Annotated in this window: 43 protein-coding genes, 2 tRNA genes and 3 rRNA genes; 31 read left to right on the forward strand and 17 right to left on the reverse strand. The window is 33.9% G+C overall.

What is annotated here, in order from left to right; all coding sequences use genetic code 11:
* Positions 1-53: 53 nt before the first annotated feature.
* Positions 54-1,142: a M42 family metallopeptidase gene (locus tag B8T70_RS18145; protein ID WP_039114911.1), complete on the reverse strand. Its 1,089-nt coding sequence runs from the start codon at positions 1,140-1,142 to the stop codon at positions 54-56.
* A gap of 83 nt (positions 1,143-1,225) precedes the next feature.
* On the opposite strand from B8T70_RS18145, the gene B8T70_RS18150 reads away from it, so the two are divergent.
* The 7 genes from B8T70_RS18150 to rrf all read left to right on the forward strand — a co-directional run bounded on the left by B8T70_RS18150 (position 1,226) and on the right by rrf (position 15,291).
* On the forward strand, positions 1,226-1,909 hold the full coding sequence (locus B8T70_RS18150) for a DUF4294 domain-containing protein (protein WP_039114909.1): 684 nt from the start codon (positions 1,226-1,228) through the stop codon (positions 1,907-1,909).
* Between the two features lie 324 nt (positions 1,910-2,233).
* Positions 2,234-9,142 carry a S8 family serine peptidase gene (locus tag B8T70_RS18155; RefSeq protein ID WP_086895757.1) on the forward strand — a complete coding sequence of 2,303 codons (6,909 nt, stop codon included), beginning with the start codon at positions 2,234-2,236 and terminating at the stop codon, positions 9,140-9,142.
* An 865-nt stretch (positions 9,143-10,007) separates the two neighbouring features.
* Positions 10,008-11,521: ribosomal RNA gene (locus tag B8T70_RS18160) — 16S ribosomal RNA — on the forward strand.
* A 120-nt stretch (positions 11,522-11,641) separates the two neighbouring features.
* Positions 11,642-11,715: transfer RNA gene (locus B8T70_RS18165), tRNA-Ile, on the forward strand.
* A gap of 148 nt (positions 11,716-11,863) precedes the next feature.
* Positions 11,864-11,937: transfer RNA gene (locus B8T70_RS18170), tRNA-Ala, on the forward strand.
* 173 nt (positions 11,938-12,110) lie between these two features.
* A 23S ribosomal RNA gene (locus tag B8T70_RS18175) occupies positions 12,111-14,995 on the forward strand.
* A 186-nt stretch (positions 14,996-15,181) separates the two neighbouring features.
* A 5S ribosomal RNA gene (gene rrf / locus B8T70_RS18180) occupies positions 15,182-15,291 on the forward strand.
* Together the 16S, 23S and 5S rRNA genes with 2 tRNA genes alongside form the textbook arrangement of a ribosomal RNA operon.
* Before the next feature lie 430 nt (positions 15,292-15,721).
* On the opposite strand, the gene B8T70_RS18185 is transcribed toward rrf, so the two are convergent.
* The 6 genes from B8T70_RS18185 to B8T70_RS18210 form a co-directional block, all read right to left on the reverse strand.
* The gene (locus tag B8T70_RS18185; protein WP_086895758.1) at positions 15,722-16,147 is read right to left on the reverse strand and encodes a hypothetical protein; all 426 of its coding nucleotides are present in this window, start codon (positions 16,145-16,147) and stop codon (positions 15,722-15,724) included.
* A gap of 64 nt (positions 16,148-16,211) precedes the next feature.
* Entirely contained in the window at positions 16,212-17,114 is a 903-nt protein-coding gene (locus tag B8T70_RS18190; RefSeq protein WP_086895759.1) for a PhzF family phenazine biosynthesis protein, read from the reverse strand.
* Positions 17,115-17,194: 80 nt separating this feature from the next.
* Complete coding sequence (locus B8T70_RS18195) at positions 17,195-17,680, reverse strand: hypothetical protein (protein ID WP_086895760.1); 486 nt, start codon at positions 17,678-17,680, stop codon at positions 17,195-17,197.
* Between the two features lie 93 nt (positions 17,681-17,773).
* Positions 17,774-18,202, reverse strand: coding sequence for a hypothetical protein (locus B8T70_RS18200; protein WP_086895761.1), 429 nt, complete (start codon positions 18,200-18,202; stop codon positions 17,774-17,776).
* A gap of 89 nt (positions 18,203-18,291) precedes the next feature.
* Complete coding sequence (locus B8T70_RS18205) at positions 18,292-19,053, reverse strand: MBL fold metallo-hydrolase (RefSeq protein ID WP_086895762.1); 762 nt, start codon at positions 19,051-19,053, stop codon at positions 18,292-18,294.
* A 6-nt stretch (positions 19,054-19,059) separates the two neighbouring features.
* On the reverse strand, positions 19,060-19,392 hold the full coding sequence (locus tag B8T70_RS18210) for a hypothetical protein (RefSeq protein ID WP_039118121.1): 333 nt from the start codon (positions 19,390-19,392) through the stop codon (positions 19,060-19,062).
* A 263-nt stretch (positions 19,393-19,655) separates the two neighbouring features.
* Between B8T70_RS18210 and B8T70_RS23940 the strand changes: the two genes are divergently transcribed.
* The 9 genes from B8T70_RS23940 to proC all read left to right on the forward strand — a co-directional run bounded on the left by B8T70_RS23940 (position 19,656) and on the right by proC (position 28,223).
* Complete coding sequence (locus B8T70_RS23940; protein ID WP_165572136.1) at positions 19,656-19,826, forward strand: hypothetical protein; 171 nt, start codon at positions 19,656-19,658, stop codon at positions 19,824-19,826.
* A 70-nt stretch (positions 19,827-19,896) separates the two neighbouring features.
* The gene (locus B8T70_RS18215) at positions 19,897-20,436 is read left to right on the forward strand and encodes a DUF4375 domain-containing protein (RefSeq protein WP_086895763.1); all 540 of its coding nucleotides are present in this window, start codon (positions 19,897-19,899) and stop codon (positions 20,434-20,436) included.
* A 415-nt stretch (positions 20,437-20,851) separates the two neighbouring features.
* Complete coding sequence (gene serS, locus B8T70_RS18220; RefSeq protein WP_086895764.1) at positions 20,852-22,123, forward strand: serine--tRNA ligase; 1,272 nt, start codon at positions 20,852-20,854, stop codon at positions 22,121-22,123.
* Between the two features lie 100 nt (positions 22,124-22,223).
* Positions 22,224-24,002, forward strand: a complete 1,779-nt coding sequence (locus tag B8T70_RS18225) for a tetratricopeptide repeat protein (protein WP_086895765.1) — start codon at positions 22,224-22,226, stop codon at positions 24,000-24,002.
* A 60-nt stretch (positions 24,003-24,062) separates the two neighbouring features.
* Entirely contained in the window at positions 24,063-24,374 is a 312-nt protein-coding gene (locus B8T70_RS18230) for a DUF4286 family protein (protein ID WP_039116568.1), read from the forward strand.
* Positions 24,375-24,607: 233 nt separating this feature from the next.
* The gene (locus B8T70_RS18240; RefSeq protein ID WP_039118127.1) at positions 24,608-25,084 is read left to right on the forward strand and encodes a nucleotidyl transferase AbiEii/AbiGii toxin family protein; all 477 of its coding nucleotides are present in this window, start codon (positions 24,608-24,610) and stop codon (positions 25,082-25,084) included.
* A 71-nt stretch (positions 25,085-25,155) separates the two neighbouring features.
* Positions 25,156-25,935: a 16S rRNA (adenine(1518)-N(6)/adenine(1519)-N(6))-dimethyltransferase RsmA gene (gene rsmA, locus B8T70_RS18245; RefSeq protein ID WP_086895766.1), complete on the forward strand. Its 780-nt coding sequence runs from the start codon at positions 25,156-25,158 to the stop codon at positions 25,933-25,935.
* Positions 25,925-27,331, forward strand: a complete 1,407-nt coding sequence (mgtE, locus tag B8T70_RS18250; protein WP_039118128.1) for a magnesium transporter — start codon at positions 25,925-25,927, stop codon at positions 27,329-27,331. The genes rsmA and mgtE overlap by 11 nt, the downstream gene beginning before the upstream one ends.
* 115 nt (positions 27,332-27,446) lie before the next feature.
* Entirely contained in the window at positions 27,447-28,223 is a 777-nt protein-coding gene (gene proC, locus B8T70_RS18255; protein WP_039118129.1) for a pyrroline-5-carboxylate reductase, read from the forward strand.
* Between the two features lie 64 nt (positions 28,224-28,287).
* Here proC and nhaA read toward each other — a convergent pair whose 3' ends face one another.
* The gene (nhaA, locus tag B8T70_RS18260; RefSeq protein ID WP_039118130.1) at positions 28,288-29,436 is read right to left on the reverse strand and encodes a Na+/H+ antiporter NhaA; all 1,149 of its coding nucleotides are present in this window, start codon (positions 29,434-29,436) and stop codon (positions 28,288-28,290) included.
* A 9-nt stretch (positions 29,437-29,445) separates the two neighbouring features.
* Positions 29,446-30,138, reverse strand: a complete 693-nt coding sequence (locus B8T70_RS18265; protein ID WP_039118131.1) for an aspartate/glutamate racemase family protein — start codon at positions 30,136-30,138, stop codon at positions 29,446-29,448.
* A 107-nt stretch (positions 30,139-30,245) separates the two neighbouring features.
* Between B8T70_RS18265 and B8T70_RS18270 the strand changes: the two genes are divergently transcribed.
* The 14 genes from B8T70_RS18270 to B8T70_RS18335 all read left to right on the forward strand — a co-directional run bounded on the left by B8T70_RS18270 (position 30,246) and on the right by B8T70_RS18335 (position 43,512).
* Complete coding sequence (locus B8T70_RS18270) at positions 30,246-31,190, forward strand: 2-hydroxyacid dehydrogenase (protein ID WP_039118132.1); 945 nt, start codon at positions 30,246-30,248, stop codon at positions 31,188-31,190.
* Between the two features lie 82 nt (positions 31,191-31,272).
* Positions 31,273-31,551, forward strand: coding sequence for a TM2 domain-containing protein (locus tag B8T70_RS18275; protein WP_039116557.1), 279 nt, complete (start codon positions 31,273-31,275; stop codon positions 31,549-31,551).
* A gap of 107 nt (positions 31,552-31,658) precedes the next feature.
* The gene (locus B8T70_RS18280) at positions 31,659-32,183 is read left to right on the forward strand and encodes a hypothetical protein (protein ID WP_086895767.1); all 525 of its coding nucleotides are present in this window, start codon (positions 31,659-31,661) and stop codon (positions 32,181-32,183) included.
* A 1-nt stretch (position 32,184) separates the two neighbouring features.
* Entirely contained in the window at positions 32,185-33,066 is an 882-nt protein-coding gene (gene dapA / locus B8T70_RS18285; protein ID WP_039113075.1) for a 4-hydroxy-tetrahydrodipicolinate synthase, read from the forward strand.
* Positions 33,067-33,202: 136 nt separating this feature from the next.
* Complete coding sequence (locus tag B8T70_RS18290) at positions 33,203-33,997, forward strand: outer membrane protein assembly factor BamD (protein WP_039113093.1); 795 nt, start codon at positions 33,203-33,205, stop codon at positions 33,995-33,997.
* 9 nt (positions 33,998-34,006) lie between these two features.
* On the forward strand, positions 34,007-34,324 hold the full coding sequence (locus B8T70_RS18295; RefSeq protein ID WP_012025451.1) for a DNA-directed RNA polymerase subunit omega: 318 nt from the start codon (positions 34,007-34,009) through the stop codon (positions 34,322-34,324).
* Between the two features lie 9 nt (positions 34,325-34,333).
* Positions 34,334-35,545 carry a bifunctional phosphopantothenoylcysteine decarboxylase/phosphopantothenate--cysteine ligase CoaBC gene (gene coaBC / locus B8T70_RS18300; protein WP_039120197.1) on the forward strand — a complete coding sequence of 404 codons (1,212 nt, stop codon included), beginning with the start codon at positions 34,334-34,336 and terminating at the stop codon, positions 35,543-35,545.
* On the forward strand, positions 35,538-36,422 hold the full coding sequence (locus B8T70_RS18305) for a DUF4835 family protein (RefSeq protein WP_039113073.1): 885 nt from the start codon (positions 35,538-35,540) through the stop codon (positions 36,420-36,422). Before coaBC ends, B8T70_RS18305 begins: the two co-directional genes overlap by 8 nt.
* A 51-nt stretch (positions 36,423-36,473) precedes the next feature.
* Complete coding sequence (gene recN / locus B8T70_RS18310; protein ID WP_039113072.1) at positions 36,474-38,126, forward strand: DNA repair protein RecN; 1,653 nt, start codon at positions 36,474-36,476, stop codon at positions 38,124-38,126.
* A gap of 107 nt (positions 38,127-38,233) precedes the next feature.
* Positions 38,234-39,424, forward strand: coding sequence for an enoyl-ACP reductase FabV (gene fabV / locus B8T70_RS18315; RefSeq protein WP_086895768.1), 1,191 nt, complete (start codon positions 38,234-38,236; stop codon positions 39,422-39,424).
* 128 nt (positions 39,425-39,552) lie between these two features.
* Positions 39,553-40,554, forward strand: a complete 1,002-nt coding sequence (locus tag B8T70_RS18320) for a glycosyltransferase family 2 protein (RefSeq protein ID WP_039120199.1) — start codon at positions 39,553-39,555, stop codon at positions 40,552-40,554.
* Position 40,555: 1 nt separating this feature from the next.
* Positions 40,556-41,152 carry a dephospho-CoA kinase gene (coaE, locus tag B8T70_RS18325; protein ID WP_086895769.1) on the forward strand — a complete coding sequence of 199 codons (597 nt, stop codon included), beginning with the start codon at positions 40,556-40,558 and terminating at the stop codon, positions 41,150-41,152.
* Between the two features lie 59 nt (positions 41,153-41,211).
* Positions 41,212-42,792 carry a sensor histidine kinase KdpD gene (locus tag B8T70_RS18330; protein ID WP_035620893.1) on the forward strand — a complete coding sequence of 527 codons (1,581 nt, stop codon included), beginning with the start codon at positions 41,212-41,214 and terminating at the stop codon, positions 42,790-42,792.
* Positions 42,793-42,795: 3 nt separating this feature from the next.
* The gene (locus tag B8T70_RS18335) at positions 42,796-43,512 is read left to right on the forward strand and encodes a response regulator transcription factor (RefSeq protein WP_035620894.1); all 717 of its coding nucleotides are present in this window, start codon (positions 42,796-42,798) and stop codon (positions 43,510-43,512) included.
* 274 nt (positions 43,513-43,786) lie between these two features.
* On the opposite strand, the gene B8T70_RS18340 is transcribed toward B8T70_RS18335, so the two are convergent.
* The 8 genes from B8T70_RS18340 to B8T70_RS18375 form a co-directional block, all read right to left on the reverse strand.
* Complete coding sequence (locus B8T70_RS18340) at positions 43,787-44,530, reverse strand: acyl-[acyl-carrier-protein] thioesterase (RefSeq protein ID WP_086895770.1); 744 nt, start codon at positions 44,528-44,530, stop codon at positions 43,787-43,789.
* A 12-nt stretch (positions 44,531-44,542) separates the two neighbouring features.
* The gene (gene miaA, locus B8T70_RS18345) at positions 44,543-45,466 is read right to left on the reverse strand and encodes a tRNA (adenosine(37)-N6)-dimethylallyltransferase MiaA (RefSeq protein WP_086895771.1); all 924 of its coding nucleotides are present in this window, start codon (positions 45,464-45,466) and stop codon (positions 44,543-44,545) included.
* A gap of 154 nt (positions 45,467-45,620) precedes the next feature.
* A complete protein-coding gene (locus B8T70_RS18350) occupies positions 45,621-46,460 on the reverse strand; it encodes an ion transporter (protein WP_039113066.1) in 840 nt (279 codons plus the stop codon).
* Between the two features lie 30 nt (positions 46,461-46,490).
* Entirely contained in the window at positions 46,491-47,852 is a 1,362-nt protein-coding gene (locus B8T70_RS18355) for an exonuclease domain-containing protein (RefSeq protein ID WP_086895772.1), read from the reverse strand.
* A gap of 79 nt (positions 47,853-47,931) precedes the next feature.
* Positions 47,932-48,285, reverse strand: coding sequence for a four helix bundle protein (locus tag B8T70_RS18360; protein ID WP_086895773.1), 354 nt, complete (start codon positions 48,283-48,285; stop codon positions 47,932-47,934).
* A 39-nt stretch (positions 48,286-48,324) separates the two neighbouring features.
* Positions 48,325-48,984, reverse strand: coding sequence for a YggS family pyridoxal phosphate-dependent enzyme (locus tag B8T70_RS18365; protein WP_086895774.1), 660 nt, complete (start codon positions 48,982-48,984; stop codon positions 48,325-48,327).
* Positions 48,985-48,998: 14 nt separating this feature from the next.
* On the reverse strand, positions 48,999-49,892 hold the full coding sequence (locus B8T70_RS18370) for a 3-hydroxyacyl-CoA dehydrogenase family protein (RefSeq protein ID WP_039113062.1): 894 nt from the start codon (positions 49,890-49,892) through the stop codon (positions 48,999-49,001).
* Between the two features lie 85 nt (positions 49,893-49,977).
* Complete coding sequence (locus B8T70_RS18375) at positions 49,978-50,943, reverse strand: Gfo/Idh/MocA family protein (RefSeq protein ID WP_039120207.1); 966 nt, start codon at positions 50,941-50,943, stop codon at positions 49,978-49,980.
* Between the two features lie 143 nt (positions 50,944-51,086).
* On the opposite strand from B8T70_RS18375, the gene B8T70_RS18380 reads away from it, so the two are divergent.
* Positions 51,087-51,728: a protein-L-isoaspartate(D-aspartate) O-methyltransferase gene (locus B8T70_RS18380; RefSeq protein WP_035620917.1), complete on the forward strand. Its 642-nt coding sequence runs from the start codon at positions 51,087-51,089 to the stop codon at positions 51,726-51,728.
* Positions 51,729-51,878: the final 150 nt, after the last annotated feature.

The raw sequence follows: 51,878 nt of genomic DNA on the forward strand, positions 1-51,878 counted from the left end.
CCGCAAATCTAAATTTTAGATTTGCGGTCTTTTTTTTTTAATCTATTTAAATTTTATTTGAAATAAGAAAAAGTTTCTTCGTTTTCAATTTTTAATAAAGATTCATAAATCAATTTTATTACATTCTCGACATCATCACGATGAACCATTTCTACAGTTGTATGCATATATCGTAAAGGAAGAGAAATTAATGCTGAAGCTACACCACCATTACTATAAGCAAAAGCATCAGTATCTGTACCTGTTACTCTAGAGGATGCTAAACGTTGAAATGGAATTTTATTAGCTTCGGCAGTATTAATAATTAACTCACGTAGATTATTTTGTACAGCAGGTGCATACGTAATAACTGGTCCTAAACCAATTTTAGTATCACCTTCTATTTTCTTTTCAATCATAGGAGTTGTCGAGTCGTGACAAACATCGGTAACAATCGCTACGTTTGGTTTGATTGTTTTGGTAATCATTTCGGCGCCACGTAACCCAACTTCTTCTTGAACAGAATTTGTAATGTATAATCCAAACGGAAGTTTTACTTTGTTTTCGTGTAATAAACGAGCTACTTCGGCAATCATAAAACCTCCCATACGATTATCAAGTGCACGACAAACAAATTTGTTTTCGTTTAAAATCATAAATTCATCAGGATATGTAATCACACAACCTACATGAACCCCCATTTTCTCTACTTGCTCTTTAGTCTCGCAACCTAAATCGATGAAGATATTACTAATTTTCGGGTTCTCTTCTTTATCTCTATTTCGGGTATGAATCGCTGGCCATCCAAAGACACCTTTAACAATTCCTTTTTTAGTATGAATGTTAACTCTTTTTGATGGAGCAATCTGGTGATCAGAACCACCATTTCTTATTACGTATATTAATCCGTCATCAGTAATATAATTTACATACCATGAGATTTCATCGGCATGACCTTCAATCACTACTTTATAAGGAGCATCAGGATTTATAACTCCTACAGCAGTTCCGTAGGTATCTGTAATAAAAGTATCAACGTATGGTTTTAAATAATCCATCCAGATTTTTTGTCCGCTGCTTTCGTATCCAGTAGGAGAAGCATTATTTAGATAGCTTTCTAAAAAAGCAATTGAAGTATCGTTTAAGATTGATTTTGTACTCATAAAATTATTTTTTTGCTAAATTATAAATTTGGTATTACAGTTGTATATATAATGTATAATTTTACACTTAAATTAATAACTCAATGAAGTTTATAACCTACTTATTCTGCTTTCTATTCATGTCATTTGTTGGTCATGCACAAGTCGATAAAAAAGATCCCGAACAAATGGGATATATTTTAACTGAAAAGGATTCAATATTAAATGATACGATTGAATTACCCGAAATTATTATATCAAAGGAAAAGCTTGATCCCGAGGCTCAAAAACAATTTTTAATTCTCCAGAATAGAGTTTACAAAACGTATCCATTTGCAAGATTAGCATCAGATAGGTTAGTGGCACTTAATAAAGGGATGGCTCGATTATCTTCAAACAGAGAAAAGAAGAAATATTTTAAAATCGTTGAAGATTATCTTAACAATGAATTCGAAGGGAAGCTTAAAAAATTATCTCGAAAACAAGGCCAAATATTAGTAAAATTAATTCATCGTCAAACAGGAACTACTACATACGAGTTAGTAAAGACACTGAAAAGTGGGTGGAAAGCATTCTGGGCAAATACCACGGCGAATGTTTTTGATATAAGTTTAAAAACAGAATATGCACCTTATGAGGTTAACGAAGATTATCTCATAGAAACAATCTTAGTACGGGCTTTTGAATCTGGTAGATTACAATATCAGGCACCTGCAAAACCAGTCGATTATGACGACCTTAGTAATCGATGGCAAGAAAAAGCCAAAGAGTTGAAGGCTGCAAAATAGGCCGAATATTTAATTAAAAATTATACAAGACTTATCATATTAGTATGGTAAGTCTTTTTTTTTGTAGCTGTTATTTTTATTAGTAACGTGAAGTTCTTTTTTTTAAGAATTTATTTATTTTAATTTTCTTCCGGAAGTAATTGGTTATTTTTTTAATCAAGGCTTGAACATGCAGTTTTGTTATAATTCTTCCTTGCAAGCTGTTCTTTCTTTTTTTATTTAACAAATTAGATTTAGTTATAATTTGTTATTTATGATTTTATTTGTAGGTTTACTCTTTAGTGACTATTTGTTAACCGTTTATTAATCAATTAATTTAGTGAAATGAAGAAAAAATTACTCAGCCTGATTATGATGTTTTTCGTTATTACATCATGGTCGCAAAGCATTTCTGAAAATGATTATTCTATTTCCGTAAATGGGAATAAAATAAGTACTTCTGCTAATTTTAAACAGCAGGTTAAAGAGCTTAAGAGAACAACAAGTAAGCAAAGTCCGAAGACGGAATATACTTTGTTACAGTTTACAAAAATTCCATCAGCAGATGAGCAACAAAAATTAAAAAGGCAGGGGATAACTTTACTTAGTTATTTATCTAATAATGCTTATTATGTAGCAATCAGCCCAGAATTTTATAGTAAAGGAACTGTTCCTGATAATATAAGAACAGTTATTACAATAGATTCTAAGTATAAATTAGATCAGGAGATTGTAAATGAGGTTATTCCTGATTATGCACAGCAAGGAAGTACTATTAAAGTAGTGGTGAGTTATTTTAAAGGAGTTGATGCTAAAGTTATTTCACAAGATTTATCAAGCTTGTTTGTAAAAAGCAGTAAAATTGATGAGGTATTTAACACAGTTTATCTAGAAGCTTCTAAAGATAAATTAGAAGAAATTGCAAAATTAAATTGGGTTCAAAATATAGAGTTAGTTCCAGCACCAGTAGAAAGTGATAATCTTCCTGGAGTTACTTCGCATAAAGCAAATGTTTTAAGCTCAGGCATTGCTGTCTTAGGATACGGATTAACTGGAAAAGGAGTAAAAGTTGGTGTTTGGGATGGAAATCTCGAAGAACACAAAGATCATACAGGCAGAGTAACCCGTAAAGAATATGAATCGAATTCATCTCACGGAGAGCATGTTTCAGGAACTATTGGAGGTGCAGGTTTATTAGACCCAAGAGCAAAAGGAATGGCTCCAGAAGTGCTAATGTATGGCTGGAATTTTAATACTCAGTCTAACGGATTAGCAGTTTACCAAGAAAGAGTATTGTCTGTTCAGCAAGATGATATAGAGATTACATCAAATTCTTATGGAATTAATCTTAGTTCAGGGTTCAATACGTTCAGATATAATGCTGGAGATAGAGGAGATGATAATGTAACAGTGGCATATCCTTATCTTTTAAATATTTATTCTAATGGAAATGCGCAAACAGCATATCCAGGAGGATTTAATACATCAACAAAAAATTCAAAAAATGCATTACATGTAGCTGCAAACGACCCTAATGATTTAATTAGTAGTTATAGTAGCTTTGGACCTACACTCGATGGGCGTTTAGTGCCACAAATTGCTGCGGTTGGTACCGATGTGTATTCATTAGATTATAGTAACTCGTATCAGGTTATGAGTGGAACCTCAATGGCAACACCAGGAACAACAGGTACAGTAGCTTTACTTTATGAGAGATATAAAAATATTTATGGTGCAAGACCATTGGCATCCTTAATGAAAGCTTTGGTGGCAAACACGGCTAAAGATGTAGGTAATCCTGGTCCAGATTATAAATACGGATTTGGTAATCTTAACGGATTAAGGGCTGTTAAAGTTATTGACAAAAACATGTTTTATACAGCATCTGTAGCTAATGGAGCAACTTATGAAAAAGATATTGTAGTTCCGGCAGGATTAGTTACGTTAAAAGTTATGCTAGCGTATTCAGATACTGGTGCTGAACCAGGTTCTAGTTCTACTCAGGTTAATGATTTAGATATTAAAATCGTTAAAGATGGTATTACTACTTTGCCATGGATTTTAAATGCAACAACGCCTAATGTAAATGCAACACGAGGAGTCGATAATATGAATAATATCGAACAGGTAACATTAGATAACCCAGCTCCAGGAACCTATAAAATTATTGTTACTGGTACAAAAATTCCTCTTATTGCTGCTCAGGAGTTTTCTGTAGTATATGATTATGTAGCTCCAGAATTGATTTTGACTTATCCGATAGGTGGCGAAAAATTCAATACTGAATCTACAGAATATATTCGTTGGGATTATGAAGGAGAGCCAAAAAACTTTACAATAGAATATTCCGTTGATGGAGGAGTAAATTATTCAATAATTGCAGCAGATGTTCCATCGGCAGCAAGAAATTTTGCTTGGAAAGTTCCTGCAGGAATAGTTGCTAATGCTAAAATAAGAATTAGTGCAGGTACAAAAACTGATGCTTCCAAAGAAGTTTTTAATATTATAGCCGAACCTAAAAATCTAGTTATTGCACCAGCAGCATGTGGAGTTTCGTCCTATAAAATGGATTGGGATCCTATTGCAGGAGCAAAATATGAGGTATTGAAAATGAATGGTTATAAGTTTGATGTTGTAGCAACCGTTACAGATCCTACATATACATTTGCAAATGTTACAGTAGGCGATGACAACTGGTTTTCAGTTCGTACTGTAGATATTGCAACCCAAATTGTTTCAGAAAGAGTTCGTGCGGTAAATGTAGAACCTGTTTCTCAACCGGTTTTAAATGCAGCTAGTTTGCCATTTGTTGAAGAATTTACCAATAGAAAAGCAACAAATTATGTTTTTTCTAAAGGAAGAACAGGAGAGGTGAAATATGAGTATGTGAATTCTGAGTTTTTAGATGGAGTAAAAATGGCTGGATCAGCAGGTACAGCTTCGGCCCCTTGGGTAGTCAGCCCAAAAAACAATCTGGCATTTACTAATAATCCAGATTATATAAAAAAAGTAACTTTTTGCGATATAGATGCAACTAGTCTGGCAGGGAAAGTATTAAGACTGAAGTTCTTTTTAGAATGGGCTAATGTTACTCCGGTTGGGGTGGATAAAAACCTTTTTAGAGTTTCGGTAAATGGAGTTCCATTAATGAGTCATGAAGGTCTGGATGTATATGGTGAAACTCCTTCTTACAGTGATAAAGAATTAACCTATGATTTATCGGCTTATGCAGGGACTACGTTTAGTATAGCTTTTGAAACAGTAAGCGATAATGATTTTGTTACAGTAAACAACGTAAATATATATAGTGCGACTTATATTGATAATGTTGAAATTTTTGAAGCTACTGCAACCGATTTAGCTTTAAGCTCATTTAAGCCTAATGCAGGAGTTACTGCTACAGAAACTGTACAAGTAAAAGTTTTTAATAACTCTCCAGTAGCAATTAGCAATATTCCAGTTTCATATAAAATTAATAATGGAGCAGTAATTGCAGAAACAATTCCTGGGCCGGTTAACCCATTGAGTGAGGTGACTTATGATTTTACTCAAAAAGCTGATTTTTCTGCGCCAGGAGTATATACTGTAGTAGGTAATGTAAATTATCCGGGCGATGCAGTTTCAGAGAATAATACAATAACAAAAAATGTTAATAATATAGGGTCTGATATAACAATGGGATCAGTTGCTAATAAGACGACCTGTGCAGCGACATTTACAGATAGTGGGACGCGTTACGGAAATTATGCAGATAAGCTTACGCAAACAATTACTTTTATACCAGAAACCGTAGGAAGTAGTATTAATGTAAATTTTACTGACTTTGATTTAGAATTGGGGTATGATTTTTTATACGTTTACAATGGGCCAACCACTGCAGCTACTTTATTAGGCAGATTTACTGGTAATACTTTACCTTCATCATTAACTTCTACAGCCGTTGGAGGAGAATTAACTTTCAGATTTATTTCAGATGAAATTGAAAACGGAAGTGGATGGATTGCAGATATTACTTGTGTAACTAAACCACTTGTAAATGATGTAAGTATCGTTTCTATAGTAACACCAGAAGTTCTGGGAAAAAAAACAAGTACACATGACATAACTATTAGAGTTAGTAATTTAGGACCTGTTGCAGTAACAAATTATCCTGTGTTTTATCAGATAGGTACAACAGGAGCGAAAGTGATTGAAGCTGTTCCTGCTATTGCACCATATTCAACAGTTAGTTTTACGTTTGCTACCAAAGCAGATTTGTCTACTGTTAATGCTGAATATAAAATTATAAGTGGTGTTGATGTAGCAGATGATAATGCTGCTAATGATGTAATTGAAAAAATTGTATTTAATAAAAACGATTTGCCAGCTCATACCAATACAGATGGATATGCAATTTCTAGATTAAAATGGAATGATGTTGTAAATACTTCAGGAACTACAGCTTATTCAGATTTTAAGAATATAAAAATCCCTGTATACGCAGGATTTAACTATCAGCCAGAAGTTACAATAACCAAAACAGAAGTACCACTTATAGGGAACCAAACCGGATCGGCTGTAGGGGTATTTACGATGATTGTTATTGATTTAAACGGAGATGGCAATTTAACCGATGAATTTTATGCTGGTAATTATTGGGTAAACACGACAAGTCCTGTGACTGCACCAGCCATTGCATCTACAATAAGTAAGCATTATTTTACGAACAGACAAGTTACTATAGGGGGCATAACCATTCCTGCGGGAACAACAGCAGGCGAAAAATTAATGCGAGTTATTCACATGTTCCGTGCTCCTAATGAATATTATAATGTAAATCTAGGACCAACAATTGATGGACTTACAAGTTCAAGATCAGATTTTGAGGTAGAAGAATATACCATTAATGTATTGCCATTTACAGCTGCCGATGCAAGTGTAGAAAGAATTGTTGCTCCGGTTAAACCTGGTAATGCACCAGTTTCAGTTACTGCTGTTATAGGTAATTATTCAAATACACCTATTACGAATTTTCCAGTAGCATACAAAATTAATGGAGGAGGTGAAGTTATTCAGAATTTTACAGGGATAATTCCAGCAGCCGGAACAGCTAACTTTACATTTACAACAAAAGCTAATTTAGGCGCTCCTGGAGATTATACAATTGAAGTTTATACTCAATTAGTAGGAGATACAGATGCTACAAATAATTCAAAATCAGTAACACTTTCGCATGTTGCAAATTATGCTACGAATGTTACAGGAACTTTTGATGGGATAAATGATTTTGTAAAAACAGATATTACTCCAGCTTTAAATCTTACTAATAACTATACATTCGAAGCTTGGCTTAACCAAAAACAACCATCAGTTTTCGGAAGGCTTTTAGATAAAAGTTCAGTATTAGCCTTTATACACAATACAGCTAATCTAACTCTTTATAAAGAAAACAGTTTAGTACTTTCTATAACTACACCAGGAGGCTCTTATGTTGTAAATACAGGAATAAATACTATTAAACAAAACACTTGGCAACATATTGCTTTTACCGTAAGTGCTGCCAATGTGTATACGGTTTATATAGATGGAGTTTCAGTTCCATTTACTAGTACAGGTACTGCGGCTGCGGCATCTTCAAATGCATCTTCTGCTATCTACATAGGTAATAACGCAGGCTTGGCTCGTGGTATAAACGGGAATATAGATGAGGTTCGTATTTGGTCAGGAGTACGTAATCAGGCAACAATAGCTGCAAACACGATGACAAAGTATTTTGGTAATGAACCAGGATTAATAGCGTATTATTCATTTTCAGAGGGAGATAAACAATTTGTTTTTGATTGTATTCTAAATGATAATACAGCTGTAGTAACAAATGCCGATACAAATGGACAGGGCGAAGGTAAATTCTGGAATGTTCCGGTTTTATTACAAAAAGTAGATTTTGTAAATCAACTTTCGGCTTCTTATGATGCAGCTACTAAAACTTATTCGGTGTTATTAAACGATGGAACAGATATAACAACGGCAGTAGCTAATTATTCATTGGGAATGAAAAGTATTGCAAAAATAAACGGGGTAACGCAAGTAAGTGGAGTTACTGCAAATGACTATACAAATCCAGTTACTTTAAATGTAGAAGGAGTAGGTTTTAACACAGGAATTATAGAAACATATACTATTAAAGTGTTAACAGGTTTAAGCAATGAAAGCAAATTACTTTCGTACGACTTTAAAACAGCATCTAATCCAGGATTAGCACAGGAAATCAATACAGATATCGTAGGAAGCAATGCTACTAAAACATTGACTTATGGAATTGATGTGTCTAATTTAATTGCAGATTTTACAGTTTCATCAGGAGCAGAGTTATATATAGACGGAGTAAAACAATTAAATTCCAAAGCGGTTGTTTCAGACTATACAAACAGCTTTTTGGTTTCAGTAGTTTCAGAGAATAAGCTTTCACAAACAAACTACACCGTTACTTTAAATGCAAAGAATTCAGAAGCAAGTATAATTGCATATTCAGTAGCAAACCAAATAGGAACGAGTGTAATAGATCCAGTTTTAAAAACGGTAAAAGTTTTGGTTAATAATAATGCCAATTTAAGTGTATTAGTTCCAGTTTTCCAAATATCCGATTTTGCTACATTACGTATTGGAACTTATTTCCAAAATAGCGGAGTAACAACATTAAATTATACTTTACCTATTGTATATAATGTAACAGCTCAAGACGGAACTATCGAGAATTGGACAATAACAATTGAAAGAGCAAAACCTATAATTACACTTTTAGGAAATGCAATAGTTTCTCTAGATAAAGGTTGTCCGTATATAGAAGCTGGTTTCACTGCCAAAGATAATCTAGATGTAGACCTTACTCCAGGAGTAATAGTTACAGGAACAGTCGATGTAAACACACCAGGGCAATATATACTGACTTATACTGTAAAAGATGCATTGCTAAATGAATTTGTTGTAACACGTACAATAAATGTATCAAGTACAGTTTGTGCTTTAGGAGTGCCTACAAATACAATCGAAGGATTCGTTATTTATCCAAATCCGGTTAAAGACGGGAAAGTATATGTACAAACAGCATCTACAAGTAAAAAGAATATCAGAATATCCGATATGTCTGGAAAAATTGTTTTCACAGTACAAACCGAAAACAAAGAATTAAATATTCATAATCTACCTACAGGAGTTTATATTATAAAAGTAGAGCAAGATGGTAATACATCAACTCAAAAACTTATTGTAGAATAAATAGATTATAAAATCAAGTTATCCTTAAGCGGCTACTATATATAGTAGCCGCTTTTTTATGACCTTATATATAGGAGTAAGATTGTACTATATTATATATGAGAAGTTTTTTTCAGGAGCTATTTCCTGCTATCCGCTACAATCTTGACCTTTTTAAAGAAAAAAGGCAAGGATTTCCGCTACTATCAGGGCTAGGGGCGACAAAACATAGCAAAACTCCTATAAGGAAGACAATATAACAAGCTTTGCGACTTCGCGACTTTGCGCAAAACCTAGCGAAACCTAGTAAAACCCAGCAAAAACAAGGAAAACCTAGAGGGAGAGTCTTAAAAAGACAAAGAGAAAGAAAAAAGAACACCTGTAAATACACTGTTATCAGACTGTTAAAAAATAAACCAAAAATACTCTCTAAAAGGTATTGTTTATCTAGATAAAGATGGTAGTTTTGCACCCGCAACAACGACAAACGTTCCTTTAAATACTGACAAGCAAGACGAATCGAATTAGAAATAAAATTCTAAAAAAAAAGATTTAGAAAAGCTTGTGAGAATGGAAAACGGATGTTACATTTGCACCCCGCTAAATAACGGAAAGTTCCTTGAAAGATTGATAAGAAAGAAGAAAACGGAGATGAAAATTTTCCAAAAAAAAAACTTCACAAATTTCTTGCCAGTTAGAAAAGACTTTTCTACTTTTGCACCCGCTTTGAGAAACAAGCGATATTAAAAAAGAAGAACACGTTCCTAGACATATTGAATTGACAGCCGTTTTAAGAGAGATCTTAAAACAACAAAATAAGAGTAATAGAATCGATAGATTTGAATAAAACCGATAGAATCATTAGTCGAATATAATATTAAAATATACGATGAAGAGTTTGATCCTGGCTCAGGATGAACGCTAGCGGCAGGCTTAACACATGCAAGTCGAGGGGTATGCTTCTTCGGGAGCAGAGACCGGCGCACGGGTGCGTAACGCGTATGCAATCTACCTTTTACAGAGGGATAGCCCAGAGAAATTTGGATTAATACCTCATAGTATAATAGCTCGGCATCGAGCAATTATTAAAGTCACAACGGTAAAAGATGAGCATGCGTCCCATTAGCTAGTTGGTAAGGTAACGGCTTACCAAGGCTACGATGGGTAGGGGTCCTGAGAGGGAGATCCCCCACACTGGTACTGAGACACGGACCAGACTCCTACGGGAGGCAGCAGTGAGGAATATTGGACAATGGGCGCAAGCCTGATCCAGCCATGCCGCGTGCAGGATGACGGTCCTATGGATTGTAAACTGCTTTTGTACAGGAAGAAACAGTTCTACGTGTAGAACCTTGACGGTACTGTAAGAATAAGGATCGGCTAACTCCGTGCCAGCAGCCGCGGTAATACGGAGGATCCAAGCGTTATCCGGAATCATTGGGTTTAAAGGGTCCGTAGGCGGTTTAATAAGTCAGTGGTGAAAGCCCATCGCTCAACGGTGGAACGGCCATTGATACTGTTAAACTTGAATTATTAGGAAGTAACTAGAATATGTAGTGTAGCGGTGAAATGCTTAGAGATTACATGGAATACCAATTGCGAAGGCAGGTTACTACTAATTGATTGACGCTGATGGACGAAAGCGTGGGTAGCGAACAGGATTAGATACCCTGGTAGTCCACGCCGTAAACGATGGATACTAGCTGTTGGGAGCAATTTCAGTGGCTAAGCGAAAGTGATAAGTATCCCACCTGGGGAGTACGTTCGCAAGAATGAAACTCAAAGGAATTGACGGGGGCCCGCACAAGCGGTGGAGCATGTGGTTTAATTCGATGATACGCGAGGAACCTTACCAAGGCTTAAATGTAGATTGACCGGTTTGGAAACAGATCTTTCGCAAGACAATTTACAAGGTGCTGCATGGTTGTCGTCAGCTCGTGCCGTGAGGTGTCAGGTTAAGTCCTATAACGAGCGCAACCCCTGTTGTTAGTTGCCAGCGAGTCAAGTCGGGAACTCTAACAAGACTGCCAGTGCAAACTGTGAGGAAGGTGGGGATGACGTCAAATCATCACGGCCCTTACGCCTTGGGCTACACACGTGCTACAATGGCCGGTACAGAGAGCAGCCACTGGGCGACCAGGAGCGAATCTATAAAACCGGTCACAGTTCGGATCGGAGTCTGCAACTCGACTCCGTGAAGCTGGAATCGCTAGTAATCGGATATCAGCCATGATCCGGTGAATACGTTCCCGGGCCTTGTACACACCGCCCGTCAAGCCATGGAAGCTGGGGGTGCCTGAAGTCGGTGACCGCAAGGAGCTGCCTAGGGTAAAACTGGTAACTAGGGCTAAGTCGTAACAAGGTAGCCGTACCGGAAGGTGCGGCTGGAACACCTCCTTTCTAGAGCCCTACATGTTAGCAGCAATGCACGTTAGGGAAAGAAGACGAATTGACCTATAGGTTAAATTGAAGATTATATTACTCTGCTGTTAGTTCAAATAATACAATTAAGTAAAACAGAGTCTCGTAGCTCAGCTGGTTAGAGTACTACACTGATAATGTAGGGGTCGGCAGTTCGAGTCTGCCCGGGACTACTTTTTTAAAGAATTTCAATTAAAAATTGAGAATTAAAAATTAAAAAAGACTGTAAACTTAAAAAAAAAGGAAATTTTAGAAGTTGAAAGCACCAAAAGAAATTAGATAAGAATTAAGAATTCACGATTTTGAATTCTAAATTAAAATGGGGGATTAGCTCAGCTGGCTAGAGCGCCTGCCTTGCACGCAGGAGGTCAACGGTTCGACTCCGTTATTCTCCACAAAAAGCTATAAGCCATAGGCTATAAGCTTAAAGCCTAGTGCGTAAAGCGCGAAGCCTATAAAGTTCATTGACATATTGAGATAAGAAAATAATAAAAAGTAGAAAGCATTTTTTATTGAAAGTAGTAATACGGAAGATAAAGAAAACGGTCTTGACTTGTCAAGACTGGTACAATAAGCAAAATAAGGGCGTATGGGGGATGCCTTGGCTCTCAGAGGCGATGAAAGGCGTGATAAGCTGCGAAAAGTTACGGGGATCGGCACACACGACTTGATCCGTAAATACCTGAATGGGGCAACCCACTATGTTGAAGACATAGTACACCGATAGGTGGGCAAACCCGCTGAACTGAAACATCTAAGTAGGCGGAGGAGAAGAAAACAAAAGTGATTCCGTAAGTAGTGGCGAGCGAACGCGGAAAGGCTAAATACTCCTGAGAGACCGATAGTGAACCAGTACCGTGAGGGAAAGGTGAAAAGAACCGTGAATAACGGAGTGAAATAGATCCTGAAACCATACGCTTACAAGCGGTCGGAGCCCTTTCGTGGGGTGACGGCGTGCCTTTTGCATAGGCGGGGCACGTGAAACCCTGTCTGAATTTGGCGGGACCATCCGCTAAGGCTAAATACTCCTGAGAGACCGATAGTGAACCAGTACCGTGAGGGAAAGGTGAAAAGAACCGTGAATAACGGAGTGAAATAGATCCTGAAACCATACGCTTACAAGCGGTCGGAGCCCTTTCGTGGGGTGACGGCGTGCCTTTTGCATAATGAGCCTACGAGTTAACGTTGCTGGCAAGGATAAGTGGTTAAGCCACGGATCCGTAGCGAAAGCGAGTCTGAATAGGGCGCTTTAGTCAGTAGTGTTAGACGCGAAACCGTGTGATCTACCCATGGGCAGGTTGAAGCTGTGGTAACACACAGTGGAGGACCGAACCGGTTGACGTTGAAAAGTCTTCGGATGACCTGTGGGTAGGGGTGAAAGGCCAATCAAACTCGGAAATAGCTCGTACTCCCCGAAATGCATTTAGGTGCAGCGTTGTGCATAAAGTTATATAGAGGTAGAGCTACTGATTGGATGCGGGGGCTTCACCGCCTACCAATTCCTGACAAACTCCGAATGCTATATAATGTTTCACAACAGTGAGGGCTTGGGTGCTAAGGTCCAAGTCCGAGAGGGAAAGAACCCAGACCATCAGCTAAGGTCCCCAAATATATGTTAAGTTGAAAGAACGAGGTTTGTCTGCCCAGACAGCTAGGATGTTGGCTTGGAAGCAGCCATTCATTTAAAGAGTGCGTAACAGCTCACTAGTCGAGCGGACGAGCATGGATAATAATCGGGCATAAACATATTACCGAAGCTATGGATTTTAACGTAAGTTAAAGTGGTAGGGGAGCATTCTAACAGGGTTGAAGGTGCGTCGTAAGGCGTGCTGGACTGGTTAGAAAAGAAAATGTAGGCATAAGTAACGATAATGCGGGCGAGAAACCCGCACACCGAAAGACTAAGGTTTCCACAGCTATGCTAATCAGCTGTGGGTTAGTCGGGACCTAAGGCGAACCCGAAAGGGACAGTCGATGGACCACGGGTTAATATTCCCGTACTACTTATTACTGTGATGGGGTGACGGAGTGATGAAAGCGCCGCGAACTGACGGAATAGTTCGTTGAAGTACCTACCTATAAGCTGCGCAGGCAAATCCACGCGGCTTGGGGAAATACGATAGTACTCGGAGACTTCGGTCAAAGAGATAGTGCGCCTAAGGGCTTCCAAGAAAAACCTCTAAACTTCAGGTAATAAGTACCCGTACCGCAAACCGACACAGGTAGTCGAGGAGAGAATCCTAAGGTGCTCGAGAGATTCATGGCTAAGGAATTAGGCAAAATAGACCTGTAACTTCGGGAGAAAGGTCGCCAGCAGCAATGCTGGCCGCAGTGAAGAGGTCCAGGCGACTGTTTATCAAAAACACAGGGCTCTGCAAAATCGTAAGATGAAGTATAGGGCCTGACACCTGCCCGGTGCTGGAAGGTTAAGAGGAGATGTTATCTTCGGAGAAGCATTGAATTGAAGCCCCAGTAAACGGCGGCCGTAACTATAACGGTCCTAAGGTAGCGAAATTCCTTGTCGGGTAAGTTCCGACCTGCACGAATGGTGTAACGATCTGGACACTGTCTCAGCCATGAGCTCGGTGAAATTGTAGTAGCGGTGAAGATGCCGCTTACCCGCAGTGGGACGAAAAGACCCTGTGCACCTTTACTATAGCTTAGTATTGACCTTGGATAAATGATGTGTAGGATAGGTTGGAGACTGTGAAGTGGCGTCGCTAGGCGTTGTGGAGTCATTGTTGAAATACAACCCTTTGTTTATCTGAGGCCTAACCCCGCTCAAGCGGGGGACATTGCTTGGTGGGTAGTTTGACTGGGGTGGTCGCCTCCAAAAGAGTAACGGAGGCTTCTAAAGGTTCCCTCAGTACGCTTGGTAACCGTGCGTAGAGTGCAATGGCATAAGGGAGCTTGACTGAGAGACATACAGGTCGATCAGGTACGAAAGTAGAGCATAGTGATCCGGTGGTTCCGCATGGAAGGGCCATCGCTCAAAGGATAAAAGGTACGCCGGGGATAACAGGCTGATCTCCCCCAAGAGCTCATATCGACGGGGGGGTTTGGCACCTCGATGTCGGCTCGTCACATCCTGGGGCTGGAGAAGGTCCCAAGGGTTGGGCTGTTCGCCCATTAAAGTGGCACGCGAGCTGGGTTCAGAACGTCGTGAGACAGTTCGGTCTCTATCTACTGTGGGCGCAAGAAATTTGAGTGGATCTGATTCTAGTACGAGAGGACCGAATTGGACAAACCTCTAGTGTATCTGTTGTTCCGCCAGGAGCACCGCAGAGTAGCTACGTTTGGAAGGGATAAGCGCTGAAAGCATATAAGCGCGAAACCCACCACAAGATGAGATTTCTTTTAAGGATCGTGGGAGATGACCACGTTGATAGGCTATAGATGTAAAGGCAGTAATGTCATAGTCGAGTAGTACTAATAATCCGTAAGCTTATGTACGCTTTTCCAGCCCCCTAACCCCCGAAGGGGGAACAAAGGGGCTGGGAGAAACTTTCTAAAAAATACTTTTTTCTTTATCTCAGTGTGTTAAGATATTTGCTCGACGCAGAGCAGTTGATGGTTAATAGTTGATAGTTGCTGGAGAAATCCATCAACCGACAACCAAAAACCAACAACTAACAACCTTAAGGTGGTTATTGCGGCGGGGCTCACCTCTTCCCATCCCGAACAGAGTAGTTAAGCCCGCCTGCGCAGATGGTACTGCAGTTATGTGGGAGAGTATGTCGTCGCCTTTCTTTAGAATCCTCATCATTTATTTGATGAGGATTTTTTTTTGGATATAATTCAAATAAAATATATACAAAAATGACTGTTTTGTGAAAAGGTTGTTTTGTAAAATTCCGCAAAAGAAAACACAAAGTTACGCGAAGAGCTTTTCAATAGCTTTGTGGACCTTTGCGTTTTCTATTTCATTACTCTGCGGTTAAAACCTGAAGTATTGTTTATGCTAAAAGAGCTTAGTGTCTGGCAATTTCTGAGAAACTATCTTAAGTTTTACAAGTAAAAAATCTTTGCGAGACTCTGTGTAAGCCTTTGCGCTCTTTGCGGTATAATTTTAGCGCGTTTATGGAGAATAAAATTTAAATCTTTCCCCTTAATTTTATTAATCTAAGTGTTGTAATAATGAAATTGGTTCTAATAGATATAAATTTAGGATAACATGATTTATTTTGCTACTAACTTGTGCTTGCTATTTTTTCTATAAAAATAAGTTGAGATGTATACAATTAATAGATATGGTGAGTAAATTAGAAAAAACATAAAAGCTTTAAGCGGCCAACCAATTCCTAGCGTATTTTTTTCTAGTTCTTTTACTTTTTCTAAATTTTCAAGGGCTACATTTTTAAATCTTTCAATATCGTTCATAGCATCAAAATCAAATCCATAATAGGAAAGTAGAATCTCATTTGAAAAGCTTCCCCACCATCCTACAATTAAAACAAGAATAAAAGTTGTTATGATGCTGGTGATTAAGTATATGATGAATATGTTTTTAGTATTTTGTTTATATATTTTATTTAATATAAGAATTGGTAAAACGATTAAAGTTATTATTGATATAAATGTTATTGTTTTTATTATAATCTCCATGAAGTGGCTATGTTGGTAGTTGTAGGAAAGAATTAAAAAGAAATCTAATCTGGTTTGATTTTATCTAAATATAAAGTTCGCCACGCATTGTTATAGCTGAAGATCCACCAACTAAAATATCACTTTGTCTACTCATTACTTCTATTATTGAGGATTGATTTAATTTTACACCTTGTAGAATCTTATATTCTTTGTTTGGTTGTGTATACTTGTTTTTTGTCAAAAAACCGATTAGAGGGCCTGCAGCAGTTCCAGTAGCGGCATCTTCTTCTATTCCGATTATTGGATTGAAAAATCTGGCTTCAACAATATTATCTTGATCTTCATCAGTAATAGTAAAACAATAAAAACCTTCAAATTGATGTTCTTTTGAAATTTCGATTAAAAGTTTGTTGTCAGGAGTACAGCCGTTTAATAATTGGCTATTTCTAATCGGAACCATTACGTGCGAAACTTCTGTTTGTACCACAGTTGGAACGAGCATATTAACTTCTAAATCTTCTATTTTTAAACCTAATGCTATTGCTATTTTATAAGTAGGGACTTGGTGTTTTATAATAGCTTGTTTTTGATGCATTTGTACAATAGGATATTGTGTGACTGAATCAAAACTTGCTGTTACTCGTATCGGGGCATTTTTCATGATTACAAAACGATTGTTTTCATCTTGCTCATCAAATATTGGTATTTTTTTTAATAATGCACCACAAACGGCACCTAACAAATTGTGTCCAGCTCCGTCTATCTCAAAGCCTATTGGAGTAAAAGAACGCACATTAAGAGCCTTTTGTACTTTAGAATAATAAACAAATGAAGTCTCAGAATAACCAAATTCCTTTGCAATATTTTGATAAACTTCTAAGTTTAAATTTCCATCAGTAAAAACGACAGACAAAGGGTTTCCTTTGTAACTTGTATTAGAGAATACATCTAAAACATAGTATTCTAATGCTATTCTTCCCATCATTATTTATATTTTTAAATGCTTATTTTTTTGATATGTTCGCTTGTTAAAAATACAATTATAATAATTTATATCTAGTAGATTTATTCGTCTAATTCTTTCCAGCAAATGTCTATTTCTCGTTGAACTTGTTTTTCGAGTTTAGGAAGTTCATTTGTAACCCAAAACTGGCTTTCTCTAGTCAAATAATATTTGTCTTCGTTAAGTTTAAATTTCATGGTATCTGTAATCATCGAAATCATTTCATGGACTTCGGATGTTCCATTTGCAAAATTTGGACCGACTAAATATTTTAAAATATCCTTTTCATATTTCGGTTTGTAGTATAAAATATGAGTAACTATAGGAAAATAGAAGTAAAAATAACTATAAGTATTTGAGTGATATTGGATTTTATTAAATTCGGAGATTAAAACATCAGATTGTAAATCGGGAGTTTCAGAATTCAATTCTTTTAATAATTCAAAAGTTTTTTTAGCACTTGTAGTTAAATCCCTCATTCTTTTAAGATATGAGAATGCTTTTTCAAATTCTGAGTTTTGATTGTTTATCCAATTAAAAGCGTTCAATTTAGTATTTGATTTAATGTTATGTGGTTTGAAATATGTACTAATTTAAAACAGAATACTGTAAAGTTTATATGAGATTTTGACAGTCCAGATCTACTGTTTAATACTTATTTTTAAATTACTGAAGTTGTTAATCTTTTTAAATTCAGTCATGAAAGAATTTACTTCTAGGATACTATCATTTTCTGCTTTCAATTTAAGTAAGTTAAATTCTTGTCCGCTTATTTCTCTAAAATAAGCTTGTGTTTCCATATTAGAAGCATTTAATGGATAATTTTTGGGTATTTCTTGTGCTGTTAACTTTCTTAATATTTTAGTGTAGATTTTATTTGATAGTTCAGTTTTAGAGATAGAAATTTCAATTATTAGTTGACTGTTTCTATTTAGATAATTCTGAATTCTTTCGTAAAATTCACTTTCACAATTTTTATTGGAGTCGAATAGATTTAATTTACGAAGAAGTTGAATCTTAAAATCACCAACATTTTCATAGTCTACTAATTTGATTTTTCGAGTGTCCATTTAAATCAATGTTATATAATTTTTTTAGAACAGATATAATTCTTGTATTCTGATTGAAAGTATTTAAGATGTTATCTTGTTTTGCTAGCTTAATTCTCGTAAAGTTTAAACTCTTCGATGTCATGATATCCAAAAACTGCTATTTCAGGATGCTCATTTATTAAATTTCTTATTTTATCTAAACTGTTTAATCTTAAATCATTGTTGTCTGCCCTCATTTTGGCTAACTGATTTACGGGATGCTTACTATCATTAAGTTCTAGTCTCATGTAATATGCGTCTGCAATGTAAAACATCCATTTGTTGTCTGTTTTTATTACTACACCACAATGTCCTGAAGTATGTCCGAAAAGGGGAACAAGAAAAATTTCTGTTTCGGTATTTGTAATGACTTTTCTAGCTTCAAATCCGAACCATTTGAAGTCGGATTTTCCATAAGTTTTAATCGTTGGATTATGTGCTAATGGTGTTTTTAAGTATCTTGGATTTCCTGAATTGAAGTTTTCATATTCTTCAAATCCTACGTGAACTGTTGCATTAGGAAAATCGGCAAGGCCTCCTATGTGGTCGTTATCGAGATGGGAAATAATGCAATCGGTAACTTTTTCAGGGTTAAGTCCTAATTTCTCGATTTGCCTTATGGCGGTTTGATTTTCGTTAAAGCTATAGCCAACAATATCTATAAGTTGTTGGCCGATTCTTTCTAATGGTTTTTGGATGTCTAAAAGTCCAATGCCAGTATCAATTAAAATGAGTTTATCATTCTCTTCAATCAATAGGCAATGTCCACAGACATTATCGTTAACTGGTGAAACAATTTTAACACAGTTTAAATGATGTATTTTTGGCATGCGATTTTAATATGAAGCGTTAACTGTTTTTATAATTAAAACGCCTACTCCCTCAGTATCTCCATAAAGACTAATTGCTTTTTGTCTGTCAACAGTTGTAATCTTTAGAATTTGATTTTTTGAAAATGTAAGTTTCTTTTTTTCTAAGTCTTGATAAGTATATGTTACTCCATCTACAATAAGCATTGGCTCATTTGTAATAACTTTATTAGTAGCCATTTGTATAATAGTATCTGAAAGATAGAGTCTTTCTGTTCCTTTATCTTGTAGTTCATATCGACTTTGAGAATACATTGAGAAGGATAAAAGTGAAATAGCTGCAATAAAAATTTTTTTCATAGGTATAATATTTTAATAGAATTTGGGCGATGAATAATTTTAATTCAATGCTAAAATAGTGTTTTTTGTTACATAATAATATTGTGAATTTATATTTCTTATGAAAATGGGTTTGCGTTAGGGATAGCAGCGGATAGCCCACAGCCTGACGGAGGAAGTGCGAGGACTTGTAGTGAATAGCCCGACCCGGAGGGAAACGCCCAGTAAATTATTCCCATTCAGTTTCATATCTTTGTAAGCGGAATTAAATAAGCATAGAAATCATGGCAAAAGGACCTGAAAAAAATACCAAAAACAAGGCTTTGCATACCAAATTGCTAAACCGAAAAAAGACTAAACTTCAGGAGGAGAAAAAAGCAAAAGCATTACGTTTGAAAGCTTTGGTTACAAAAATGAATGAAAAAATGGGTAAGGACGGATTAGATGGGATATAAATCAGATTGTATTTCTTTTCTGGTTTAATTTAACTGAAATTTGCAAAACAAAATCTAAACATAAAACAAGATGGAATTCGGTAGAATAATAGTTTCTGAAACGGCAATGAATAGTGAGAATCTTCAAGATATAATTCACTCTAATATTTCGGTAATTAATTTAATGCGTGAGGAAGGTATTGATGATGACTTGATTCATGAGGATGCTTTGATGAGTTATTATTTAGATTATTATACTTCGCAATGTACAGAGGGAAATTTTGCTCAATTTGTATATAATTCGAGTTGGAATGCTGAATTAAATGAGTTAATCGAAGAAGGTTTGACTTTGCTTGGTGCCGAAAAACACTTGGAATTATTCCAACAACAAAGCAAAAAAGTAAAATTAATGAGCAGTGTAAAACTTAATAAATTCCTTAAAGGAAAATTAGAAGGTGTAAACCCAATAAGAGATTTGCTGAATAATGATACTTTTTATGAAATAGAAGAAAACCTGGTTACGTTGAACGCTAATTTTTTAAAATCACATCCTGATTTAGAAGTTCTTTCGGTAGATGATATGTTTGCTACTTTGGAGGAATTTGTGGGTCATGAAATTAAAAGGGCTTAAGGAAGGTTCTTAGGTTCGGAGTAGCAAAGGTTCAAAGGTTGGGTTTGTGTGAAATGGAGTTTGTGAGAAGAGAGACAGAAGATTTAAGATGCAAGAAGAAAGAGGGATTAGAGAACAATAATATTGTAAAGTTATCAGAATTATATTTGGTAACTATTTGATACTTAAACTCTACTCAGGAGGACAAAGTATTGTACTTATTTCTATTTAATTAAACTTTTGGGAGTCTTTGTGTCGCCTTTGTGCAACTTTGTGATCCTTTGACTCCGCTCAGGAGGACAACAGTTTGTGGAATAATATTTTTTTATAAGTAAGAAATTACCTTTCGCTATAAACTTTGTCCCATTCTTAGCAAACATTTCCTTAAATTTGCTTCCTTAATATATAAATATACAATAGTTACAAAATTTAAGCTATGTTACAAATCGCATTTATTAGAGAAAATCAGGAAAAAGTAATCACAGCTTTGGCAAAACGAAATATCGATGCCAAAAGCGCTGTTGAAGAAGTGGTGCAACTAGATGAAAAACGTCGTGCAACTCAAGTTGAGTTGGATAACATTTTGTCTGAATCTAATAAATTATCCAAAGATATTGGCGAATTGATGAAAGCGGGTGAAAAATCTAAAGCCGCAATCTTAAAAGAGAAAACAGTTGTATTAAAAGAAAAAAGTAAAGAGTTAGCAGACAAAGCTGATATTTTGGCTCAGGATTTAACTCAAAAATTATACGCATTGCCAAACCTTCCAGCTGATATTGTACCAGCAGGGAAAACTCCAGAAGACAATTTGAATGTTTTTGAAGAGGGTGAAATTCCAGTTTTGCATGAAGGTGCACAACCACATTGGGATTTGGTAAAAAAATATGATATTATCGATTTTGAGCTTGGTGTAAAAATAGCTGGTGCTGGATTTCCTGTTTATAAAGGAAAAGGTGCTAGATTACAACGTGCTTTAATCAATTATTTTTTAGATAAAAATACTGCCGCAGGATATAATGAAGTGCAAGTTCCGCATTTAGTAAATGAAGCTTCAGGATATGGAACAGGACAGTTGCCAGACAAAGAAGGACAAATGTATCATTCGACTATTGACGATTTATACTTAATCCCAACTGCCGAAGTTCCTGTTACAAATTTATTCCGTGATGTTATTTTGAGCGAAAGCGAATTGCCTGTTTTACATACAGCATATACGCCTTGTTTCCGTCGTGAGGCGGGTTCTTATGGAGCTCACGTACGTGGATTAAACCGTTTGCACCAATTTGACAAAGTAGAAATTGTACGTGTTGAGCATCCGGATAATTCATATAAAGCGCTTGACGGAATGGTGGAGCATGTGAAAACTATTTTGCAAGAATTAAAGTTACCATACCGAATTTTACGTTTGTGTGGTGGTGATATGGGTTTTACAGCAGCATTGACATATGACTTTGAAGTTTTCTCTACAGCACAAGATCGTTGGTTAGAGATTAGTTCAGTTTCTAACTTCGAAACTTTTCAAGCGAACCGTTTGAAATTACGTTTTAAAGATAAAGACGGAAAAAATCAATTGGCTCATACATTAAACGGAAGTTCATTGGCTTTGCCAAGGGTACTTGCGGGAATTCTTGAAAATTACCAAACACCAGAAGGAATCGTAATTCCAGAAGTATTACGACCATACTGTGGGTTTGATATTATAGACTAATCTTTTTAGTAAACAGTATTCGGTTGCAGTTTTCAGTCCAGTTTGGAAACTGAAAACTGTCACTGAGACTGAATACTAAAACTGTAACTAAAAACCGAAGATGAAAAAGCTCTTTCTATTTATTACTTTATCATTCTCGCTATTTACATTTGCTCAAAATGAACAATTAGCGCAATATTATTACGATAAAGGTGATTTTGAAAAAGCAAAAATCAGCTATCAGGAATTGTTGGATACTAATCCTTCGAACACACAATATTTTTATCGAACTATTGATTGTTATCAACAACTACAACAGTTTGATGTAGCCGAAAAAATTATCCAAAATCGATTTAATAAGTACAAACAAGGTACTATTTTAATTGAACTGGGATATAATTTTCAATTGCAAAAAAATGATGCTAAAGCCAAAAACTTCTACGATCAGGCTTTAGATAAAATCTCTACAAATCCTAATGAGGTATTTGGTATTGCCAATTCTTTTGAGAAAAAAGTGTTATTGGAATATGCTTTAAAAGCATATCAAATGGCATCCAAAATTCAGCCTAGTTTTAATTTTAATTTTCAGATTGGTTTACTCTACGGACAAATGGGTAAGACTGATATGATGATTGAAACTTTGTTGACAGAATCTAATGAAAATCAACAGAACACTCCATTAATTCAGAGTCAGTTATCAAGGTTTATGGCAGATGCTGCCGATACAAGTTTCAATGACGCATTACGAAAAGCACTTATTTTAAGAACTCAAAAAGACCAAGATGTTTTTTGGAATCACTATTTGAGTTGGTTTTATGTGCAACAAAAAGAGTTTGCGAAAGCATTTATTCAGGAAAAAGCCATTTACAAGCGTGATCCCGAATCACTTTCGAGTATTGTTAATTTGGCTCAGTTTGCGATTGATGATGAAGATCCCGAAGCAGCTCAGGAGATTTTAGCTTTTGTTCTGGAGAATACAAAAGATTTAAGTTTGCTTGTACAGGCAAATACCTATTTGTATAAAATAAAAATTGACAAAGCAACCGAAAAAGAATATCCAGTAATTAATACAGGACTCCAAGAATTGCTAACAACTTATGGCATAAGTCCTTTTACCTTATCTTTGCAATTAATTCAAGCACATTTTTTGGCTTTTGATTTAAAAAAATCGGAAGAAGCAAAAACGATTGTTAAGAATGCACTCGAATTACAACTGAATGATTATCAAAAAGCAGAGGCTAAAATGGAATTAGCTGATATTTTGCTTTTTGAAGAAAAATTTAATCAGGCGTTATTGTATTATTCACAAATAGAATTGGATCTTAAAAACGATGTTATGGCGCATGAAGCGAGTTTAAAAGCTGCCAAAACGAGTTATTTTAAAACTGATTTTGTATGGGCTTTAAAACAGTTTAAAGAGTTGAAATCGGCTAATACACAGTTGATTGCAAATGATGCTTTGGAGTATTTTTTATTGATAAATGATAATACAGTTGCCGATTCTACACAAACGGCTTTGAAGCAATTTGCAAAGGGAGACTATCTTATATATCAAAATAGAAATCAAGATGCGATAGCTCAATTTCAAAATATATTAAAAACTTTTAAAGGACAAGAAATAGAAGCCGTAACTTTGCTGCGATTAGGACAAATTTACGAAGACTTAGGCGATTATAATTCGGCTTTAAGTCAATATCAATTGATTATCGATCAACATAGTGACGGAATCTATATTGATGAAGCATTGTTCTTTTCGGCAGAAATTTACAATAAGAAATTACAGGATTTAGAAAAGGCAAAAGCCTTATATGAGAAAGTAATTTTTAACCATCAGGATAGTATTTATTTTGTAGATGCCAGAAAGAGATACAGGGAATTGCGAGGCGATACCAATTTATAGCTAGGTTTAATTGGTTATTCGTTTAACCGATTAACCGAAAAAACGATTAAACAGATAAAAATGATTATTTACAACATCACCACAAACATACATGAAAGTGTGCATAACCAATGGTTAAATTGGATGCAACAAAAACATATTCCTGAAATTTTAGCAACAGGAAAATTTTCATCTGCAAGAATAGTAAAAGTTTTAGTAGATGAAGAAATGGGCGGGATTACTTATTCTGTTCAATATGTTACTGATAGTAAGGAAACGTTAGAGAAATATTACCTTGAAGACGAGCCAGCTTTCAGTCAGGAAGCATTGCGATTATTTGCAGATAAAATGCTTTCTTTTAGAACAGAATTAGAGTTTATCTCGGAGCATTAAATAGATTATTTGATATTTTGGAGAGTCTAACAATCTGAAAATATAAATGGAAATTAAATTTCAAACTAAGGAACAGAGCAATAAACAACAACAAGAGGATTTCTTGAAGTTGTCTAAAACGGAAAGGGTATATAGCTTTTTTCGTTTGATGGAACGTGTGAGCAAGTTTCCTGTTAAGAATAAAGAAGATAAGAATAAAGATAATTTTCTGATTGTTATAAAATCAAAGTAGGATGCTAAAATTGTGGGATCAAAACATTAACGAGTTCATTACTTTAGCTAACAAACATCAAGTTCGAATGCTTATGGTTGGTGGGGGAGCCGTTAACTTCCATGGTTATCAAAGACATTCAGCAGATGTTGATTTTTGGATAGAAACAACAGATGAAAATTTTAAAAAATTAGTTGTTGTTTTCAATGAGATGGGGTATGAAATTACTGATTTCCCTGAAAATGTAAAAAAACAAGAACAGAATATTTCAGTGAAATTTTCTCCAATTGATTTAGATTTAGAATTAATTACCAAATTTTCGGTAAATAAAACTTTTGAAGAAGCTTACAATGACAGTGAGGAAGTAACTGTAAATGACAAAACATTTTTAAGATGGAATGTTTTATCTTTAGAAGACTTGATTACAAGTAAAATTAAAGCGAATAGAGCTAAGGATTTACTAGATATTCAACAACTTCGGGAAATTAATAAAAAATAGATTATTTGATATTTGAGTGGATTGATATTTCAAAAAACTCAATAATCTAACAATCTGATAATCTAAAATAAATGGAAAAAGTAAAAGCCAAAAAACATCTCGGACAGCATTTCCTTAAGGATGAAAGCATCGCTAAGGCAATAGCAGATACGTTAAGTTTAAAAGGATATGACGAGGTTCTGGAAATTGGACCAGGAATGGGTGTGTTAACCAAATACTTGTTAGAAAAGCCAATCAATACCTATGTTATCGAAATTGATACTGAATCGGTAACTTATCTAGATGAGAATTATCCAAAATTAAAAGATAAAATTATTTCAAAGGATTTTTTGAAGTATGATATAAATGAAGTTTTTGAGAAAAAACAATTTGCTATAATTGGGAATTTCCCATATAATATTTCTACTCAGATTGTTTTTAAAACATTAGAATATCGTGATCAGATTCCAGAATTTTCTGGAATGTTTCAAAAAGAAGTAGCACAACGTATTTGTGAAAAGAAAGGGTCTAAAGCTTATGGGATACTATCGGTTTTGGCACAGGCTTTTTATGATACCGAATACTTGTTTACGGTAGATGAGAATGTATTTATTCCGCCCCCCAAAGTAAAATCGGGAGTTATGAAAATGACCCGAAAAGAAGATTACAGTTTGCCTTGCGGCGAAAAGTTATTCTTTACAGTAGTGAAAACAGCTTTCCAGCAACGTAGGAAAACGTTACGTAACAGTTTGAAAACATTAAATTTATCAGACAAGTTAAGAGAAGACACTATCTTTGATTTACGCCCGGAACAACTAAACGTGGCAGAATTTATAGCATTAACTCAGAAAATAGAAGCCGATGGAGTTTAAAATCAGCAAAGGTCTAATACAAGAATTAGAAACACTCATTCAGAGTAAAAACGACAAGCAATTGGAAGTTTTATTGAATGATATTCACCATGCTGATATTGCCGAAATCCTGGATGAACTGGATTTTGATAAAGCAACTTACATATTTAAAGTATTAGATAGCGAAAAAACCGCTGAGATTCTTCTGGAATTGGAAGATGATTTGCGTGAGAATATATTAAGCAGGCTTTCGCCAAAAGAGATTGCCGAGGAGCTTGATGAATTAGAAACAAATGATGCTGCTGATATTATTGGTGAATTATCGAAAGATAGAAAAGCCGAAGTAATATCTGAACTTCAGGACGTAGAACATGCTAAAGGCATTGTAGATTTATTACGTTACGCCGAGAATACTGCAGGGGGAATCATGCACAAAGAGTTGGTAAAAGTCAATGAAAATTGGAATGTGCTTACTTGTGTGAAAGAAATGCGAATTCAGGCAGAAAATATTTCAAGAGTACATTCGATTTATGTAGTCGATGATGAAGATAGATTAAAAGGACGTTTGTCGCTTAAGGATTTATTAACCACTTCTACACGAACTCCTGTTAGTGAGGTTTACATTAAGAAATTACATTATGTAGATGTAGAAACTCCCGATGTTGAAGTAGGGCGTATCATGGAAAAATATGACTTGGAAGCAATTCCGGTTGTAGATGAACTGGGACGTTTGGTAGGTCGCATTACGATTGATGATGTTATCGATGTCATAAGAGATGAAATAGAAAAAAGGGATACCGAGGACATTCAGAAATTTGGGGGTTTGGAAGCTCTTGAATTACCGTATGTAGAAACTACTCTTTTTGAAATGGTTAAAAAAAGAGCTACCTGGTTGGTGGTTCTGTTTATTGGAGAAATGTTTACTGCATCTGCAATGGGCTTTTTTGAAGGAGAAATAGAGAAAGCTGTTGTCTTGGCTTTATTTGTTCCGCTTATTATTTCTAGTGGAGGTAATTCGGGATCACAAGCTGCAACACTTATTATTCGTGCAATGGCCTTAAAAGAGTTAACACTAAAAGACTGGTGGTATGTAATGAAAAAAGAAATTGCATCAGGTTTTTTATTGGGTTCTATATTAGGTATTGTTGGTTTTATAAGAATCATGATATGGCAAAAAACAGGATTGTATGAATATGGAATCCATTGGTTTTTTGTTGCACTAACGGTTTCTTTTTCTTTATTATTTATTGTATTGTGGGGAACACTATCTGGGTCGATGATACCATTCATGCTAAAGAAACTTAAGCTGGATCCAGCAACTTCATCTGCACCATTTGTAGCAACATTAGTTGATGTAACGGGATTAGTTATTTACTTTACAATTGCATCCATATTATTAAAAGGCAAGTTATTATAAAAATAAAAGCATGAATTTAAATATACTTAACCACTATATTTCATGCTCTTTGAGTCTTTTTAAGACTCAAATCTATTAAACCAAAACAACCAAAAAACTATAAATTACAACCAGAATGAAAGTACACATAATAGGAGGAGGAAACCTCGGGGTTTCTATAGCCTTAGGGATTGCAAAATTCTCAAAGAATAATCAAGTTACAATTACCAGAAGAAATACAGCTAGTATCTTGTATTTGCAAGAATTAGGAATTACAGTTTCATCAGATAATAAACATAATATACAAGAAGCAGATCTTGTTATCCTGACTATAAAGCCATATCAGGTTGATACGGTTTTGACAGAAATCCTTCCTGTGATTTCTAATAAAACAATTGCTTCGGCAGTAAGTGGTTTGGCTATTGATGTGCTTCAAAACAAAACCAATCAGGAGCATCATGTAGTACGAATCATGCCTAATATTGCAGCACAATTTGGAGAATCGGCTACATGTATTTCATTTACCGAAAAAGATAGAGCACAAGCGTTACCAGTTGTAACTTTATTTGAAGATTTAGGTACAGCACCAATTATTGACGAAAAGTTAATGGATGCAGCAACTGTTTTAGGTGCTTGCGGTACAGCGTATGCATTGCGATATATTCGTGCTTCGATGCAAGCAGGAATCGAAATAGGATTTGATTCTCAAACAGCATTGGCTATAGCGGCGCAAACCGTAAAGGGAGCAGCTAAAATGTTGCTAGAGGAAAAAGTACATCCAGAACAATTAATCGATCGCGTAACAACACCACAAGGCTGTACAATTGTTGGATTGAATGAAATGGAACATAATGGTTTTAGTTCATCTCTAATTAAAGGAATCAAAACTTCTTTAAAGCAAATTAAAGGATAGTTTTAAAAATAGTGTTTTTATAAAAAAAGGACTTTCAGTTTTAACCGAAAGTCCTTTTTTGTTTTTAAGTATTCTTAATACGTTTCTTTAAAGTCAATTTTAGCCAGATGAATCCCAGTAATCCTGCAATAAATGAAGCAAGCAAAATTGCTATTTTGGAAAAATTAATGACTTCTGGATCTTTAAAAGCAAGCAGGGTTATAAATATGGACATTGTAAATCCAATTCCGCCCAGCATTCCTGCACCTATAACGTAAGACCATTTAAGTTCTTTAGGTAACGTACAAATTCCTAATGCAACACCTAAGAAAGCAAATAGAGTTATTCCTAAAGGTTTCCCAACAACTAATCCTAAAATAATTCCTAGTGTATTAGGATGACTTAAACCTTCATGCCAATCAGAGTTTATGGCAATACACGTATTTGCCAATGCAAACAATGGTAAGATAAAAAACGCAACTGGTTTATGTAAAAAGTGCTGTAGTTTATAAGAAGAAGTTTTCTTGCCGCCATCTCCAAACGGAATTACAAAAGCAAGTAAAACACCTGTTATTGTAGCGTGAACTCCAGAATTTAGCATAAAATACCACATGATAACTCCACCAATCAGATAAACATAGAGATTGTGAACTTTCATTCGATTAAAAATAAATAACACACCTAAAACAGCAAAAGCCAAAGCTAAATATAGGAACGATATAGTTGTAGTATAGAATAACGCAATAACCACAATAGCACCCAAATCATCGATTACGGCAAGAGCAGTAAGGAATACTTTTAGTGAAGATGGAACTTTGTTTCCTAAAAGAGATAGAATTCCAATTGCAAAAGCAATGTCGGTTGCCATTGGGATTCCTGCTCCGTTTTGTGTAGCAGTTCCAAAATTCAGTAATAAAAATATTCCCGCAGGAATAAGCATTCCGCCCAAAGCACCAAAAATTGGTAATGAAGCATTTTTTATACTGGTTAATTCTCCTTGATAAATTTCGCGTTCTAATTCTAATCCTATCAAAAGAAAGAAGATAGTCATCAAACCATCATTTATCCAATGTGTTATAGAATGATGTCCGATATTAGTTTCCCAAAAAGCAATATAATCGTTTTGGAAAATAGAGTTTGCTAAAAAAAGAGAAAGAATAGTTACGAAAAGTAAAATCAGACCTCCTGATTTTTCACTTTGAAAAAAGGCCTTAAATGTTTTTGTTAATTTCATTTTATATTGTTATTTCAGTGCGAGTTCTACAGCTTTTTGTGCGTGAATTGCTGCTGTATTAAATAATTTGGTTGCTGTGTATTCGTTGGTAATTAGTAGTTCAATTTCGGTACATCCTAATATAATTCCTTCGGCGCCTTGGCTTATTAAATCGGTTATTATATCTAAAAAAATAGTTCTTGAATCGGTATTTATTATTCCTTTTACCAATTCTTCATATATTATTCGATGAATTTCGACTCTTTGTTCTTGATTAGGGATTATAGTTTCTATTTTATATTTGTCGAGTAAGCGACCTTTAAAAAAATCTTGCTCCATTGTAAATGAAGTTCCTAACAATCCTATTTTTCTAAAATTTTCTGCATTAATCTTCTCAGCAGTTGCGTCGACAATATGAATTAAAGGAATTGATACGCTTTTTTCTATTTCATCAGATAATTTATGCATTGTGTTTGTGCATAATATGATAAAATCAGCTCCTGCTTTTTCTAGTTGTTGAGCCGCGTCTGACATTAATATTCCTAATTTATTCCAATTGCCTTCTTTTTGCAAAGTTGCAATTTCATTAAAATCTACTGAGTACATTACGGATTTACAGGAATGAACACCACCAAGTTTTTCTTGAACACTCCTATTTATTATTTGATAATATAAAGAAGAACTTTCCCATGACATGCCACCAATCAATCCAATTGTTTTCATAAAATCGTTTTATGCGAATTTACACATTTCTTAGCGAATTCTTTTGGTTAAAACCAAAACCCGTATTTTTTTTGTTACTTTGTTTATCTAATTTAAGTCTTAATTTCATGCCAATTAAAGTTTTACATATCGATAGCAATCACCCAATTCTTTGGGAACAATTACAGGAAGCTGGATTTGAAAACCATGCCGATTTTACTTCTACTAAAGAAGAAATTGAAGCAAAAATTCAGGATTATCAGGGAATTGTAATCAGAAGTCGTTTTAAAATCGACAAACAATTTATAGATAAAGCAACAAATTTAAAATTTATAGCACGTGTTGGGGCGGGATTAGAAAGCATAGATTGTGATTATGCTCTCTCTAAAGATATCGAACTAATTGCTGCTCCCGAGGGAAACTGTAATGCAGTTGCAGAGCATACATTAGGAATGATTCTGTCTCTTTTTAATAAACTAAATCTTGCCGATAGCGAAATACGTTCGGGACAATGGAACCGAGAAAGTAATCGTGGTTATGAACTTGACGGAAAAACGGTAGGGATTATAGGTTATGGTAATATGGGTAAAGCATTTGCAAAAAAACTTAGAGGTTTTGAGGTAGAAGTTTTATGTTATGATATTCAGGATAATGTTGGAGATAAGAATGCTAAACAAGTTTCATTAAAAGAGCTTCAAGAAAAAACCGATGTATTGAGTTTACATATTCCGTGGACTCCAGAAACAGATAAAATGGTCGATACAGCATTTATTAATGCATTTAAAAAGCCATTATGGATAATTAACACCTCAAGAGGTAAGAACATTGTTACCGCCGATTTAGTTACTGCAATGCAATCAGGGAAAGTGCTTGGAGCTGGTTTGGATGTTTTAGAATATGAAAAATTATCTTTCGAAACACTTTTTCAGGACAAAGATACTCCCGAGGCTTTTCAGTATTTATTAGATGGTCGAAAAGTAATTTTAACACCGCATATTGCAGGTTGGACATTCGAAAGTCATGAGCGTTTAGCCCAAGTAATCGTTGATAAAATTAAAGCAGTTTGTTTGTAAGTAAAAAATTTTAAGACGGATTTGTGAATTTTCTCAATAAAATTTCTATTTTTATTCATTATAAATTATTTAACTAATAAAAATGGAAAATTCAAAATCTGAAGAGTGGAACAACCCACAAATTGTAAAACCAGAAAATAAAAAAGTACTTGCCGGAGTTCTAGCAATTCTGTTAGGAGGATTAGGTATTCATAAATTTATTTTAGGGTATACTCAAGAAGGTATTATTCAGTTGGTTATCGGAGTGGTAACTTGCGGAGTTGGAGGAATAATAGGTCTTGTAGAAGGAATTATTTACTTAACTAAAACTGACGAAGAGTTTTATCAAACCTACCAAGTAGGTAAGAAAGGCTGGTTTTAAGATATAAAATCTCGATTTTTCGAGATTTTTTTTTGGCTTTCATTTTTTTAGTTTTACCATCTTAAATGCGACTTAAATAATTAATTTTGTAATCTAGTAAAAGTACTATGTTTTTAAATTATACAAAGGTTTTTTTTGTAAAAAAATCGTTAAAGAAAAATCTTAATAATGTAAAAAACGGTGCATTTACTAATGATATACAAAAGGTTGGTTTACTTATAGATGAAAGTCATTTTTCAGAAAAAGAAGCTTTACTAGCCGAATTGGTATCAAAAGGAATTGAGAAAAAGAACATCAAAATTATTGTTTATAAAGACAAATTCAATAAAAAAGAGACGTATTCTTGTCCAACTTTTGGGATTGATCATCTTAATTGGAATGGAAAGATTGCCGAAGGATTTTTAAAAGACTTTGTAAACGAAAAATTCGATTTATTAATAAGTTATTATGATATCGAAAAAGTAATGCTGATGCTTGTAACACAAAATTCGAATGCCAGGTTCAAAGTTGGTTTTGCATCAATTGATAAAAGATTAAATCGATTGATGATTGATACCAACGTTCAGGAATATAAAATTTTCGTGAATGAATTATTTAAATATTTAAAAAACATTAAACCAAATACAATCTAATATGCAATCATTAATAGGAACAGGCGTTGCACTAGTAACTCCTTTTAAAGAAGATTTTTCAATTGATACAGAAGCATTACAAAGAATAGTTAATTTTTCTGTAGATGGAGGAGTTGAATATCTTGTAGTTATGGGTACAACTGCAGAAAACGCAACATTAACTCAAGACGAAAAGGAACTTGTTATCACTACAGTTATTAATGCAAATAAAGGAAGATTACCTTTAGTATTAGGAGTAGGAGGAAATAATACAATGCAAATTGTTGAAGAATTAAAAACTAGAGATTTTTCAGCTTTTGAAGCTATATTGTCAGTGTCACCTTATTATAACAGACCTACGCAAGAAGGAATTTATCAGCATTTTAAGGCTATTGCCGAGGCATCACCAATACCAGTAATATTATATAATGTTCCAGGAAGAACATCTAGCAATATGTTGCCATCAACAGTTATACGTTTAGCAAATGATTTTGCAAATGTAGTTGCAATAAAAGAAGCTGCAGGAGATTTGGTACAAGCAATGCAATTGCTTAAAAATAAACCAAGTGATTTTCTCGTTATATCAGGAGATGATATGATTGCTTTGCCAATAATTTTGGCAGGAGGTTCAGGTGTTATATCAGTTATTGGACAAGGTTTTCCAAAAGAATTTTCAGAAATGATTCGTTTAGGATTGAATAGAAAAGTAAATGAAGCATTTAAAACACAATACTTTTTATCAGATTGTATTGATATGATTTTTGAGCAAGGGAATCCAGCAGGAATAAAACAAGTGTTTAAATCACTTGGTATTGCTGAGAATGTCGTAAGATTACCGCTTGTTGCAGCCGATGAATCACTTGCAAATCGCATTGATGAATTTGTTAAAAAAAGCATTAAATAAAAATAAAAAACGAGGTATTTTATTATACCAAAAAATATTTTGTAGTAGCTAAATTAATAACTAAATTTGCCACCGAAACTTCGGTGTGGTTTTACTTGGATATAAACATCCTGGGAATCATAATAAAAGTAAAAAAATGAAAAAAATAATATCTGTATTGTTTGTAGTTGTTCTTTTTTGTTCTTGTAGTGATTATCAAAAAGCACTAAAAAATGATGATGTAGCAGCAAAATTTGAAATTGCAACAAAAATGTACGATGCCGGAAAGTATACTAAAGCAATTCGTTTGTTTGAGCAACTTGCAGCATCATATAGAGGAAAGCCTCAGGCAGAGAAATTATTTTATATGTTTTCTCAATCCTATTATAAAACAAAACAGTATTATTTAGCTGGATATCAATTCGAGAGTTTTGTTTCTGGATATCCAAGAAGTGAAAAAGTAGAAGAAGCAGCTTATTTAGGAGCAAAAAGTTATTCGATGTTGTCACCAGTATATAGTTTAGATCAAACAGATACTAATAAAGCTATCGATAAGTTACAGGCTTTTATAGATAATTATCCAAATTCACAATATATAGTAGAGGCAAATGCAAGTCTTAAAGCATTAACTACTAAATTGGAGAAAAAAGCATATGAAAATGCAAAAGGATATAATACTATCTCAGATTTTAAATCGGCGATAGTAGCATTTGATAATTTTGTTGGAGAGTATCCTGGAACAGAATTCAAAGAAGATGCATTGTATTATAAATTTGATTCAGCATATCAGTTAGCAATTAACAGTATTTCAGCAAAAATGGAAGACCGTTTAAAAGTAGCTAAAACTGCATATTCTAATTTAATGAAATATAAAAGTGATACTCATTACAAAGTGAAAGCTGATGAGATGAATGAGAGAGTTGAAAAAGAGTTACAAAATTTTACTAAATAAAATAAAGTCATGGATTTAAAAAAGACGAATGCTCCAGTAAATACAATTACCTACAATAAAACGGTTATTGAAGAGCCTACAGGTAATGTGTATGAGGCAATAACTATTATGGCTAAAAGAGCAAATCAAATTAATTCTGAAATTAAAAAGGAATTGACTGAAAAGTTAGAAGAATTTGCTACCTATAATGACAGTCTTGAAGAAGTTTTCGAAAACAAAGAACAAATCGAAGTTTCTAAATTTTACGAAAAATTGCCTAAACCACACGCTTTAGCAGTTCAAGAGTGGTTAGACGGTAAAACATACCACAGAAATTCAAATAAATAATACAGTACCATGTCAGTTTTAAACGGTAAGAAAATTTTACTAGGAGTTTCTGGTGGAATTGCAGCCTATAAAACAGCATCATTAGTACGACTTTTTATAAAAGCAGGTGCCGAGATTCAAGTAATCATGACACCTGCTTCTAAGGATTTTGTAACGCCACTTACGTTATCAACCTTATCAAAAAATCCAGTACATTCTTCTTTCTTTAATCAAGAAGATGAAAATGAAAAATGGAACAATCATGTCGAATTAGGACTTTGGGCCGATTTGATGATTATTGCTCCAGCTACTGCAAATACAATGTCAAAAATGGCAAACGGTACTTGCGATAATCTATTGATAGCAGCTTATTTATCGGCAAAATGTCCAATTTACTTTGCGCCAGCAATGGATTTGGATATGTATAAACATCCCTCAACGTTAGCGAGTTTTTCGTTATTAAAACAGTTCGGAAATACTATTATTCCTGCTGAAAGCGGAGAGTTGGCTAGTGGTTTGTCTGGAGAAGGTCGTATGGCAGAACCAGAAAATATAATTGCATTTTTAGAAGCTGATTTAGAAAGTAAATTACCTCTTAAAGGGAAAAAGTTTTTAATCACAGCTGGTCCAACATACGAAGCAATAGATCCAGTACGTTTTATAGGAAACCATTCCTCAGGAAAAATGGGGTTTGATATTGCATCAGAAGCAGCAAACTTAGGAGCTTCGGTTATTCTTGTTGCAGGACCTACAAATTGTAAAGTAACAAACACATCAGTAAAAGTAATTTCGGTAACATCAGCGCAAGAAATGTATGATGCATGTCATGAGTATTTCTCAGATGTAGATGTTGCAATTGCAGCAGCAGCAGTTGCGGATTATAGACCGAAAATAGTTGCATCGCAAAAAATAAAGAAAGCTTCAGAAGATTTTACAATTGAGCTGGAAAAAACAAAAGATATCTTATTGTCATTAGGGGAAATAAAGAAAAAACAATTTTTAATTGGATTCGCTTTAGAAACTGAAAATGAAATTGAGAATGCAAAGCTGAAAATTCAGAAAAAAAACTTAGATTTGATAGTTCTAAATTCTTTACAGGATAAAGGAGCAGGTTTTGGTGGGGGAACTAACAAAGTTACCTTTATTGATAGGGCTTTTGCCATCGAACCAATGGAATTAAAATCCAAAGAAGCAGTTGCAATTGATATTTTAAATAAGGTGATAAAGCATTTTCATGAATAAAATACTTACTTTTTTGTTGTTTTTAACTTTTGGCCTTACGCAGGCGCAACAGTTAAATTGTACGGTAACCGTAAACTCACAAATGCTTCCTAATGCCAATCAGCAAGTTTTTAAAACATTGCAGACAGCATTGAGCGAATTTGTAAACAATACAGATTGGACAGGGAGTTTGCTAAAGCAAAATGAAAAAATAAACTGTTCGATGTATATTACAATTACATCAAATAACTCAGATCAGTTTTCGGGTACAATACAAATACAATCCTCTCGATTAATTTATAATTCTACTTACTCATCTCCAGTATTCAATTTTAATGATAAGGATTTAAGTTTTAGATATACTGAATTTGAAAATTTATTATACAATCCAAATGTTTTCGAATCAAATCTTGTTTCTATAATGACTTTTTATAGCTACATGATTTTAGGAATGGATGCTGATACTTTTATGCCAGCATTAGGAAATCCTTTTTTCGAGACTGCTCAAAGTATTGCCAATGTAGCTCAACAAGGAGGATATAAAGGCTGGAGTCAGGCTGATGGAGTACAAAATCGTTATTTCTTAATTAACGATATGCTTTCGCCAACATATAATGACTTGAGACAATGTGTTTATGGGTATCATACAGGTTTAGATGTAATGAATCAGGATTTAAAGCTAGCCAAAGAAAAAATTAAAACTTCGTTATCGCTTATAGGGAAACTAAATGCAACGAAACCAAATGCTTTTTTAACGCGTGTCTTTTTTGATGCTAAATCAGATGAAATTGTATCTATATTTACAGGAGGGCCAAGTGTTCCTATAGCAGATTTAGTAGAGAATTTAAATAGAGTTTCGCCAATGAACTCTGCTAAATGGTCGCAGATTAAATTTTAAGCATTCTATTAAGATTGCTTATTTCCAAAACTTATATTACAAAAAAGAGATATGATTACTTCATTGTCAATAAAAAATTATGCACTGATTGAAAAATTATCAATTGATTTTTCAAAAGGCTTTTCTATAATTACTGGTGAAACTGGAGCGGGAAAGTCGATAATATTGGGTGCATTAGGCTTAGTTTTAGGTAAAAGAGCCGATTTGACTTCATTGAAAAATAAAGAAGAAAAATGTGTAATCGAAGCACATTTTAAAATTTCTAAATACAATCTGGAAGCTTTTTTTGAAGCTAATGATTTAGATTATGAAGAAGATACTATTATAAGACGCGAAATCTTGCCTTCGGGAAAATCACGTGCTTTTATAAATGATAGTCCTGTAAATCTTCAGGAATTGCAAGAGTTGAGTTTGTATTTAATAGATATTCATTCGCAACAACAGACCCAGGAACTTTCAGAAGAGAGTGTACAATTTCAGATTATTGATGCAATTGCTGATAATTTTGGTGTTATTACAGATTATCAAAATGTTTTAAAAAAATATAAGTCAGATAAAACAAAGCTGAATTCCCTTCTTAAAAAACAAAGCGAATCGGCTAAAGAACAAGAATACAATACCTTTCTTTTAAATGAATTAGTTGCTGCGCAATTAAAATCAGGACAACAAGAAGAGTTAGAAGAAGAATTTGAAAAACTTAACAATGTTGAGATTATCAAAGAATCATTAGATAAATCTTTGGCTATAGCCAATGAAGAACAATTTGGAGTAATCCAGAATCTTAATGAAATAAAAGCTTCTTTACATAAAATTGCTACTTTCTCAACGGAATATGGAGCTTTGTTTGAAAGAATAACGAGTCTGGCAATAGAGTTTGATGACGTTTCGGGTGAATTGCAAAAAGCATCAGAGAAGTTATTGAATGATCCGGCTCAGCTTGACTTCATCAGTCAGAAATTGCAGGTTATTTATAATCTACAAAAAAAGCATCAAGTTGCTTCGGTTGATGATTTAATTGAAATTCAAACTAAACTAGAAAATTCAGTTCTGGAATTGGGTAATATCGAAGAAGAAATAGCAAAATTAACCACTTCGATTGAGCAAAAAACAATGGAGTTGGATGCTTTTGCAAATAAAATTCATGAAAACAGAATTGCTGCAATACCATTATTGTCAGATAAATTAATAACAATTTTAGAAACATTAGGAATGCCAAATGTTCGTTTTAAAATTGATATTAATTATGGGGAAACATATTTCCCGAACGGAAAAGATGAACTTCAGTTTTTATTTTCTGCAAACAAAGGAACCGATTTTGGGTTACTTAAAAAAGTTGCTTCAGGAGGGGAAATGTCACGTATAATGCTTGCAGTAAAAGCAATTTTGGCACAATACTCTAAATTGCCAACATTAATTTTTGATGAAATCGATACAGGAGTTTCAGGAGAAATTGCTGTTAGAATGGGAGAGATAATGAAAGAGATGAGTCAGCAAATGCAAATCTTTGCAATAACTCATTTACCGCAGATAGCGGCAAAGGGAGAATCTCATTTTAAAGTATTTAAGTCAACAGTAGATGATGATACACAATCAGAATTAAAGCTTCTGTCGCAAGAAGAACGAGTAATGGAAATAGCTCAAATGTTGTCAGGTTCAGTCGTTTCAGATTCGGCTTTAAATCATGCTAAAGCCTTGCTTAACTAAAAAAATGGATTATATTTGTCAATCAAAATAAACGGTCTTGCCAAGTAAAAAACGGTAGTTAAATACCATCATTTTATAAAATAAAAATAAAAAACAGTTCCAAAATTATGATTATAGAACCAAGAATGAGAGGATTCATTTGTTTGACATCACACCCAAAAGGATGCGAGCAAAATGTAAAAAATCAAATAGAATATATAAAATCTAAAGGACCAATTGAAGGTGCTAAAAAAGTATTAGTAATTGGAGCATCAACAGGTTTTGGATTGGCTTCTAGAATTACAAGTGCATTTGGATCTAATGCCGCTACAATTGGAGTGTTTTTTGAAAAACCACCAGTTGAAGGAAAAACAGCTTCTCCAGGATGGTATAACTCAGCAGCTTTTGAAGCAGAAGCTCACAAAGCAGGATTATATGCAAAAAGTATTAATGGTGATGCTTTTTCTAACGAAGTAAAACAACAAACATTAGACTTGATTAAAGCTGACTTAGGTCAGATTGATTTAGTTATTTATAGCTTAGCTTCTCCAGTTCGTTTGCACCCTGTTACAGGAGTATTGCATCGTTCAGTTTTAAAACCAATCGGAAGTACATTTACTAATAAAACTGTTGATTTTCATACAGGAAATGTAACAGAGGTTTCTATCGAGCCATGTACAGAAGAAGAGATTGCTAACACTGTTGCAGTAATGGGCGGTGAAGATTGGTCAATGTGGATGGATGCATTGAAAAAAGAAAACCTATTAGCTCCTGGAGCTACAACAGTTGCTTATTCTTATATTGGGCCATCTTTAACAGAGGCAGTTTACCGTAAAGGAACTATCGGTCGTGCTAAAGATGATTTAGAAGCTACGGCATTTGCTATTACAGATAGTTTAAAAGATTTAGACGGAAAAGCATACGTTTCAGTAAATAAAGCATTAGTTACACAAGCAAGTTCTGCAATTCCAGTTATTCCTTTATATATCTCATTATTGTACAAAATTATGAAAGCCGAAGGTCTTCATGAAGGATGTATCGAGCAAATTCAGCGTTTGTTCCAAGATAGATTATATACAGGAAAAACAATTCCTACAGACGAAAAAGGAAGAATCCGTATCGATGATTGGGAAATGCGTGAAGATGTTCAGGAAAAAGTAGCTAAGTTATGGTTGGAAGCAACTACAGAAACATTGCCGGCAATTGGTGATTTGGCTGGATACAGAAATGACTTTTTAAACCTATTCGGATTTGAATTTGAAGGAGTAGATTACAAAGCAGACACAAACGAAGTAGTTGGGATAGAAAGTATCAAATAATCCAACTGAATTTATATAATTATTTAAAACCATCAACCCAAAGTTGGTGGTTTTTTTATGGATATAACTTACCTTTGTTAAAATTTTACAGTTAAAACAAATACTACCTTAATACCGCATACCTAATTATGGTGTTTTCTTTAATTATACCAGTGTATAATCGTCCTGACGAAGTTGATGAGCTATTAGAAAGCTTATTATTATCTGAATATAAAGAGCCTTTTGAAATCGTACTTGTAGAAGATGGTTCAACATTGCCATGCGATGACATCGTTCAGAAATATCAAGGAAAATTAAATATTTCCTATTATTTTAAAGAAAATTCAGGACCTGGAGATTCCAGAAATTTTGGAATGCGTAAAGCATTAGGAGATTACTTTATCATTTTTGATTCAGATTGTATTATCCCGCCGGATTATTTATCAGAAGTTGATAAAGCACTAAGAGAAGATTATGTAGATTGTTTTGGTGGTCCGGATAAAGCATTGGCTAGTTTTTCAAATATTCAGAAAGCAATTAATTTTGCCATGACATCTTTCCTTACAACAGGAGGGATAAGAGGAGGCTCAGAGAAAATAGGCAAGTTCCAGCCGCGTAGCTTTAATATGGGATTATCTAGAAAAGGATTTGAAGCATCAAAAGGATTTGGAAACATTCACCCTGGCGAAGACCCTGATTTGTCTATACGTTTATGGAATTTAGGTTTCGAAACCAGACTTTTCTCTAAAGCTTACGTATATCATAAACGAAGAATCGATTGGGATAAATTTTCGATTCAGGTAAATAAATTTGGAAAAGCCAGACCAATACTTAATAGTTGGTATCCCCAATATAATAAACTTACTTTTTTCTTTCCAACTTGTTTTATTTTAGGACTTGTTTTGGCAGTTATTATATTGCTGTTTTTCAATATTGATATATTGTTGCAATTGTATTTTGTTTATTTTGTCATAATTTTTATAGTATCGACAATTCAAAATAAGAGTTTAAAAATTGGATTTTTATCAGTTATTGCAGTTTGGAAGCAATTTTATGGTTACGGAATTGGGTTTTTAGAATCATTTATTAAGATAATAATCTTAAAGAAAAAACCACAAGAAGCATTTCCGGGATTATTTTTTAAGATTTAATATGACAAAAGTAATAGGCTTAACAGGAGGTATTGGTAGTGGTAAAACTACCATAGCAGGGTATTTTAATGAAATGGGAATTCCTGTTTATATTGCCGATGATGAGGCTAAAAAAGTCATGCAATCCGATGAAATAATTGCCGCTATTCATGAAACTTTTGGTGCTGAAATTTTTGATAATAATACATTAAATAGAGCCAAATTGGCTGATATTGTTTTTAATAATGCAGATAAATTAGCATTACTCAATGCAATTGTACATCCTGCTGTAAAAATGGATTTTGAGAATTGGTTACTAAAGCATAAAAAAGAGCCCTATATAATTTACGAAGCAGCAATTTTGTTTGAAAGCGGACGTTATAAAGAATGTGACATTATAATTACGGTTACCGCACCCCAGGAAACCAGAATTGAGAGGGTAATGAATCGCGATAAAACTACTCGCGAACATGTTTTAAAAAGGATGAATATGCAATGGAACGATGAACAGCGTTTTGCTAATAGTAATTATATTATTCATAATTTGAATCTTAAAATTGCGAAGCAAGAAGTTGTTAAAATTCTTAAAATTTTAAATATTAAACAAAATCACTCTTAAATGTTAATATTTGGTTAATGTATTATTTAGTATATTGTTAAAATATTAATTTTGTTTCGATGAATAAATTGTTTTTTAGAATTCTTGTTTTATTGATGAGTTTATCCTTAATAGGGATAATTCTTGTTCAGGTTTATTGGTTTACTTCTTCGTTTAAAAATAATGACGAACAGTTTAAGTTTCATGTTAAACAAGTTATTGGAAATGTAGCCGATAAGCTACAACAGCAAGAAGCCTATAGTTTTTATGATAAATACAATCATTATAAAGATAGTACAGGTAAAGTACCACAAAAAAATGATTTGTTAGAATTTTATTACGTTCAAAAAAATCCTAGAACAAATAAAACAATTGTATATTCAAATAGTATTATATCAGAAGATTATAATATAAATGGCTCGTTCTTTGATAAGAAATTTAGTAGCGAAAGGTTTAAGAATTTTAATTCTAAGCGTACAACCGAAGTTTATAATAATAACAGTATAGATAATTCGTTGCAACAAAGCATAATACCAGATGTAAAGATTGAGAAATCAGGAAATCTGGATGTTTTAGATAATGCGCAATTTGAGATATTCTTTAAAGACATTGCTTCGGCAATGCCAATTAACGAAAGGATCACTAAAGAGAAGCTACAAAAGCTTCTGAAAAAAGAATTAGAAGAGTACGGTGTAAAAACAAAATTCGAGTTTGGAATTTATAGTAGTGGTATTGCTACCAAAATTAAATCGGATGGATTTAAATATGATAAAGAATCAACCTACTCGATACCAATTTTTGCAGATAATGAAGGGAATAACAAATATGAGTTATCGGTAACATTTCCTCACAAGAAGAAATTTTTACTATCAGAGTTAGTAAGTATAACCATATTGTCAATCATATTTACGCTTATTATTATAATTGCTTATACAAGTGCATTAAATCAGTTAATACGTCAGAAGCATATATCTGAAATTAAAACAGATTTTATAAATAATATGACGCATGAGTTTAAAACTCCAATTGCAACAATAAATCTGGCTTTGGATGCCATTAAAAATCCTAAAATAATCGAAGATAAAGAGAAGGTCTTTAGGTACCTTCAGATGATACGGGACGAGAATAAACGAATGCACGCTCAGGTTGAGAATGTATTACGAATCTCTAAATTAGAGAAAAGTGAATTGGATATCAACAAAGAACCGACCGAAATCCATGGGATTATCGATGATGCAATTGAGCATGTAAGTTTGATTCTTGAGGATAGACAAGGTACTATTACAAATCATTACGATGCAGCCAGAGCGACAGCATTAATTAATGAAGTACATTTTACCAACGTCTTAGTTAATATCTTAGAGAATGCTATAAAGTATTCGCCAGGTATTCCTAAAATAGAAATTTTTACAGAGAACATTAAAGATATGATTCTTATAAAAGTAAAAGATAATGGGTTAGGAATGAGTAAAGTGGCTCAAAAAAGAGTTTTTGAGAAATTTTACAGAGAACACACGGGAGATTTACATAATGTTAAAGGCCACGGATTGGGCTTATCATATGTAAAAAGGATAGTAGAAGACCATAATGGTCAAGTCTATGTAGAAAGTGAAAAAGGGAAAGGTAGTACCTTTATAATAAAAATACCACTAATAAATTAAAATATGGAAAATATCAATAAAAGAATTCTTTTAGTAGAAGATGACCTTAATTTTGGTGCAGTTCTTAAAGACTATTTAATGCTAAATGACTTTGAAGTTACATTGGCAAAAAACGGAATGGAAGGCTTCGAGAAATTCAAGAAAGACGTATACGACTTATGTATTCTTGATGTCATGATGCCATATAAGGACGGATATACATTAGCAAAAGAAATCAGAGAGAAAAATAGCGAAGTGCCTATTATCTTTTTAACAGCAAAATCAATGAAAGAGGACGTGTTAAAAGGGTACAAAGCAGGAGCAGATGATTATTTGAACAAGCCATTTGATTCAGAAGTATTATTAATGAAAATCAAAGCGATTATTCAAAGAAAATCTTCTGATACTAAAGCTGAGCAAGTTCAGTTTGAGTTTAACATTGGTAAATTTCATTTAAATTCAAAACTTAGATTTTTAACTTTTGAAAATGAAGAGCCAATAAAGTTATCTCCAAAAGAAAACGAATTATTGAAAATGTTAATCCTTCATGAAAATGATTTAATGCCAAGAGAATTAGCATTAACAAAAATCTGGAGAGATGATAATTATTTTACTTCAAGAAGTATGGATGTTTATATCGCCAAACTTAGAAAGTATCTTAAACCAGACGAAGATGTTGAAATTCTTAACATCCACGGTGAAGGTTTTAGACTAGTTGTTAAAAACAAAGTAACTGCATAAATTAAAAAGCTTCGAGAAATCGGAGCTTTTTTTTGTAACTATTTCCCGCTTTCCGTTACAAGATTTTTCATAAAAAAGGCATTTCCTATGATTAAAAACGAGCTTCCGCTGGTCGCTGTTTTTATTCAGGAAATGTTTTTTTTATTTCAAAATGCTTTTCACTACAATCAGGGTTAAGAGATGTTTGTTTAAAATAGAATATGAAGATTTTAATTGATAATCCTGCAAGGTTTTTTAACCTTGCAGGATATTAAAAATGTTAGTTCTGAAAACCTTATTTCTTCCAGTTAAGTTGTAATGCGAAGCAAGATTTATCGCCTTTTGTAATACTAAAAGTTGAATTGTCTTCAGTTTCACTTTCGTGTATTACAACAGCATCATTTAAGGATAATTCTTTTAGGAAATTCATTTCGAAACTTTCTATTTTCTGATTCAGAATATGTTTTGGGTCAACGTGATCCAAACACCATTCTAAGTATTTTACATTATTGGCATGGTTTACTATATCTAAATCGGATAGATAAACAGTTTTTTCAAAAACTGATTCTTTTTCTGGATTGATATTAATTTTAGAGAAACCTTCTTTTGTAGCTCTGTTATCTGGATATAACTCAAAATGGTCATAAGGAAGTGCTAATCCTTCAGGGCGACGTGCTTTTGTATTAAAAACTGCCCAGAATGTCTCGCTACCAATTATTTTTTTGCCGTTTACATACATTTCTAATGCACGAACAGAACGGGAATTCTCCAGACTGTTAATCCATGTTTTTACCGTTACTACATCTTGCCATTTAGGCAAAGCAGTAACTTCTACACGCATGCGGCTTAAAACCCAAGCTTGATCGAATTCCTGCATATCTGTAAAACTAATTCCTCCAACTTCTGAGTGGGCTGCGGCTGTTAGTTGTAAAAGATTGCACATATCGGTATATTTTAAATATCCATTTGGCGTACATTGTGTAAAATTGATTTCCCAGTCTTTGCTTAATACAGACGTGAAATTTGGTGAGATTGGCATGAGTCCTTTATCTTATTTTTTTATACTTTCTTCGATGAAGTTTATTATCTCATTTTTTGGAGTGAGATAATCAAACCATTTTGTGTTTTCATTGCGTTTGAACCAAGTTAACTGACGTTTTGCAAAGCGTCGGGTGTTTTTCTTGATTTCTTCGATTGCAAAGGGCAACGTAAATTCTTCATCAAAATAACTAAATAATTCTCGATATCCGACCGTTTGTAGTGCATTTAACGCTTTGTTAGGATAAAGGCTTTGTGCTTCTTCTAGTAAACCTTGGTTAAGCATTATGTCAACACGTTGGTTTATTCGGTCGTAAATTACAGCTCTGTCAGCTTCTAAACCAATTAAGACAGGAGTGAAGTTTCGATTATTCTTTTTCTGATTTAAAAACGATGAATATGGCTTTCCTGTTCCTAAACAAACTTCGACAAAGCGCATCATTCGTTGCGGATTTTGTAATGTCTGTGGATTTTCGATAGTCAGTTTATCGTAATAAGCAGTATCTAATTTTTTTAATTGCTCTTGTAGATACAAAATTCCGTTTTGTTCGTATTCTAGTGCTACTTTTTCGCGAATTGTTGTATCGATTTCAGGAAATTCATCAAACCCTTTTAATACAGCATCTACATATAATCCTGAGCCACCTACAAGAATTACATAATCATTGTGTTGGAACAGTTCTTCTAACTTGGTTATAGCTTCTTTTTCGTAATCGCCTACGGTATAGTTTTCGAAAATAGATATATTCTGGATAAAATGGTGTTTAGCAGCCTGTAGTTCGTCTTGATTGGGTACGGCTGTACCAATTGTCATTTCTTTGAAAAACTGACGGCTATCGCACGATATTATCTCGCACTTAAAATGTTGTGCCAAAGCAATACTTAAGGCAGTTTTACCTATAGCTGTTGGTCCGACGATGGTGATTAAGTATTTCATATTTTTTAGCCCAGATGGAAACGTAAACCCCGGACTTAGATTTGTTTATTTTTTTTGGTATAAAAGAGCGACTTTATGAAGCTCCTTTTATGCCTTAAAAAAATTACGAATGTAAGGAGGAGTTGTAGTACACAGCTGGAAATGGCTTCATAAATTAATTATCGGGTAATGTTTCGCCACATTCATAGCAATATTTTGCATTATCAAAATGAACTTGGGAATTACATTTTAGACATTTCTTTTTTGTACTGATAGAGTTGCTTTTCAGGCTGCTTTTGGCAAATTCGGCTGTAACGATTCCGGTAGGAACTGCAATGATTCCGTAACCCATAATCATAACCAATGAGGCTAAAAATTGTCCTATTGGCGATGCTGGCGAGATATCACCATAACCTACGGTTGTTAGGGTTACAATTGCCCAGTAAATACCCATTGGGATGCTGGTAAAGCCGCTTTCTTTGCCTTCGACTACGTACATTAATGAGCCAATAATTACTGCACTAATAACTACAAAATAGATGAATACAAGGATTTTTTCTTTACTGGCTTCCATTGCTTCGCGAAGCTGTATGGATTGCTGTGAGATTTGTGGGATATGTAAAATCTTAAACAATCGGAAGAAACGTAGCACCCTCACAATTGTTAAAACATTTGTAGCAGGAAAAAATATAGATAAATACATGGGTAATATCGCCATTAAATCGATGATTCCATAAAAGCTAAAAACATATTTTATGGGTTTTTGTATCGAAATAATACGTAGAATGAACTCTATGGTAAAGAATACGGTGATTATCCATTCGCAAATAAGAAGTTGTGTATGGTATCTTTGATTGATTCCTTCTACGGTATCCATCATAACCAATAATACGCTTAGTAAAATAAGTCCTAGAAGTACCAAATCGAACAAGCGCCCTAAAACGGTATTGGTACCATAAAGGATGATTTGGGTTTTTTGCCTAAAAAGGTCGTATTTGGATTTTATTCTTGACATATCTGCGAAGATACTGAAAGTTAATATGTATTAAAAATGAATTACTTTTAATGATTTGCTTTTTCTCATGTAATTCTGAATTATGCTTTTGGCATCACGATTGTTTTGCATCGGAATTATGATATTTTTCAGGATTTCGATGTTGGTAATTTGATAGTTTAAATCGTAAAAAGCATAGCCTTTATAAACACCATTTTCTATTAATACTGCGCTGCGCTCGTTTACAGTTCGCCCACGGTCTATTAAAATCATGTTTTTGTTTTCGAAACTATAATCGGTAATAAAGTTTTGAACTCTTGCATTATATTCTTCGGGAGTGATTTCTCCGATACATGCACCGTCGCATTCTTTTATTTTATATTGAAAACATTCTTTCTTAGTGAGATATAAACCAGTCAGTTTTTGGCACAATTTGTATTTATCGGTGATGAAAAACAAAGCGTTTTTTCCTTCTTGTAAACTTCCGTAAGAGGTGATTTCTTTTTTGCGTCCGTCGGTTTTCTGAAGTTTTAAGTTTAGATAACCGTTTTTGTCTTTTTCGGCGTATAATGAAAGCGGAAAAATAGTTTTTTTCTGCGAACGATTGTATTTGGGTTTATTGACTTTTATTTCTTCGCTTTCTTTTAAAAGCGCAATAAGTTCGCTTCCTGTTTCATCATAAGTTACTGTAAATACTTCGGCTTGGATTTTTTTGCTTTTGGTATTCGTTCCTGTAAAATGCTGATTGATGCGTTTTTTTATGTTTCGGCTTTTGCCAATGTATATTAAATTTCCGCTTTCGTTATGAATGTAGTATACACCTGTTTTTGTAGGTGCTTGCGCTACAATATCTAATAACTTTGGCGCAATTCCTTTTTCGACTTCTAGTTTTATGAAGTCTTTTATGATTGTTTTTTCGGTATCTTTTTCCAGAAGCATTTTGAACAACTTTACTGTTGCCATTGCATCACCATTGGCACGATGTCTGTCGGCCATTGGAATTCCTAGTGCGCGAACTAGTTTTCCTAAGCTATAAGAAGGTTGTTCTGGAATTAATTTTTTGGCAAGTTCGACTGTACAAAGCGTTTTGGCTTCGAAATCATAACCTAAACGGCGAAATTCTGTGCGTAAGATTCTGTAATCAAAAGAGGCGTTATGTGCTACGATAACACAATCGGAAGTAATTTCTATAATTCGTTTAGCAACTTCAAAAAACTTTGGTGCTGAACGTAGCATTGCATTACTAATACCTGTAAGTTTTACAACAAATGGCTGAATGGGAATTTCCGGGTTCACCAGACTAATGAATTGGTCGACTACTTCATGACCATCAAATTTATAGATGGCAATTTCGGTAATTCCTTCTTCATTAAACTGTCCTCCAGTTGTTTCTATGTCTAGTATTGCGTACATTATCAATGTCAATTTCAAAAATCAATTTCAATATCAAAGTCAATAATAATCCTTAAAATTACTATTGTCGTTGTGATTGTTATTGACTGTTTTTATTTATTATCATTTTTGATGAAATTGCAATAAGTTGTTCTACTTCAATTAGAAGTTTATTTCTTTTATCGTTATCACCTTCTTTAATATAATTCAGAATTTTTAATGAGTTTCTTGATTCTTTTAACTCTTTTGCTACTAATGAAACTTTAAAAATAAAATCTTTATCAGTAATTGTACCTTGGGCTTCTCCAAAATTTAAGGAAGCGCTTCCGGATGATCTGATTAATTGATTTTTATAATATTCATTTTCAAATAATTTCTCCAATTGCCTTGTAAAGAAAATACATTCTCCTGCAAAACGAACTAACCTATCATCAAAATTGAATATTTTTTCCATTAAGTATTGTTTTTTGCAATTGATATTGATTTTTGAAATTTATCTCCCTCCAAATATACTACTTCCAATTCTAACCATGGTACTTCCACATTCTATGGCAAGTTGGTAATCTCCGGACATTCCCATCGAAACAGTATTCAGTTTACAGTTTACAGGTTTTGTAGCTTGTAAAGAGTCAAAAATAGACTTTAAATGTGTGAATTCTTTTTTTATTTGGTTTTGATTTTCTGTAAAAGTTGCCATTCCCATTAAACCTAAAATTTGAATGTTTTTCATATTATGAAAATCTTCTGAGGCTAGGAGTGATGTGAGTTCTTTTTCGTCAAGACCAAATTTTGTTTCTTCTTCGGCAATATGCATTTGAAGCAGGCAATCTATAACTCGGTTGTTTTTTAACGCTTGTTTATTGATTTCCTGCAATAATTTTAAACTATCAACACCATGAATCAAGCTTACAAACGGAGCCATAAATTTTACTTTATTTGTTTGTACATGTCCAATCATGTGCCATTGGATGTCTTTTGGCATTTCTTCCCATTTGTCTGCCATTTCCTGGATTTTATTTTCTCCAAAAATGCGTTGACCAGCTTCGTAGGCTTCCATTAAATCGGTAACGGGTTTGGTTTTAGAAACCGCAACTAATGTTACATGTTCTGGTAGAGAAGCTTTTATGGTACTTAGATTTACTTTAATAGACATTGTCTTTTTGTTTTTTATGAAATGATAAATTGCTTTGAGATTTTCTCTGCTTTTTTACTTTCACTATAATCATAGAATCCTTCGCCAGATTTCACTCCTAATTTCCCAGCTCTAACCATATTTACCAATAAAGGACAGGGTGCGTATTTAGGATTTTTGAAACCGTCGTACATTACATTTAAGATTGCTAAACATACGTCAAGACCAATAAAATCGGCTAGTTGCAATGGTCCCATCGGGTGTCCCATTCCTAGTTTCATTACTGTATCTATTTCGTAGACACCTGCTACTTTATTATATAACGTTTCGATTGCTTCGTTTAGCATAGGCATTAAAATTCTATTTGCCACAAAACCTGGATAATCGTTTACTTCAACTGGAGTTTTACCTAGTTTTACAGATAATTCCATGATGATTTTGGTAACTTCATCGCTAGTATTATAACCGCGAATAATTTCTACCAATTTCATAATTGGCACCGGATTCATAAAGTGCATCCCGATAACACGCTCTGGATGAGTTACAACAGCTCCGATTTGTGTTATAGAAATAGATGAAGTATTGGTCGCTAAAATTGTATTATGCGAACAAGCTTCGTTTAATTGCTTAAAAATATTCAGTTTTAAATCGATGTTTTCTGTTGCTGCTTCTACAACTAAATCAACACCTACAACACCATCTTTGATATCGGTATAGGTAATAATATTAGTTATTGTTTTAGCTTTTTCTTCTTCAGTAATACTTCCTTTTGCAAGCATTCTGTCTAAATTAGCGGCAATAGTTGCCATTCCTTTATCCAACGATTTTTCGGAAACATCAATTAGTTTTACTACAAAACCACTTTGTGCAAACGTATGAGCGATTCCGTTACCCATTGTTCCTGCACCGATTACAGCAATTGTTTTCATATTATTTAAGTACTATATTTTATAATTTTAGCCACAAACTCACAAATTAATTCGTGAATTTATGGCTAACTTTTTTAAGATTATTTTATTTGTTAAAACAGTCAATAATTTGGTAAGCTACTCTTAAAGCATCTGTTGCTTGTTCAAGAGTTACCACTGGAGCTGTATTTGTATTGATTGCATTTGCAAAAGATTCTAATTCATCAAGAATTGCGTTGTTTTGCTCTACATCTGGATTTGTAAAATAGATTTGTTTTTTTACACCTTCAGCATTTTGCAAAATCATATCAAAATCACCTGGAACTTCAGGAGCATCTTTCATACGAACAACCTCACACTTCTTTTCTAAAAAGTCAACCGAAATATAAGCATCTCTTTGGAAAAAACGTGTTTTACGCATATTTTTCATCGAAATTCTGCTTGCTGTTAAGTTGGCAACACAACCGTTTTCAAATTCAATTCGGGCATTGGCAATATCTGGAGTGTCGCTAATAACTGAAACTCCACTAGCATTGATACTTTTTACTTTAGATTTTACGACGCTTAAAATGGCATCGATATCATGAATCATTAAATCTAAAACTACAGGAACATCTGTACCACGAGGATTAAATTCGGCCAAACGATGTGTTTCTATAAACATCGGATTTTCAATCATGTTTTTTGTCGCTATGAATGCTGGATTAAAGCGTTCTACATGTCCTACTTGACCTTTTACGTTATATTCTTTTGCTAAAGCGATAATTTCTTCAGCTTCTTCAACAGTATTCGAAATAGGTTTTTCGATAAAGATATGTTTTCCTGATTTTATGGCAACTTTAGCACATTTATAATGAGATAATGTTGGGGTTACAATATCAATTACATCTACAGCGTGTATTAACTTGGCAATTGTATTGAAATTTTTATAACCGAATTCTTTGGAAATTTTCTCGGCGTTTTCTTGATTTTGGTCATAAAAACCAACTAATTCATATTTATCAGATTGTTGTAATAAACGTAAATGTATTTTACCTAAGTGACCAGCACCTAAAACTCCTACTTTTAACATGAGAATGTATTTTTAACAAAAATATAATTTATTTGTTGAAAGTGAAAGTGAATGCTTTAAAGTTTTAGTAATTTAATATTTAAGAATCAATATTTGAATTACTATTTACTTTCTTATTTTTACCAAAAATTAAATAATAAACATTGAAAGACACTGCCAAACATCAAGGACTTCGGAATCAATTAGTAAGCACTTTACAACAAAAGGGAATTACCGATAAAGCTGTTTTGGAAGCGATAAAAAAAATTCCAAGACACCTTTTTTTGAACTCTAGCTTTGAAGATTATGCTTATCAGGACAAGGCTTTCCCGATTGGTGCGGGGCAAACTATTTCTCAACCTTACACTGTTGCGTTTCAATCGCAGCTGTTAGAAGTTAAAAAAGACCATAAAGTATTAGAAATTGGTACTGGGTCAGGGTATCAAACTGCAGTATTATATATGTTGGGTGCCAAAGTATTTAGTGTCGAAAGACAAAATGAACTGTTTAAAACAACATCTGTTTTATTTCCTAAATTAGGAATTCGTCCGAAACACCTTTCTTTTGGAGATGGTTATAAAGGATTACCTACTTATGCACCATTTGATAGTATAATTGTAACTGCCGGAGCGCCATTTATTCCGCAACCATTAATGGCACAATTAAAAATAGGAGGAAGGTTAGTAATTCCGCTAGGAGAAGACGTTCAGATTATGACGTTGTTAATTCGTAAAAACGAAACACAATTTGAAAAACATGAGTTTGGAGAATTTAGATTCGTTCCTTTATTAGAAGATAAAAACTAAAATATTTTTGGTATTGTTAGCCAAAAAGTAAAGAATTTTACCATTAAGAAATTAAGTTTCTTTAAACTTCAGATTTCTTAATGGTTTTTTTAGCTACAGATTTTTCAGATTAAAATGATTTCTCGATTAAGTATCTTAGTTTTATTTTAG

The organism is Flavobacterium sp. AJR (genome assembly GCF_002156885.1).
GTDB lineage: Bacteria > Bacteroidota > Bacteroidia > Flavobacteriales > Flavobacteriaceae > Flavobacterium.

What these genes read in the sequence shown, in the direction of transcription:
- B8T70_RS18145 (WP_039114911.1), bottom strand. Translation starts at nt 1,142, where the DNA reads ATGAGTACAAAATCAATCTTAAACGATACTTCAATTGCTTTTTTAGAA.
- B8T70_RS18150 (WP_039114909.1), top strand. Translation starts at nt 1,226, where the DNA reads ATGAAGTTTATAACCTACTTATTCTGCTTTCTATTCATGTCATTTGTT.
- B8T70_RS18155 (WP_086895757.1), top strand. Translation starts at nt 2,234, where the DNA reads ATGAAGAAAAAATTACTCAGCCTGATTATGATGTTTTTCGTTATTACA.
- B8T70_RS18185 (WP_086895758.1), bottom strand. Translation starts at nt 16,147, where the DNA reads ATGGAGATTATAATAAAAACAATAACATTTATATCAATAATAACTTTA.
- B8T70_RS18190 (WP_086895759.1), bottom strand. Translation starts at nt 17,114, where the DNA reads ATGATGGGAAGAATAGCATTAGAATACTATGTTTTAGATGTATTCTCT.
- B8T70_RS18200 (WP_086895761.1), bottom strand. Translation starts at nt 18,202, where the DNA reads ATGGACACTCGAAAAATCAAATTAGTAGACTATGAAAATGTTGGTGAT.
- B8T70_RS18205 (WP_086895762.1), bottom strand. Translation starts at nt 19,053, where the DNA reads ATGCCAAAAATACATCATTTAAACTGTGTTAAAATTGTTTCACCAGTT.
- B8T70_RS18210 (WP_039118121.1), bottom strand. Translation starts at nt 19,392, where the DNA reads ATGAAAAAAATTTTTATTGCAGCTATTTCACTTTTATCCTTCTCAATG.
- B8T70_RS23940 (WP_165572136.1), top strand. Translation starts at nt 19,656, where the DNA reads ATGGCAAAAGGACCTGAAAAAAATACCAAAAACAAGGCTTTGCATACC.
- B8T70_RS18215 (WP_086895763.1), top strand. Translation starts at nt 19,897, where the DNA reads ATGGAATTCGGTAGAATAATAGTTTCTGAAACGGCAATGAATAGTGAG.
- serS (WP_086895764.1), top strand. Translation starts at nt 20,852, where the DNA reads ATGTTACAAATCGCATTTATTAGAGAAAATCAGGAAAAAGTAATCACA.
- B8T70_RS18225 (WP_086895765.1), top strand. Translation starts at nt 22,224, where the DNA reads ATGAAAAAGCTCTTTCTATTTATTACTTTATCATTCTCGCTATTTACA.
- B8T70_RS18230 (WP_039116568.1), top strand. Translation starts at nt 24,063, where the DNA reads ATGATTATTTACAACATCACCACAAACATACATGAAAGTGTGCATAAC.
- B8T70_RS18240 (WP_039118127.1), top strand. Translation starts at nt 24,608, where the DNA reads ATGCTAAAATTGTGGGATCAAAACATTAACGAGTTCATTACTTTAGCT.
- rsmA (WP_086895766.1), top strand. Translation starts at nt 25,156, where the DNA reads ATGGAAAAAGTAAAAGCCAAAAAACATCTCGGACAGCATTTCCTTAAG.
- mgtE (WP_039118128.1), top strand. Translation starts at nt 25,925, where the DNA reads ATGGAGTTTAAAATCAGCAAAGGTCTAATACAAGAATTAGAAACACTC.
- proC (WP_039118129.1), top strand. Translation starts at nt 27,447, where the DNA reads ATGAAAGTACACATAATAGGAGGAGGAAACCTCGGGGTTTCTATAGCC.
- nhaA (WP_039118130.1), bottom strand. Translation starts at nt 29,436, where the DNA reads ATGAAATTAACAAAAACATTTAAGGCCTTTTTTCAAAGTGAAAAATCA.
- B8T70_RS18265 (WP_039118131.1), bottom strand. Translation starts at nt 30,138, where the DNA reads ATGAAAACAATTGGATTGATTGGTGGCATGTCATGGGAAAGTTCTTCT.
- B8T70_RS18270 (WP_039118132.1), top strand. Translation starts at nt 30,246, where the DNA reads ATGCCAATTAAAGTTTTACATATCGATAGCAATCACCCAATTCTTTGG.
- B8T70_RS18275 (WP_039116557.1), top strand. Translation starts at nt 31,273, where the DNA reads ATGGAAAATTCAAAATCTGAAGAGTGGAACAACCCACAAATTGTAAAA.
- B8T70_RS18280 (WP_086895767.1), top strand. Translation starts at nt 31,659, where the DNA reads ATGTTTTTAAATTATACAAAGGTTTTTTTTGTAAAAAAATCGTTAAAG.
- dapA (WP_039113075.1), top strand. Translation starts at nt 32,185, where the DNA reads ATGCAATCATTAATAGGAACAGGCGTTGCACTAGTAACTCCTTTTAAA.
- B8T70_RS18290 (WP_039113093.1), top strand. Translation starts at nt 33,203, where the DNA reads ATGAAAAAAATAATATCTGTATTGTTTGTAGTTGTTCTTTTTTGTTCT.
- B8T70_RS18295 (WP_012025451.1), top strand. Translation starts at nt 34,007, where the DNA reads ATGGATTTAAAAAAGACGAATGCTCCAGTAAATACAATTACCTACAAT.
- coaBC (WP_039120197.1), top strand. Translation starts at nt 34,334, where the DNA reads ATGTCAGTTTTAAACGGTAAGAAAATTTTACTAGGAGTTTCTGGTGGA.
- B8T70_RS18305 (WP_039113073.1), top strand. Translation starts at nt 35,538, where the DNA reads ATGAATAAAATACTTACTTTTTTGTTGTTTTTAACTTTTGGCCTTACG.
- recN (WP_039113072.1), top strand. Translation starts at nt 36,474, where the DNA reads ATGATTACTTCATTGTCAATAAAAAATTATGCACTGATTGAAAAATTA.
- fabV (WP_086895768.1), top strand. Translation starts at nt 38,234, where the DNA reads ATGATTATAGAACCAAGAATGAGAGGATTCATTTGTTTGACATCACAC.
- B8T70_RS18320 (WP_039120199.1), top strand. Translation starts at nt 39,553, where the DNA reads ATGGTGTTTTCTTTAATTATACCAGTGTATAATCGTCCTGACGAAGTT.
- coaE (WP_086895769.1), top strand. Translation starts at nt 40,556, where the DNA reads ATGACAAAAGTAATAGGCTTAACAGGAGGTATTGGTAGTGGTAAAACT.
- B8T70_RS18330 (WP_035620893.1), top strand. Translation starts at nt 41,212, where the DNA reads ATGAATAAATTGTTTTTTAGAATTCTTGTTTTATTGATGAGTTTATCC.
- B8T70_RS18335 (WP_035620894.1), top strand. Translation starts at nt 42,796, where the DNA reads ATGGAAAATATCAATAAAAGAATTCTTTTAGTAGAAGATGACCTTAAT.
- B8T70_RS18340 (WP_086895770.1), bottom strand. Translation starts at nt 44,530, where the DNA reads ATGCCAATCTCACCAAATTTCACGTCTGTATTAAGCAAAGACTGGGAA.
- miaA (WP_086895771.1), bottom strand. Translation starts at nt 45,466, where the DNA reads ATGAAATACTTAATCACCATCGTCGGACCAACAGCTATAGGTAAAACT.
- B8T70_RS18350 (WP_039113066.1), bottom strand. Translation starts at nt 46,460, where the DNA reads ATGTCAAGAATAAAATCCAAATACGACCTTTTTAGGCAAAAAACCCAA.
- B8T70_RS18355 (WP_086895772.1), bottom strand. Translation starts at nt 47,852, where the DNA reads ATGTACGCAATACTAGACATAGAAACAACTGGAGGACAGTTTAATGAA.
- B8T70_RS18360 (WP_086895773.1), bottom strand. Translation starts at nt 48,285, where the DNA reads ATGGAAAAAATATTCAATTTTGATGATAGGTTAGTTCGTTTTGCAGGA.
- B8T70_RS18365 (WP_086895774.1), bottom strand. Translation starts at nt 48,984, where the DNA reads ATGTCTATTAAAGTAAATCTAAGTACCATAAAAGCTTCTCTACCAGAA.
- B8T70_RS18370 (WP_039113062.1), bottom strand. Translation starts at nt 49,892, where the DNA reads ATGAAAACAATTGCTGTAATCGGTGCAGGAACAATGGGTAACGGAATC.
- B8T70_RS18375 (WP_039120207.1), bottom strand. Translation starts at nt 50,943, where the DNA reads ATGTTAAAAGTAGGAGTTTTAGGTGCTGGTCACTTAGGTAAAATACAT.